Below are 55,843 nucleotides of genomic sequence, written 5' to 3' on the forward strand. Positions count from 1 at the left end.
ACGCTAGCCGCGTTGCCGAAATGCCCACGTAGCTCCGCTACGAGAGCATCCCGGCGCCTTGCGATCGCACGCACCGGACGCCGCGAGCCCCGCCCTTCGGGCGGACGACCATACTTTCCGGACACTCCCTAGGCAGGCACCGCACACCCACCCACAGCTCCCGGAGGCAGCAGGCCGCCGGGAGCTGTCCCGCATGATCCGCATGTGAATCCACACCTGAATTCCGCACGTGAAATCCGCACGTCCGAGACGTGGTCCGTACGCGAACGTACGCGACCCGAACGGAACGACGCCGAGGGGGAGAGTCGATGACGGCCGAGCTGGTCCGGGGGCAGAACCACCCCCTGCCCCACACCCGACTGGAGATCCGGGTCTCGGCCGGTCACCCGGTCGTCGCCGGAGCCACCCTCGCCGACGAAGGAGGACGGGTCGCCGGCGTCGAGTGGATCGCCCACCCCGGCTCGCCCTCGCTGCCCGGCCTGGAGGTCTCCCAGCAGGCCGCCGCCGACCACCGCCTCGCCGTCGACCTGGACGCCGTCCCGGCCGCCGTGCACCGCCTCTCGGTCCTGCTGGCGCTGCCCGTCGGCATCGGCGGACCCACGCGCTTCGGCGCCCTCGCGGCCCCCTTCGTCGCCGTCACCGGCCTCGACGGCACCGAGATCGCCTCGTACACGATCACCGGCCTCGACCGCGAATCCGCCGTCGTCGCCCTGGAGCTCTACCGCCGCCAGGGCGCCTGGAAGGTGCGCGCCATGGGCCAGGGGTACGAGGGTGGTCTCGCCGCGATGCTCGGCGACCAGGGCCTCCAGCGCCCCGCCGACCTGGCCGCCTCGATCCTGGAGGCCGTCTCCCGGGGCCTGGCCCGCTCCGTCTCCGCCCCGCCGCCGCGCGTCCCCGAGGCCGAACGCGTACGCCACTCGGCGCCCACCCTGCCGGTGCCCCAGCCGTCCCAGCCGTCCCAGCCGTCCCAGCCTTCCCAGCCGCCCCAGCCCTCCCCGCAGACCCCACCGACCCCGCAGGCCACACCCTCCTCTCCCGCATCCCCGAGCAGCGGCGGCGGCCCCATCAGCTACGCCCATCCCCGCCGCGCGGCCGCTCCGGAGCCGCCCCGGCAGGCCCCGCCCGTTCCCGTCGCGGGGGACGCCGGCGGCTGGTCCATGGACGAGCGGCTCTACAACCAGGTGTGGGGCATGTTCGAGGACCTCGCCCGCACCACCGCCGCGTACCGCAGCGCCTGCGACTTCGCCGAGTCCCGCCTCGACAAGGAGCTCGACGGCCTGCTCTCCGACCCGCGCAGCCGCATCGGCGGCGCCGGGGACGCCGCCCGCCAGGCGGCCCGCGCCAGGCACGACGAACTCACCGCACGCGCCCAGGAGGTCCTGGACCGGGACCTGGACCAGCTCGCCGCCGAGTCCGAGGTCGTCGAACCGGCGCTCCCCGCCGCCTACGCCCGCTGGGACAACCCCGTCTGGCACGCCTACCGGGTCCCCATGGAGGCCCCGATGGCCGTACGCCTGGGCGATCTCCACCTCCCCGAGCGGCCCGAGCTGCGCATCCCGATGCTGGTCAGGCTCCCGCTGGAGCGCGGTCTCTGGGTCGACGCGGGCAGCGGGCACTCCGAGGCGGCGGAAGTGCTCGACGAGGCCGAGCTGCGCCGGCTCGCCCTTGACACCGCCGTCGCGCACGCGGCGCGGCTGCTCGCGGTGTACCCGCCCGGCGAGTTCACGGTCCATGTCATCGACCCGGCGGGTTCGGGGACCGCGGCGCTCGCCCCGCTCGTCGAGGCGGGCGTGCTGGCAGGCCCGCCGGCCGCCGGAGCGGCGGGGGTCTCGGCCGTCCTCGATCAGCTCACCGAGCGGGTCGACCTGGTGCAGATGGCGCTCAGGGCGGGCGCTCCCGACGCCCTGCCGCCCGGCCTGGACACCGCCGAGCAGCTGTTGATCGTCCATGACTTCCCGCACGGCTTCGACGACCGGGCGGTCACCCGGCTCCGGTACCTCGCGGACGAGGGCCCCTCGGTCGGGGTCCATCTCCTGATGGTGGCCGACCGCGAGGACGCCTCCGCGTACGGTCCCGTACTCGATCCGCTGTGGCGTTCGCTGCTGCGGCTGACTCCTGTGGCGGACGACCATCTCGCCGACCCGTGGGTCGGCCATGCCTGGACGTACGAGCCGCCGCGCTTCCCCGCCGGCAGCCGGGTGCTGCCCCAGGTCCTGGCGCGGGTGGCCGAGTCCCGTCGCCAGTGGGGGCGCTGATCCGCCGCCGCCCATGCCGCTGACCTGCGCCTTTGGGGCCTCTTTACCCTTGCCTTTACCTTTTCTTGGTTCTTCGGGTAATCTTCTCGGCGCGGAGGGGAGTACTCCCCAAGCGCGGCGTTCCCGTCAATACGGACGTACCCCGAGCGGGGGCGATCCCGGGGCGTCGGCCCGACCGTCCCCGTACGGACCGGGTGGAAGAGACCTCCGGCAGCGACGACGCTGATCAAGTAGCCGTACGACGCCGGAGGCGCAGTGGACGTTTCGACGACTCTCTGGGTGCTGACCATTCTCGGTCTGGGCGCCCTCATCGCGATCGACTTCTTCATCGGGCGCAAGCCCCATGACGTGTCGGTCAAGGAAGCCGGAATCTGGACGATCGTCTGGATCGTCCTGGCCCTGCTCTTCGGCGTCGGCCTGCTGATCTGGGGCAACAGCCAGGCGTCCGGCGAGTTCTTCGCGGGCTACATCACCGAGAAGTCACTCAGTGTCGACAATCTCTTCGTCTTCGTCCTGATCATGGCGAAGTTCTCGGTGCCCTCACACCTCCAGCAGCGCGTGCTGCTCGTCGGCGTGCTGATCGCCCTGGTGCTCCGCACGATCTTCATCGCCGCGGGCGCCGCTGTCATCGCGAACTTCTCCTGGATCTTCTACATCTTCGGCGCGTTCCTGATCTACACCGCCTGGAAGCTCATCCAGGAGGCGCGTGCCGACGAGGACGAGGACGACTGGGAGGAGAACCGTCTCCTCAAGAGCGTCGAGAAGAAGTTCGGCGTCGCCGACCGGTACCACGGCACCAAGCTGTTCATCCGGAACAACGGCAAGCGGATCATGACCCCGCTGATGGTCGTCATGCTCGCCATCGGCACCACCGACATCCTCTTCGCCCTCGACTCCATCCCGGCGATCTTCGGCCTGACCCAGGACCCGTACATCGTCTTCACCGCCAACGCCTTCGCCCTGATGGGTCTGCGGCAGCTGTACTTCCTGATCGGCGGACTGCTCAAGAAGCTGGTCCACCTGAGCTACGGCCTGTCGGTGATCCTCGGCTTCATCGGTGTGAAGCTGGTGCTGCACGCGCTGCACGAGTCCGGGGTCCATGTCCCCGAGATCTCCATCCCGTTCTCGCTCGCGGTCATCGGTGGTGTCCTGGTCGTCACCACGATCACCAGCCTCATCGCCTCCAAGAAGCAGGCGCAGCGCGAGGCGGCCGAGGCCGCGGAGGCCTCCACGTCGCCCGCCGCCGAGGCCGGCGAGACCGAGAAGGACAGCGTCGGCGCCTGACGGCGTACGGCACCGTAGGAACGCACCGCGGCCGGTGCGGGCGGCTCACCACCGCCCGCACCGGCCGCGGTGCGTTCCGGGGGCTACGCGGGAACCCGCTCAGGCACCTCCGCACCGGCCGGCACGGTCTCCGGCAGCAGCGCGAAGCAGCCCAGGCTCACCAGCGCCATGACCGTCAGATAGGCCGCCACGCCCCAGGGCGGGCCCGAACCCTCGGAGAGCGCCGTCGCCACGATCGGCGTCAGCGCCCCGCCCAGGACGCCCGCCAGGTTGTAGCCGACGGCCGCGCCCGTGCACCGCACCCTCGGCTCGTAGAGCTCGGGGAGGTACGCGGCGATCACCGCGAACATGGTGATGAAGGCGAGCAGGGCGCCCACGAACCCGAGGAACATCAGCGACGGCCGCCCCGTGTGCAGCAGCGCGATCATCGGGAACATCCACACCGCGGAGGCCGCGCAACCGAGCAGGCAGAGCGGGCGACGGCCGTACCGGTCGCCCAGCATCGCCGCCGGCGGAGTCACGATCCCCGAGATCGCCACCGCCGCCATGATGCAGATCAGCATGGTCGTACGGTCGACCCCCAGCCGCTCGGTGCCGTAGGCCAGGGCCCAGGTGGAGACCGTGTAGAAGACCGCGTACCCGACGGCGAGCGCCCCGGCCGTGAGCAGGACGAGGCGCCAGTGGTCGCGCGCCACCTCGGCGAGCGGGGCGTTCGCCCGCCGCCCGGTCGCGTTCAGCTCCTCGAACTGCGGGGTCTCGGCCAGCGAGGAGCGCAGCAGCAACCCGCCCGCCGCGAGCAGCCCGGCGGCCCAGAACGGCACGCGCCAGCCCCACTCCTGGAACTGGGCGTCGGTGAGCGTGGCCGAGAGCACCAGCATCACGCCGTTCGCCAGCAGGAAGCCGACGGGCGGGCCGATCTGCGGGAAGCTCGCCCAGAGCCCCCGCCGCCGCTCCGGCGCGTGCTCGGCGGTGAGCAGGACGGCCCCGCCCCACTCGCCGCCCAGACCGAGCCCCTGCAGGAAGCGCAGGACGAGCAGCAGGAAGGGGGCGGCGATGCCGATGGTCGCGTACGTCGGGACGAGGCCGACCGCCACCGTGGCGCAGCCGGTGAGCACCAGCGAGGCGAACATGACCGGGCGCCGCCCGTACCGGTCGCCGACGTGGCCGAAGAGCGCGGAGCCGAGCGGGCGGGCGATGAAGCCGACGGCGAAGGTACCGAAGGCGGCCAGGGTCCCGGCCAGGGGGGAGAAGGTCGGGAAGAAGAGCGGGCCGAGGACGAGCGCGGCGGCGGTCCCGTAGACGAAGAAGTCGAAGAACTCGATGGCCGTGCCGACGAGCGAGGCGGCGGCGAGCCGCGCCATGGACGGGGAACCCTTGCCGTTCGAGGACCCCTTGCCGTCCGGGGCGTCCGGGGAGTCCTTGTCGTACGGGGCGTTCGGAACGGCCGACGGGTCCGGACTCGCCGGCGGGTCCGAGGCGGTCAAGGGTGTGGCGGAGTCCGCGGGAGGCGGAGAGTCCGGATCCGGGGACGGACGCGGAGAGTGACTGTGGCGCATGTGGCGCCAACTACCCTGCGTCCGCCGGAGTTACGGGGGCGCGCGGAAGCACGCGGTGCTCGACCACGCGCCTCCGCCGCTCAGGGCCGCCCGGGAGGCGTCACCAGCCGCGCGCGTGCCACGCGGGCAGGCTCGGCCGCTCGTCACCGAGCGTGGTGTCCTTGCCGTGGCCCGGGTACACCCAGCTCTCGTCCGGCAGGACCGCGAAGAGCTTGGATTCCACGTCCTGGATCAGGCTCGCGAAGGCCTTCGGGTCCTTCCAGGTGTTGCCGACGCCGCCGGGGAACAGGCAGTCGCCGGTGAAGACGTGCGGATGGCCGTGCGGGTCGTCGTAGACGAGCGCGATCGAGCCGGGCGTGTGCCCGACGAGCCGGCGGGCGGTCAGCGTGACCCGGCCGACCGTGATCGTGTCGCCGTCCTCGACCAGGACGTCCGTCGCGACCGGGATGCCCTCCGCGTCGTACGCCCCGGCGTACGTCCGCGCCCCGGTCGCCGCGACCACGTCGGCGAGCGCCTGCCAGTGGTCGCCGTGCTGGTGCGTGGTGACGACGGACGCGATGCCGTCGTCACCGATCAGCGTGAGGAGCGTGTCGGCGTCGTTGGCCGCGTCGATCAGCAGCTGCTCGCCGGTCGCCCGACAGCGCAGCAGGTACGCGTTGTTGTCCATCGGACCGACGGCGACCTTGGAGATCATCAGGTCCGTCAGCTCGTGCACATCGGCGGGCCCGCCGACCTTCACCGCTCCGCTGTACGTCATGGGCTCAGCCTATAGCGGGGGGAGGTCGGGGAGGCCGTCGCCGGAGAGGACCGCGAGGTGGGCGCCCGCGTCGCCGCGGCCGGACAGCCAGCCGAGCAGTTCGGCGCCGGTGCCCGCGAGGACGACAGGGGTGCCTTCGGCGCCGCCGGTCTTCCAGGTGGGCGGGTTCTCGTGGTGCCCGAGGTGGAGGGTCACCGGCGGGACCTCGGGGCGTCCGGACCAGCGGTCGGCCAGGAACTCGATCTCCCGGGTCACGAACTCCTCCGGCAGGTCCTCCAGCTCGTAGCCGATCCCGAGGTCGACGTGGTGCAGGGCCACCTCCACCCAGCGACGGAAGGGGATACGGGCGGCCCGGTCGGTGACGCCGTTGCGGAGCTCCACGGTCCGGTCCCAGTCGGCGGGCTCCGCGCCCACGGCCTGGAAGCGCTCGCCGGTCGCGCGGATGTCGGCGAGCTGCTCGGTGAGGGGGCGCGGGGCGTCCCGCTCGATGTCGGCGTCGCGGGTGGCGCCGTCGGCGTACATGGGCCGGCCCTGGAGAACGTTCACCAGGGCGTCGGCGTTGCGGGCGATGTGGGCCAGGACATGGCCGCGGGTCCAGCCCGGAAGCCGTGACGGCTCGGCGACCGCCGCGTTGTCCAGGGAGGCGGCCGCGTCGAGGAGTCGTTCGGTCGCTTCACGTACAGAGGCCAGGTCACGCACATGGTCGATCATGGGGCCGACCCTAGCGCCGCCACTCGTTCGGGTGAAGCGGTCGGAGTGCGGCCGGAAATCGAATGTGCGTGCTATAGGCTCGGTGGAAGCATCCGGCATCCTTGGTTGTTGGGTACTCAGGCACATCCAGGTACTTCCAGGCATATCTGCGACCCGCACTTCTGTGCCTCCGCTCTCTCAAGAAAGGTGCGGACCGGCGTGGCCGACCGTCTCATCGTTCGTGGCGCTCGCGAGCACAACCTCAAGAACGTCTCGCTCGACCTCCCCCGCGACTCCCTCATCGTCTTCACCGGGCTGTCGGGGTCGGGCAAGTCCTCCCTCGCGTTCGACACGATCTTCGCCGAGGGACAGCGTCGGTACGTCGAATCGCTCTCGTCGTACGCCCGGCAGTTCCTCGGCCAGATGGACAAGCCGGACGTCGACTTCATCGAGGGTCTCTCGCCCGCCGTCTCCATCGACCAGAAGTCGACCTCGCGCAACCCGCGCTCGACGGTCGGCACCATCACCGAGGTCTACGACTACCTCCGTCTGCTCTTCGCCCGCATCGGCAAGCCGCACTGTCCCGAGTGCCGCCGTCCGATCTCCCGCCAGTCGCCGCAGGCCATCGTCGACAAGGTCCTCGAGCTGCCCGAGGGCAGCCGCTTCCAGGTCCTCTCGCCGCTCGTGCGCGAGCGCAAGGGCGAGTTCGTCGACCTCTTCGCCGACCTCCAGACCAAGGGCTACAGCAGGGCCCGGGTGGACGGGCAGACCATCCAGCTCAGCGAGCCGCCGACGCTGAAGAAGCAGGAGAAGCACACGATCGAGGTGGTCGTCGACCGCCTCACCGTGAAGGACGGCGCCAAGCGCCGGCTCACCGACTCCGTCGAGACGGCCCTCGGGCTCTCCGGCGGCATGGTCGTGCTCGACTTCGTCGACCTCGCCGAGGACGACCCCGAGCGCGAGCGGATGTACTCGGAGCACCTCTACTGCCCGTACGACGACCTCTCCTTCGAGGAGCTCGAGCCGCGCTCCTTCTCCTTCAACTCGCCCTTCGGCGCCTGCCCGGACTGCACCGGCATCGGCACGCGCATGGAGGTCGACCCCGAGCTGATCGTCCCGGACGAGGACCGCTCGCTCGACGACGGCGCCATCCACCCCTGGTCCCACGGCCACACCAAGGAGTACTTCGGCCGGCTCATCGGCGGCCTCTCCCAGGCGCTCGGCTTCCGCACGGACCTGCCGTACGCCGCACTCCCGGCACGGGCCAAGAAGGCCCTGATGTACGGCCACAAGACCCAGGTCGAGGTCCGCTACCGCAACCGGTACGGACGGGAGCGGGCGTACACCACCCCGGCCTTCGAAGGCGCCGTCTCCTTCGTCAAGCGGCGGCACAGCGAGGCCGAGAGCGACTCCAGCCGCGAGCGCTTCGAGGGCTACATGCGCGAGGTGCCCTGCCCCACCTGTGAGGGCACCCGCCTGAAGCCGATCGTCCTCGCCGTCACGGTCATGGAGCGCTCCATCGCCGAGGTCGCCGCGATGTCGATCAGCGAGTGCGCCGACTTCCTCGGCCGCCTGAAGCTCAACGCGCGCGACAAGAAGATCGCCGAGCGGGTCCTGAAGGAGGTCAACGAGCGGCTGCGGTTCCTCGTCGACGTCGGCCTGGACTACCTCTCCCTCAACCGCGCCGCCGGCACGCTCTCCGGTGGCGAGGCCCAGCGCATCCGGCTCGCCACCCAGATCGGCTCCGGTCTGGTCGGCGTGCTCTACGTCCTGGACGAGCCGTCCATCGGCCTCCACCAGCGCGACAACCACCGGCTCATCGAGACCCTGGTCCGGCTGCGGGACATGGGCAACACGCTGATCGTGGTCGAGCACGACGAGGACACCATCAAGGTGGCCGACTGGGTCGTGGACATCGGCCCCGGCGCCGGCGAGCACGGCGGCAAGGTCGTCCACTCCGGCCCCTTGAAGGAGCTGCTCGCCAACAAGGAGTCGATGACCGGGCAGTACCTGTCCGGGCGCAGGGCCATCGGGACGCCGGACATCCGCCGCCCCGTGGACCCCACGCGCCGGCTCACCGTGCACGGCGCCCGGGAGAACAACCTCCAGGACATCGACGTCTCGTTCCCGCTGGGCGTCCTCACGGCCGTCACCGGCGTCTCGGGATCCGGCAAGTCCACGCTGGTCAACGACATCCTCTACACCCACCTGGCGCGCGAGCTGAACGGCGCCAAGTCGGTGCCCGGGCGGCACACGCGCGTGGACGGCGACGACCTCGTCGACAAGGTCGTGCACGTCGACCAGTCGCCGATCGGCCGCACCCCGCGGTCGAACCCGGCGACGTACACCGGAGTCTTCGACCACGTCCGCAAGCTCTTCGCCGAGACGATGGAGGCGAAGGTCCGGGGCTATCTGCCGGGCCGGTTCTCCTTCAACGTCAAGGGCGGCCGCTGCGAGAACTGCTCCGGCGACGGCACGATCAAGATCGAGATGAACTTCCTGCCGGACGTCTACGTCCCGTGCGAGGTCTGCCACGGCGCCCGGTACAACCGGGAGACCCTGGAGGTCCACTACAAGGGCAAGTCCATCGCCGAGGTCCTGGACATGCCGATCGAGGAGGCCCTGGACTTCTTCGAGGCGGTCCCGACGATCGCGCGCCATCTGCGCACGCTCAACGAGGTCGGCCTCGGGTACGTCCGGCTCGGCCAGTCCGCCCCGACGCTCTCGGGCGGCGAGGCGCAGCGCGTGAAGCTCGCATCCGAGCTCCAGAAGCGGTCGACGGGCCGTACGGTCTACGTCCTGGACGAGCCGACGACGGGTCTGCACTTCGAGGACATCTCGAAGCTGATCAAGGTCCTGTCGGGCCTGGTCGACAAGGGCAACTCGGTGATCGTCATCGAGCACAACCTCGATGTCATCAAGACCGCGGACTGGGTCGTCGACATGGGCCCGGAGGGCGGCAGCGGCGGCGGTCTGGTGATCGCCGAGGGCACACCGGAGGAGGTCGCCTCGGTCCCGGCGAGCCACACCGGCAAGTTCCTCCGCGAGATCCTGGGCGCCGACCGCATCAGCGACGCGAGCGTGCCGGCGGCGCGGAGCGCGTCCAAGACCGCGAAGAAGGCGCCCGCGAAGAAGGCCCCCGCGAAGAAGGCGGCGGCCACGGCCGTGAAGGCGCCCGCCAAGAAGACGGCGGCGCGGGCACGCAAGGCGTGACGGGTCGGGGATAGGGGTGGGGTGGGGGTGGGCGGCGCCTGCGGCGGGCCTTCCCTCACCCCACCCCGCCCCTTCCCGAAAGCGGGGCAAGCCCCCGGACCCCCGGACCTCCGACACGCGTGACCGGGGGCAAGGCCCCAGGCGCCCCGACGCGCGCCTCTCTACCCCAGCTCGCTCGCGTACGGAGGTTCCGCGCCAGGGCGGGTGCAGGTGAGGGCCGCCGCCCTGGCCGCGTACGTCAGGAGGGCGGACCAGGCCTCGGCGTCCAGCGCCTCCATCGGGCGGTCGCCCAGGCCGTGCAGCAGCGCCGCGTTCACCGTGTCGCCCGCGCCGATCGTGTCCGCGACCTCGACCCGTACCGCCGGTACCGACACCTCGGCGGACGGGGTGTGCACCGTCAGGCCCGCCCCGCCGCGCGTCACGACGACCGCCGACGGCCCTTGCTCCAGCCACTCCGCCGGAGTGCCGCCCAGCCAGGCCGCGTCCTCCTCCGAGAGCTTCAGGAGCGAGACGTACGGCAGCCAGGACGCGAAGCGCTCGCGGTAGGCGGCCGCGTCCGGGATCAGGCCCTGCCGGATGTTGGGGTCCAGGAAGGTCAGGACACCCCGCCCCGACTCCCGCCGCAGCAGCGCCTCGTACGCGCTCGCCCCCGGTTCGAGGGCCAGCGAACACGTGCCGAACGACACCGCCCGCACACCCTCCGGCAGCCGCTCCGGCAGGGCGAAGAGCCGGTCGGCCGTGCCCTCGACGTAGAAGCCGTACTCCGCCGAGCCGTCCGCGCCCACCGAGGCGACCGCGAGCGTCGTCGGCTCCGGGCCACGCTGGACGAGCCCCGTCCCGACCCCCGCCTCCCGTAGCCCGTCCATCAGGGCCTCGCCGAACGCGTCCGTCGACACCCGTGAGCAGAAGGCGGCATCGGCGCCCAGCCGGCCGAGGGCCACGGCCGTGTTGTACGGGCCCCCGCCCCGCCGGGGCACCAGCGCGGGCAGCGGCCCCGCGGCGGCCCCGTCCGGGACCAGATCGATCAAGGACTCACCGGCGACGACGATCACGCCGTGAACGTAACCCATGCCCCACCGGCCACAACAGCCCCCGCGCAGGCCGTGACGGCCGCCCCACCGGCCACGACAGCCCCCGCGCATGCCCGTGAGGACGCGCCGGTATCGTCGGTTCGGTCACCGCTTGCCCCGATCCCACCGTGGAGCGCTCATGTCCGGCCAGTCCACCCGCCGCACCGTACTGAAGGGCGCCGCGCTCGCCGGTGCCGCCGGGCTGGGTGCCGCCGCCTGCTCCACGGAGTCCAAGCTCGGGCACGCCCAGGTCCCGACCCCGACCGCCCCGGTGACCCTCGGCGCCCCCGAGGACGTGCCCGTCGGCGGAGCCAGGCTCTACCGCGAGCAGCGGGTCCTGGTGAGCTGCCCGGCCGAGGGCCGGTACAAGGCCTTCAGCGCCCAGTGCACCCACGCCGGCTGCGTCCTCGACAAGATCGAGAACAACGAGGGCAACTGCCCCTGCCACGGCAGCCGCTTCGACGTCACCACCGGCAAGGCCCTCCAGGGCCCGGCGACGGTCCCGCTCCCCGAGGTCCCCGTCCGGATCGAGGGCGGAAAGCTCGTCGCGGGCCCGGAGGCGTAGCCCGGGCGCGCGTACCTACGACCAGTCCCAGTCGATCCCCAGGATCCCCGGCCGTACCCCCTGCTCCACGACGTGCACCGTGCGGTGCCGGCCGCTCAGCGTCAGATCCGAGCGGCCACCGCGCGGCGCGCCCGCCGAGGCCTGCGTGAAGCGCCGGCACCGCACCGGCAGCGCCGCCTCGTCGAACCGCACCTGCAGCACGTACTGACCGCCCGCGAAGCTGAACCCCCGGACGTACTCGCCGCTCGGCCCGCCGGTGCCGTCCTCGAAGCCGTAGCCGAAGAGGTACGTCTCCCCGGCCCGCAGTCGCGCGTCGAACAGCAGCTCCGCGACGACCACCCCCGTCTCCGCGTGCCACCGCACCCGCCCCAGACGGCAGTTCTCCGTCGCCCGCACCTCCACCCGCGAGGGGTCGCAGCCCGGATCGCCGTGGTGGATGGCCAGATAGCGGTCGATCCCGTCCCGGTGCGCCCGCACCACGTGCTGCGACTCGCGCCCCACCAGCTCCCTTCCCGCCCCGATCCGTACCCGCTCGTGGTGGCCGACCGTGTGCAGCCCGCCGTCCACCGGCGACTCGAGCTCGGCGAGCAGCGCCTCCACCGCCCCCGAGGCCTCCACAAGCGAGCGGTACGAACGGGCCGCGGGCCGCTCCACGTCACCGCGCCCCGCCGCGTCCTCGGTCAGCAGCCGGATCAGCGAGTTGTCCGGGAGCTGCAGGACCTCCTCCAGGGCGCGGACGGCCTTCATCGACTCCGGCCGCTGAGGGCGGCGCGCGCCCTGCTGCCAGTAACTGAGGCTGGTCACCCCGACCTTGACGCCCCGGTGGGCGAGATGGTGCTGCACCCGCTGGAGCGGAAGGCCGCGCACCGCGAGGGCCGTGCGCAGCGCCAGATGGAACGGTCCGGTGTGCAGCAACTGCACCAGATCGGCCTCGGTGTGCCCCACGGGACTCCTCAGTGAACGTTCACGACGACGCCGGCGGACCGTCGCGCCACCGGGGCGGGCCCGCAGATGGCGCGCGGGCGCGCGTTCACACCCGGGTCACACCGTTCACAGCCCGCCGTCATCCCGCATTGAAGCGTGTTGACCGGATCCGGACAACGTTCGATGCTCCTGAGCAGCGTCCGGACGCGCTCCTCCGACTCCCCACATCCCCACCCCCCGCCTCGGGAGGAACGCGATGCGCAGTAGAAAGCTGTCCCTGGCGGCACTCGCCGCTGCCGCCCTCTTCCTGCTCCCCATGTCGTCGGCGACCGCCGCGCCGACCGCCGAAGACGTCTCCGCCCTCGGGTACAAGCGGCTGAACATCACCATGCAGGCCCAGGAGAAGACCAACTGGTGCTGGGCCGCAGGTGGCAACACCATCGCCACCTGGTTCGGCCGGAACTACAGCCAGAACCAGTTCTGCAACGCCGCCTTCAACCGCCAGCAGGGCTACGACTGCCCCAACAATCAGGCCACGCTCGGCAATGTGCAGACCGGCCTGCGCTGGGCGGGCGTCAACCCCGGCTCGTACGTGACCGGCTGGCTGCGCTACCCGACCGTGCAGACCGAGATCAACGCCGACCGCCCGATCGAGACACGGATCCAGTGGTCGAGCGGCGGCGGGCACATGCATGTGATCTACGGCTACGACGACAGCAACAGCTGGGTCTACTGGGGCGACCCCTGGCCCTCCAGCGACCGCTACAACTGGGCCTCGCACGCCTGGTACGTGAACAACAACTCCTTCTCCTGGACGCACTCGCTCTACCGGATAGGGGCGTGACGACGATGAACGTACGTGCCATCGGCGCCGGGTTCCTGTCCGCCGCCGCCCTCGTCGTCCTCGGCGCGGTGCCGGCCATGGCCGCCGACGCGCCGCCGACCGCGGCGACCCCGGAGAAGGCGGCGTCCGCCCCCGAGACCCTGGAGACGCTCTCCCGGTTCTTCGCCCGTGACGGAGCCGTCGCCCGCTCGGAGGCCCGGCCCCGCGTCGAGGGCGCGTCCGTCCCGGTGCGGGTGCTGTCCCCGGAGTTCGTGGCAGGGAAGTCGGGCGCGCCGGTCGCCCGGGTCGAGTTCCACGCCAGCAAGGCGGTCGCATCGGACGGGCAGACAGCCTCGCTGTGGACCGTGCGGCAGGCCGACGGCGGCTGGCAGGTGGTGAACATCGCCACCGGCGACGACGAGATCCGGTACGCGGCCCAGGGCGCGAAGGCGCTGCCGGGCGGGATCGTGTTCCGTGAGCCGCAGATCGACGCGTGGTACGTCCAGAAGGGCGCGAAGGTGCTCCCGCTGGACGAGGACGCGGTGCGGGCGGTCGGGAAGAACGGGACGAGCCTGGCCGCGTACGGCGACCGGGTCGCCCGGGCCTACGGGGACAAGCTGCCCGGCTCCGCCTACGCCCGCAAGGGCACGGCGGGCGGCTACGACACCCCGGCCGCCGGCCACGACGAGCCCCTCGTCACGGCGGCGTCCGCGACGGCGGGCGCGGGAGCGGCCCTGGCGCTCGCCCTCGGCGCCACGCGCGCGTGGCGTCGCCGCAGGCCGACGGCCTGACACCGCCGGCCACCACGCGCAGGCCTGTACCCGGGCCCCCACCCCGGGTGCAGGCCTGACACCGCTCGCAGGCCGGTACCCGGGCCCCCACCCGGGTACCGGCCTGCGTCTGTGTCGACGGCCCCAGGCCACTCAGCGCGCGACGCCCCGCCTCACTCAGCGCGCCAGGTACCCGCCGTCCACCGGCAGGACCACCCCGGTGATGAAGGACGCCTCGTCCGAGGAGAGGAAGAGGATGGCCGCGGCCACCTCCTCCGGGGTGCCGAAGCGGCGCATCGGGTGGAGGGCGACGATCTCCGACAGGTACTCCGGGCCGCCCGGCTCCGTCCGGGCGGCCGCGACGCGTTCCGTCTCGATCGTGCCAGGGGCCACCGCGTTGACCCGGATCCCGCGCTCCGCCCACTCGACCGCCAGGTGCTTCGTCAGCCCCGAGGCCACGAACTTGGCCGGACCGTAGACCGCCTGGCGGGCCTGGCCGGCCACGCCGGAGATCGACGAGGTGCAGACGATCGCCCCGCCGCCCTCCTGCCCGGCCATCGCCTCGATCGCGTACTTGCAGGTCAGGAACGTGCCCTTGCCGTCCACGGCCATGACCCGGTCCCACTCCTCCCCGGTCGCCTCCAGGACGTCGGAGAGCGGGATCAGGCCGGCGTTCGCCACCAGGACGTCGAGCCGGCCGAACCGCTCCACCGCCGTCGCGATCATCCGCCGGGCGTCGTCCTCCCGGGAGACGTCGCCGACCACCCGCACGATGGACACGTCCAGCGTCGCGAGCCGCTCCTCGTCCAGGTCGGCGGCGACCACGTGGGCCCCCTCCCGGGCGAAGAGCAGGGCCGTCGCCCGCCCGATCCCGCTCGCCGCCCCCGTGATCACGCACACCCGGCCCGCGAGCCGTCCCGTCGCCGTTCCCGTCGCGTCAGTCGTCATGCCCGGCCAACGAGTGCGCGCGGTCGGAGTGTCGGCCCCCGCCAGTAGGGTGGGGAACATGGCCGACCCCTCCAGCTACCGCCCCAAGCCGGGGCAGATCCCCGACTCGCCGGGGGTGTACAAATTCCGCGACGAGCACCGCCGGGTGATCTACGTCGGGAAGGCGAAGTCCCTGCGCCAGCGGCTGGCGAACTACTTCCAGCCGCTCGCGAGCCTGCACCCGCGCACGGCCACGATGGTCACCACGGCCGCCTCCGTCGAGTGGACCGTGGTCTCGACCGAGGTCGAGGCGCTCCAGCTGGAGTACTCCTGGATCAAGGAGTTCGACCCCCGGTTCAACGTCAAGTACCGGGACGACAAGAGCTACCCCTACCTCGCGGTGACCCTGAACGAGGAGTTCCCGCGCGTCCAGGTCATGCGCGGCCACAAGAAGAAGGGCGTGCGCTACTTCGGCCCGTACGCCCACGCGTGGGCCATCCGCGAGACCGTCGACCTGATGCTCCGCGTCTTCCCCGTCCGTACGTGCTCCGCCGGGGTCTTCCGCAACGCCGCCTCCGCCGGACGACCGTGCCTCCTCGGCTACATCGGCAAGTGCTCCGCCCCCTGCGTCGGCCGGGTCACCCCCGACGAGCACCGCGAACTGGCCGACGAGTTCTGCGACTTCATGGCCGGCCGCACCGGCACGTACATCCGCCGCCTGGAGCAGCAGATGACGGCGGCGGCCGAGGAGATGGAGTACGAGAAGGCGGCCAGGCTCCGCGACGACATAGGGGCGCTGCGGCGCGCCATGGAGAAGAACGCCGTCGTCCTCGCCGACGCCACCGACGCCGACCTCATCGCGCTCGCCGAGGACGAGCTGGAGGCCGCCGTCCAGATCTTCCACGTCCGGGGCGGCCGGGTGCGCGGCCAGCGCGGCTGGGTCACGGACAAGGTCGAGGCCGTCTCCACGGCCGGTCTCGTCGAGCACGCGCTCCAGCAGCTGTACGGCGAGGAGAGCGGCGACGCGGTCCCCAAGGAGGTCCTCGTCCCGGCCGTGCCCGAGGACGCCGAGGCCGTCACCCAGTGGCTGAGCGGCCGCCGCGGCTCCCAGGTCTCCCTGCGCGTCCCGCAGCGCGGGGACAAGAAGGACCTGATGGAGACGGTCGCGCGCAACGCGCAGCAGGCGCTCGTGCTGCACAAGACCAAGCGAGCCAGCGATCTGACCACCCGCTCCCGGGCCCTGGAGGAGATCGCCGAGGCGCTGGACCTGGACTCCGCGCCGCTGCGGATCGAGTGCTTCGACATCTCGCACCTCCAGGGGCAGGACGTCGTGGCGTCCATGGTCGTCTTCGAGGACGGGCTGCCGCGCAAGAGCGAGTACCGCCGCTTCCAGATCAAGGGCTTCGAGGGCCAGGACGACGTCCGCTCGATGCACGAGGTGATCAGCCGCCGCTTCAAGCGCTACCTGGCGGAGAAGGAGAAGACGGGGGAGTGGGGCCAGGAGGGCGTGGCCGTCGACGCCGACGGCGACGCGGTGGACGCGACCGACCGGCCCGTGAACGGCTCCGGCGAGGTCCCCGTCGACGACGGGCGCCCCAAGCGCTTCGCGTACCCGCCCCAGCTCGTCGTCGTGGACGGCGGGCAGCCGCAGGTGGCCGCCGCCCGGCGGGCCCTGGACGAGCTCGGGATCGACGACATCGCCGTCTGCGGCCTCGCCAAGCGTCTGGAGGAGGTCTGGCTGCCGGGCGACGACGATCCGGTCGTCCTGCCGCGCTCCAGCGAGGGTCTCTACCTCCTTCAGCGGGTACGTGACACGGCTCACGACTTCGCCATCCGCTACCAGCGCTCGAAGCGGAACAAGCGGGTCAGGACCAGCCCTCTGGACGCCGTCCCGGGCCTCGGCGATACCCGCAAACAGGCGTTGATCAAGCATTTCGGCTCGGTGAAGCGGCTCCGACAGGCGACAATCGAGCAGATCTGCGAGGTCCCCGGCATGGGCCGCAAGACGGCCGAGGCCGTGGCGGTGGCCCTCGCGCAGGCGGCCCCGGCCGCACCCGCCGTGAATACGGCAACCGGAGAGATCATTGAAGACGACGGGGGCAGCACCGCATGACCGCGCACGATCAGCACGACCAGCACGATGAGCAAGAGAAGCAGCGAGAAGACGGAGCAGGACACGTGAGTACGGGCACGAAGGAGGCCGGTGAGACCGCCGACGCGGCGGCCATCCCCGAGCTGGTGATCATCTCCGGCATGTCCGGCGCCGGCCGGTCCACCGCGGCGAAGTGCCTGGAGGACCTCGGCTGGTTCGTCGTCGACAATCTGCCGCCCGCGCTGATCCCCACCATGGTGGAGCTCGGCGCCCGTTCCCAGGGCAATGTGGCCCGGATCGCCGTCGTCGTCGACGTCCGCGGCCGGCAGTTCTTCGACGCCCTGCGGGAGTCCCTCGCCGCCCTCGACGCCCAGCAGGTCACCCGGCGGATCGTCTTCCTGGAGTCCTCCGACGAGGCCCTGGTCAGGCGGTTCGAGTCGGTCCGCAGGCCGCACCCGCTCCAGGGCGACGGCCGCATCACCGACGGCATCGCCGCCGAGCGGGACCTGCTGCGCGAGCTGCGCGGCGACGCCGACCTGGTGATCGACACCTCCAGCCTCAACGTCCACGAGCTGCGCGCCAAGATGGACGCCCAGTTCGCCGGCGACGAGGAGCCGGAGCTGCGGGCCACGGTCATGTCCTTCGGATTCAAGTACGGGCTGCCCGTCGACGCCGACCTCGTCGTCGACATGCGCTTCCTGCCCAACCCGCACTGGGTCCCCGAGCTGCGCCCCTTCACCGGGCTCAACGAGGAGGTCTCGGCCTACGTCTTCAACCAGCCGGGTGCCAAGGAGTTCCTCGACCGCTACACCGAGCTGCTCCAGCTGATCGCCGCGGGCTACCGCCGCGAGGGCAAGCGGTACGTGACCATCGCCGTCGGCTGCACGGGCGGCAAGCACCGCTCCGTCGCCACGTCCGAGAAGCTCGCCGCCCGCCTCGCCGCGGAAGGGGTCGAGACCGTCGTCGTCCACCGGGACATGGGGCGCGAGTGAAGCCGTACCGCAGGCGTACGTCCACCCTTCCGGTACGTACGCTCCGCAGGCGCGGCGCCCAGCCCAAGGTCGTCGCGCTGGGCGGGGGCATGGGCCTGTCGGCCTCCCTCGCCGCCCTGCGCCGGATCACGGGCGACCTGACCGCCGTGGTCACCGTCGCCGACGACGGCGGCTCCAGCGGCCGGCTCCGGGAGGAGCTGGGCGTGCTGCCCCCCGGTGACCTGCGCAAGGCGCTCGCCGCGCTCTGCGGGGACGACGACTGGGGCCAGACCTGGTCCCGGGTCATCCAGCACCGCTTCCAGTCCAAGGGCGACCTGCACGAGCACGCGGTCGGCAATCTGCTGATCGTCGCGCTCTGGGAGCAGCTCGGCGACCATGTGCTCGCCCTGGACCTGGTCGGCAAGCTGCTCGGCGCGCAGGGCCGGGTGCTGCCGATGTCCGCCGTGCCGCTGGAGCTCCAGGCCCTGGTCAGGGGGCACGACCCGGAGCGCCCCGACGACGTGGACACGGTCCGCGGCCAGGCCACGGTGGCGCTCACGCCCGGTGACGTGCAGTCGGTGAACCTCGTCCCGCAGGACCCGCCCGCCGTGCCGGAGGCCGTCGCGGCCGTCCGGGACGCGGACTGGGTGGTGCTCGGCCCCGGCTCCTGGTTCTCCTCGGTGATCCCGCACCTGCTCGTCCCCGAGCTGCTCGACGCGCTGACCGAGACCAAGGCCCGCAAGGTCCTCTCGCTGAACCTCGCGCCGCAACCGGGAGAAACCGAGGGGTTCTCTCCGCAGCGTCATTTGGAGGTTTTGGGACGACACGCCCCTAAACTCGCCCTGGACGTGGTGCTGGCCGACGAGGCCGCCGTGCCCGATCGCGAGTCCCTCGCCGATGCCGCCAAGCGGCTCGGCGCCGCGGTCGAGCTGGCGCCGGTGGCCCGTGCCGACGGTCTCCCGAAGCATGATCCGGAGCTGTTGGCCGCCGCGTACGACCGTATTTTTCGGATGCATGGAAGGATCGGCCCATGGCGATGACGGCAGCGGTGAAGGACGAGATCTCCCGGCTTCCCGTCACCCGGACCTGCTGCAGGAAGGCAGAGGTCTCGTCGATCCTGCGGTTCGCGGGCGGTCTGCACCTGGTGAGCGGGCGGATCGTGATCGAGGCGGAGCTCGACACCGCGATGGCGGCACGGCGGCTCAAGCGGGACATCCTGGAGATCTTCGGGCACAGCTCGGAGCTGATCGTGATGGCCCCCGGCGGCCTGCGGCGCGGCTCCCGCTTCGTCGTACGGGTGGTGGCGGGCGGCGACCAGCTGGCCCGGCAGACCGGCCTGGTCGACGGCAGGGGCCGCCCGATCCGCGGGCTGCCCCCGCAGGTCGTCTCGGGTGCCACCTGCGATGCCGAGGCGGCCTGGCGCGGCGCCTTCCTGGCGCACGGCTCGCTCACCGAGCCCGGGCGCTCCTCCTCCCTGGAGGTGACCTGCCCCGGCCCGGAGGCGGCGCTCGCCCTGGTGGGCGCGGCGCGTCGGCTGAGCATCGCCGCGAAGGCCCGTGAGGTCCGGGGCGTGGACCGGGTGGTCGTCCGGGACGGCGACGCGATCGGCGCCCTGCTGACCCGGCTCGGCGCCCACGAGTCGGTGCTCGCCTGGGAGGAGCGGCGGATGCGCCGCGAGGTCCGGGCCACGGCGAACCGGCTGGCCAACTTCGACGACGCCAACCTGCGCCGCTCGGCGCGTGCGGCGGTCGCCGCCGGTGCCCGGGTGCAGCGCGCCCTGGAGATCCTCGGCGAGGAGGTGCCCGAGCACCTCGCGGCCGCGGGCCGGCTGCGCATGGAGCACAAGCAGGCCTCCCTGGAGGAGCTGGGCGCGCTCGCCGAGCCGCCGCTGACCAAGGACGCGGTCGCGGGCCGGATCCGCCGTCTGCTGGCGATGGCCGACAAGCGGGCGCAGGACCTGGGGATCCCCGGGACCGAGTCGACCCTGACCGAGGAGCTGGACGACAGCCTCGTCGGCTGACACCGCCTCAGTCGCTCAACTCTCCGCTGCCGGTGCCTTTCTGAGGCACCGGCAGCACCCGTTCGGCCCGCACGGCACCCTTGACATGATCATGAACGGTGATCAGCCTGGCGTCTGTTCACTTTCGTGGCAGACAACAGCAAGGGGGGCTTATGAGGCGCAGAGCGCGAGCGATCCTCGCGGCGGGTTCACTGCTGATCGCGGGGCTTGTGGCGGCACCCGTCGCCGGAGCGGAACCTCAGGACACGAACGGCGGCGGTGACGCCCTCTCCGTGTGGCGCGCGACGGTCAGCAAGGAACAGGTGCCGCTGCTCCTCGAAGCGGGCACCGACGGCCACGAGCTGACCGAGCAGGTGCCGGAGAAGGGCTCCACCACCCTGGAGCTGTACCTCACCGACAAGCAGGCGGGGCAGCTGCGCGGCAAGGGGATCCAGCTCGCCGAGCACACCCTCTCCGCCCGGGCCGAGCAGCGGGTCGCGGGCGCGGGGGACGGCGTCTTCCGCCCGTACGGCGGGACGGGCGGCCTCAAGCAGGAGATCCTCGCCACCGCCCAGGCCCACCCGGACCTCACCAAGGTCGTCTCGCTCGGCAAGACCGTCAAGGGCCAGGACATCCTCGCCCTCAAGCTCACCAAGGGCGCCAAGAAGGCCAAGGACGGCACCAGGCCCGCGACGCTGTACATGTCCAACCAGCACGCCCGTGAGTGGATCACCCCCGAGATGACCCGGCGGCTGATGCACCACTACCTCGACGGTTACGGCACGGACGCGCGGATCACGAAGATCGTCGACTCCACCGAGCTGTGGTTCGTGCTCTCCGCCAACCCGGACGGCTACGACTTCACCCACGCCGACCCCGACAACCGCCAGTGGCGCAAGAACCTCCGCGACAACGACGGCGACGGCACCATCGCCCCCGGCGACGGCGTCGACCTCAACCGTAACTTCGCCTACAAGTGGGGCTACGACAACGAGGGTTCGTCCCCCGACCCGGCCGACGAGACCTACCGCGGCCCCCGCGCGATGTCCGAGCCCGAGACCAAGGCGCTCGACGCCTTCCAGAAGCGCATCGGTTTCCAGTACGGCATCAACTACCACTCCGCCGCCCAGCTGCTGCTCTACGGGGTCGGCTGGCAGGTCGCCACCGACACCCCCGACGACGTGGCCCTCAAGTCCCTCGCCGGCACCCCGGCGAAGTCCGCCGTCCCCGGCTACCGGCCGCAGGTCTCCTCCGAGCTGTACACCACCAACGGCGAGGCCGACGGACACGCGGCCAACGTCAACGGGATGCAGATGTTCACCCCGGAGATGTCGACCTGCGCCACCGTCTCCCGCATCGACCCGAACGACGCCTGGGAGCCCGCCGACTGCGCCTCCGTCTTCACCTTCCCCGACGACGAGAAGCTGATCCAGGCGGAGTTCGCCAAGAACATCCCCTTCGCGCTCGCCGTCGCCGAGACCGCCGCCCACCCGGACCGGCCCGTCTCCGTCACCGGACTCGAGGCGCCCGACTTCACCCCGGCCGCCTTCACCACCTCCTACGCCCGCGGCGGCGACCAGGAGGTCTCCGTGACCGCCCGCAAGTCGCTGCGCGGCAAGGAGCTGAAGTACCGGATCAACGGCGGCCGTACGCACACCGAACGGCTCGAGGCCTGGCGGGGCGGCGAGACGTACGGAGGCGAGGACAACCTCTACTTCGACCGGTACCGCGCCGAGGTCGAGGACACCGAACCCGGCGACACGGTCGAGGTCTGGTTCACCGCCCGCACCCGCGAGGGCCGGGCGACCGCCTCCGCCCCGTTCACGTACACCGTGGCCGACCGGCCGCGCGCGGACGTGCTCGTCCTCGCCGAGGAGGGCGGCACGACCGCCGCGAAGCACACCGCCTCCTATGTGAAGGCGCTCGCCGACAGCGGCCGCAAGGCCGCCGTCTGGGACGTCGCCACCCAAGGCGTCCCCGACCCGCTGGGCGTCCTGAGCCACTTCCGTACGGTCGTCTGGTACACCGGCGCCGAAGCGCCCTCAGGGCCCGTCACGCTGGCCGTGCGGGAGTACCTCAACGAGGGCGGCAAGCTGGTCAACGCCGGTGAGAAGTCCGGCGGGCTCGTCGACATCGGCCGGGCCACGTCCAACGACTTCGCCCAGTACTACCTCGGCGCCTACCACCGGGCCGGGCTGAACGGCCCGCCGTCCTTCGCCGGGTCCGGCGGCTTCGCCGGCGTCACCGGTGCCCTCGGCGGTACGGCCGACAACCCGCTGGACAACGCCGGCGCGTACACCGTCACCTCGGACACCCTGGCGCCGCGCCGGTTCCCGCAGTTCGGCAGCAGCCGGTCCGCCGGTGACTACCCGGGCGTCCGCACCCCCTTCGAGCCGTACGAGGGCACGCAGTTCGCCGCCGTCCGGCACACCGACGACACCTGGGCCCGACTCAGCCGCACCGTCGACCTCACCGGCGTCGCCGCGGCCTCGAAGCCCAGCCTCCGCTTCCAGGTCAGCTACGACACCGAGCCCGGCTACGACAACCTCGTCGTCGAGGCCCACACCGTCGGCCAGGACGACTGGACCACGCTGCCCGACGCCAACGGCGGCACCTCCACCGCCGCCCCCGCCGACTGCGGCGAGGGCTACTACGTCCAGGGCCACCCCTTCCTCGCCCACTACCTGACCGTCGGCGAGGACGGCTGCGCCACCACCGGCACCACCGGCTCCTGGAACGCCTTCACCGGCCCCTCCAACGGCTGGCGGCAGGCCTCGATCGACCTGAGCGCCTACGCGGGCAAGCAGGTCGAGCTCTCCCTCTCGTACATCGCCGACCCCGGCACCGGCGAGATGGGCGCCTTCGTCGACGACACCGCGCTCGTCGTCGGCGGCACGGCCGGCTCGAGCGAGGGCTTCGAGACCGCGCTCGGCGCGTGGTCCGTACCGGGACCGCCGGCCGGCAGCCCCGGGAACGGCAGCGACTGGGCCCGCTCCGCCGGGCTCTTCCACTCCCAGGCTGCCGTCACCACGCGCGACACCGTGCTCCTCGGCTTCGGCCTGGAACACATGCCCAGCGCGGCCGACCGCAGCAGACTGATCCGAAAGGCGCTCGGCACCCTGCACGGCTGAGCGGGCACCCGCACTATTGATCACAGTCAGTGATCGGGACGAATTGCGCACCGTGGCCCGAACCCGTCGGTAATAACGGGCCACGGTGCAATCCCGGGGTCTTCCGACCGCACACGATGTCACTCTCAGCCGATGGGAGAGGTAGGGTCGTAAGCGGTCGGGGACATCCCTAAAAGAATCTCGCCGGCGTCGAAACCCGGCGTACCTAACGAGGAGATCGGTTCGTGACGATCCGCGTAGGCATCAACGGCTTTGGCCGCATCGGTCGCAACTACTTCCGCGCGCTCCTTGAGCAGGGTGCCGACATCGAGATCGTGGCTGTCAACGACCTGGGTGACACCGCGACCACTGCTCACCTGCTGAAGTACGACACGATCCTGGGGCGCCTCAAGGCCGAGGTCACCCACACGGCAGACACCATCACCGTCGACGGTCACACCATCAAGGTGCTGTCCGAGCGCAACCCGGCCGACATCCCCTGGGGCGACCTGGGCGTCGACATCGTCATCGAGTCGACCGGCATCTTCACCAAGAAGGCCGACGCCGAGAAGCACATCGCCGGTGGCGCGAAGAAGGTCCTCATCTCGGCTCCGGCCAAGGACGAGGACATCACCATCGTCATGGGCGTCAACCAGGAGAAGTACGACCCGGCGCAGCACCACGTCATCTCCAACGCCTCCTGCACCACCAACTGTGTGGCGCCGATGGCCAAGGTCCTCGACGAGAACTTCGGCATCGTCAAGGGCCTGATGACGACGGTCCACGCGTACACCAACGACCAGCGCATCCTGGACTTCCCGCACTCCGACCTGCGTCGCGCCCGCGCCGCCGCGGAGAACATCATCCCGACCACGACCGGTGCCGCCAAGGCCACCGCCCTGGTCCTGCCGCAGCTCAAGGGCAAGCTGGACGGCATCGCCATGCGCGTCCCGGTCCCGACCGGCTCGGCCACCGACCTGGTCGTGGAGCTGCAGCGCGAGGTCACCAAGGACGAGGTCAACGCCGCGTTCAAGAAGGCCTCCGAGGACGGCGACCTCAAGGGCATCCTGTACTACACCGAGGACCCGATCGTGTCCTCGGACATCGTCAGCGACCCGGCGTCCTGCACCTTCGACTCCTCCCTGACCATGGTCCAGGAGGGCAAGTCGGTCAAGATCCTCGGCTGGTACGACAACGAGTGGGGCTACTCCAACCGTCTCGTCGACCTCACCGTCTTCGTCGGAAACCAGCTCTGATATTCCAGACGTAGGCACCTCGATGTGAGCACAGGGCTCGGACAGCGCAAGGATGCGCTGTCCGAGCCCTGTGCCGTGTGCTTCACCGCGTTCCAAGGAGTCCAGTAGAAGATGAAGACGATCGACGAGCTTCTCGCCGAAGGCGTCGCCGGCAAGCGGGTATTCGTCCGCGCCGACCTCAACGTGCCGCTGGCCGGCACGGCCATCACCGACGACGGGCGGATCCGCGCCGTCCTCCCCACGGTCAAGGCGCTCGCCGAGGCCGGCGCCCGGGTCGTGGTCGCCTCGCACCTGGGCCGCCCCAAGGGCGCCCCGGACCCGGCGTTCTCCCTCGCCCCGGCCGCCGCGCGCCTCGGTGAACTCCTCGGCGCCGACGTGGCCTTCGCGACCGACACCGTCGGCGAGTCCGCCACGGCGACCGTCGCGGGCCTCGCCGACGGCCAGGTGGCCGTGATCGAGAACCTGCGCTTCAACGCGGGCGAGACGTCCAAGGACGACGACGAGCGCACGGCGTTCGCCCGGCAGCTCGCCGAGCTCGCCGACCTCTACGTCGGCGACGGCTTCGGCGCCGTGCACCGCAAGCACGCCTCGGTCTTCGACCTCCCGGCCCTGCTGCCGCACGCCGCCGGCTACCTCATCGCCACCGAGGTCGGCGTCCTGAAGAAGCTGACCGCGGACGTCAAGCGCCCCTACGTGGTCGTGCTCGGCGGCGCCAAGGTCTCCGACAAGCTCGCCGTCATCGACGAGCTGCTCGGCAAGGCCGACCGCATCCTCATCGGCGGCGGCATGGCCTACACCTTCCTCAAGGCCCAGGGCCACGAGGTCGGCATCTCCCTCCTCCAGGAGGACCAGATCCCGACGGTGACCGAGTACATGGCGCGCGCGAAGAAGAACGGCGTGGAGCTCGTCCTCCCCGTCGACGTGCTCGTCTCCACCGACTTCCCGGACCTGAAGACGAAGGCCCCGGCCGACTTCGAGACCGTCGGCGCCGACGCGATCCCCTCGAAGAAGGAGGGCCTCGACATCGGCCCGAAGACCCGCGAGCTGTACGCCTCGAAGATCGCGGACGCCGAGACCGTCTTCTGGAACGGTCCGGTGGGAGTCTTCGAGCACCCCGACTACGCCGAAGGCACCCGCGCGATCGCGCAGGCCCTCGTCGACAGCAACGCCTTCACCGTCGTCGGCGGTGGCGACTCGGCCGCCGCCGTGCGCACCCTGGGCTTCGACGAGAATGCCTTCGGCCACATCTCGACCGGTGGTGGCGCCTCCCTCGAATACCTCGAGGGCAAGACGCTCCCCGGCCTCGCCGCACTGGAGGACTGAACACCTTGAGCACCCGCACCCCGCTGATGGCGGGCAACTGGAAGATGAACCTCAACCACCTCGAGGCCATCGCCCACGTCCAGAAGCTCGCCTTCGCGCTGACCGACAAGGACTACGACGCCGTCGAGGTCGCGGTCCTGCCGCCCTTCACGGACCTGCGGTCCGTCCAGACCCTGGTCGACGGCGACAAGCTCAAGATCAAGTACGGCGCCCAGGACATCTCGGCGCAGGACTCCGGTGCGTACACCGGCGAGATCTCGGGCCTCATGCTGTCCAAGCTGAAGTGCGCCTACGTCGCCGTGGGCCACTCCGAGCGCCGGCAGTACCACGCCGAGACGGACGAGATCTGCAACGCCAAGGTCAAGGCCGCCTACAAGCACGGGATCACCCCGATCCTCTGCGTCGGCGAGGGCCTGGACGTCCGCAAGGCCGGCCGGCAGGTCCAGTACACCCTCGACCAGCTCGACGGCGGTCTGAAGGACCTCCCGGCCGAGCAGGCCGAGTCCATCGTGATCGCGTACGAGCCGGTGTGGGCCATCGGCACCGGCGAGGTCGCCACCCCCGAGGACGCGCAGGAGGTCTGCGGGGCGATCCGCGGGCGTCTCGCGGAGCTGTACTCGCAGGAGCTGGCCGACAAGGTCCGCATCCAGTACGGCGGCTCGGTCAAGGCCGGCAACGTGGCCGCGATCATGGCGCAGCCCGATGTCGACGGTGCCCTGGTGGGCGGCGCGGCGCTGGACTCCGAGGAGTTCGTCAAGATCGTCCGCTTCCGCGATCAGTGACGCGATCGGTGAGTAGGCGGTAGCGACGATCCGTCGTACCCTTGCGGGGGTCGGGCAGGACCTGCCCGACCCCCGTCCGTATAAGTCCGAGGAAGTTGGTCCAGCCGTGGTTATGGGGTTCTCGATCGCCCTGATCGTCTTCAGCGCGCTGCTGATGCTGCTCGTGCTGATGCACAAGGGGAAGGGCGGCGGCCTCTCCGACATGTTCGGCGGTGGCATGCAGTCGTCCGTCGGTGGCTCCTCGGTTGCCGAGCGCAACCTGGACCGCATCACCGTCGTGGTCGGTCTGATGTGGTTCGCCTGCATTGTCGTGCTTGCGCTTCTGATGAAGTTGGACGTGTAACTCCAATCACTGGACGCGCGTTGGGCCTTACGTAGACTGGGGCATCTTCGAGCACCATCACGCAGGGAGTTACGACCGTGGCAAGTGGCAACGCGATCCGGGGAAGCCGGGTCGGAGCGGGGCCGATGGGGGAGGCCGAGCGGGGCGAGTCGGCGCCGCGCCTCCGCATCTCCTTCTGGTGCTCGAACGGGCACGAGACGCAGCCGAGCTTCGCCAGTGACGCACAGGTTCCGGAGACGTGGGACTGCCCGCGTTGCGGCTTCCCGGCCGGTCAGGACCGGGACAACCCCCCGGACCCGCCGCGCACCGAGCCGTACAAGACGCACCTCGCGTACGTACGCGAGCGGCGCAGCGACGCGGACGGCGAGGCGATCCTCGCGGAGGCGCTCGCCAAGCTGCGCGGCGAGATCTGAGCGTGGTGTGACAGTGTGACGAACGGGCCCTGCCCGCGAATTCGGTTCGCGGACAGGGCCCGTTCGCGTACGTACATCCCGCCACGCCGCCTCCTGCTCGCCGGAACACACCCGCCCTCCTCGCGGCGGCGCTGTTCGCGCTCGCCGTTGCGTCCTCGGCCCCGCTGATCAACTAGGTTGGAGTGGCAGCGGGGCAAGCAGGCAGGAAGAGAAGAAGTAGGCGATGTCCGAGATGAACGCAGAAGGACGTACGAGGCTCAACCGGACGCCGGAATGGGCCGCCCTCGGCAAGCACCGCGAGCAGCTGGGAGACACCCATCTGCGCGAGCTGTTCGCCGCCGACCAGGACCGCGGCACCGCGTACACGCTGCGCGTCGGCGATCTGGACCTGGACTACTCCAAGAACCTCGTCACCGACGAGACGCTGGCGCTGCTGCGCGAGCTGGCCGCCGCGACCGGCGTGGCCGAGCTGCGCGACGCCATGTTCCGCGGTGAGAAGATCAACACCACCGAGGACCGCGCGGTCCTGCACACCGCGCTGCGCGCGCCGCGCGACGCCGTGATCGAGGTCGACGGCGAGAACGTCGTCCCGGCCGTCCACGCCGTCCTCGACAAGATGGCCGCCTTCGCGGACAAGGTCCGCGCGGGCGAGTGGACCGGTCACACCGGCAAGCCGATCAAGAACATCGTGAACATCGGCATCGGCGGCTCCGACCTCGGCCCCGCCATGGCCTACGAGGCCCTGCGCGCCTACACCCAGCGGGACCTGACGTTCCGTTTCGTCTCCAACGTGGACGGCGCCGACCTCCACGAGGCCGTCCGCGACCTCGACCCGGCCGAGACGCTCTTCATCGTCGCCTCCAAGACCTTCACGACCATCGAGACGGTCACCAACGCCACCTCCGCCCGGAACTGGCTGCTGACCGGCCTCAGGGCCGATCAGGCCGCGGTCGCCAAGCACTTCGTGGCCCTGTCGACCAACGCCGAGAAGGTCCAGGACTTCGGCATCGACACGGCCAACATGTTCGAGTTCTGGGACTGGGTCGGCGGGCGCTACTCCTACGACTCCGCCATCGGCCTCTCCCTGATGATCGCCATCGGCCCGGAGCACTTCCGCGAGATGCTCGACGGCTTCCACCTCGTCGACGAGCACTTCCGTACCGCCCCGCCCGAGGAGAACGCACCGCTGCTGCTCGGCCTCCTCGGCGTCTGGTACGGCGGGTTCTTCGACGCCCAGTCGCACGCCGTCCTGCCGTACTCCCACTACCTGTCGAAGTTCACGGCCTACCTCCAGCAGCTCGACATGGAGTCCAACGGCAAGTCCGTCGACCGCGACGGCAACCCCGTCGACTGGCAGACAGGACCGGTCGTCTGGGGCACGCCCGGTACCAACGGTCAGCACGCGTACTACCAGTTGATCCACCAGGGCACGAAGCTCATCCCCGCCGACTTCATCGGCTTCGCCGAGCCCGTCGCCGATCTGCTCCCCGGCCTCGTCGCCCAGCACGACCTGCTGATGGCCAACTTCTTCGCCCAGACGCAGGCGCTTGCCTTCGGCAAGACCGCCGACGAGGTACGGGCCGAGGGCGTCGCCGAGGAACTCGTCCCGCACAAGACGTTCCAGGGCAACCACCCCACGACGACGATCCTGTCCAAGGAACTCACCCCCTCCGTCCTCGGCCAGCTCATCGCGCTCTACGAGCACAAGGTGTTCGTCCAGGGCGCGATCTGGAACATCGACTCCTTCGACCAGTGGGGCGTCGAACTGGGCAAGGTCCTCGCCAAGAAGATCGAGCCCGTGCTCACCGCGGGCAAGGGAGGGGACGAGCTCGACGGCTCGACCGCCGGACTCGTCGCCACCTACCGGTCGCTGCGCGGGAGGTAGACCCGATGAGGGGGGAGAACGCGGTGTCGGTAGAGGTGCGGCTGCGGCCGCCCAGCAACACGCTGAACGACCGGGCCGTCGGCTGGTGGCGTGCCCAGTGGCTGCTGACCACCGCCGTGCCGGTGGTGGTCCTCGCCGTCCTCGGGGCGCTCATCGAGCCGGCCCGGTTCTGGCTGTGGACGCCCGCCGCCGTCCTGGCGGTCGCCGGCCTCGCCTGCGCCGCGTTCTTCCCCTCCTGGTGGTTCCGGGTCCACCGCTGGGAGGTCACCGAGGACGCCGTCTACGTCCGTACCGGGCTCTTCCGGCAGGAGTGGCGGATCGCGCCCATGTCCCGGATCCAGACCGTCGACACCGTCCGCGGCCCGCTGGAGCAGCTGTACAAGCTCGCCACGGTCACCGTCACCACGGCCTCCTCCAAGGGCGCGCTCCGCATCGAGGGCCTCGACCACGAACTGGCGGCGGACCTCGCCGAGAAGCTCACCCGCATCACCCAGGCCACCCCGGGGGACGCCACATGAGCGAGGAGTCGGGCGGCGTCCCCGAGCAGTCGGGCGGCGTCCGCGAGGAGTGGCGGCGGCTCGACCGTCGTACGGTCCTGGTCACGGCCGTCGTCCTCGCGGGCGTCGCCGGCGGCGCCGCCCTGCCCACGTTCTTCGGCCTGACCAACTCCCTGTCCGCCGGGCGGGCCGTCGCCTGGATCCTCGCAGGGGCCGTCCTCCTCATCGGCGTCGGCTCGGCCGGCGACTACGTCCGCTGGCGGCGCACCCGCTACCGCATCGGCGTCGAACGGGCCGAACTCCACACCGGACTCCTGCTGGTCAAACGCCGCTCGCTGGCCCGCGAGCGGATCCGCAGCGTCGACCTGACCGCCAACCCGCTGCAGCGCGTCCTCGGCCTGGTCGAGGTCCGCATCGGCACCGGCGAGCACCACGGCGGCGGCGAGTCCACCCTCGAACTCGACCCCGTGGCCCGGGCCGAGGGCGAGCGGCTCCGCCGCGAACTGCTCGACCGCACGGCCCCCGCCACCGAGGACACCCCCCACGACGGCGCCCTCGCCGTCCTCGACCCGCGCTGGATCCGCTACGCCCCGGTCTCCTTCGTCGCCGTGCTGCTCGGCGGAGCGGCGGCCGGCGCCGTGATGCAGGTCAGCGAGTGGTTCGGCGCCCAGAGGGAGGTCATCGACTGGATAGGGGACCGCTTCCAGGACACCTCCGTCGTGTCGATGATCCTCGTCCTGATCCTCCTCGCCGTCCTCGCAGGCACGGTCGGCGCGCTCGGCCTCTGGGTCGAGATGTGGTGGAACTACCGCCTGGAGCGCGAGCCCGGCGGCTCCCTGCGGGTCCGCCGCGGCCTCTTCACCGCCCGCTCGATCTCCATCGAGGAACGCCGGCTGAGGGGCGTCGAACTGGTCGAGCCGCTGGGCGTCCGGATGTGCCGGGCCGCCCGCGTCGACGCCGTCGCCACCGGCCTCACCGAGGACGACGAGGACAAGCACGCCGACAAGAAGACCCTCCTTCCCGCGGCGCCCCGCGCGGTCGCCGACCGGGTCGCCGCGCAGGTGCTGCGCGCGGCCGAGTCCCCGACGGGCGCGCCGCTCACCGCCCACCCCCGCGCCGCCCGCACCCGGCGGCTGCGCTGGGCCCTGTGGAGCGTGTTCGCCCCGGTCGCGGTCCTCGTGGTCCTCGGGCTGCTCCTCACCCCCGTGCTGCTGTACGTCGCCGCGGGCTGCGCCCTCGTCCTCGGCACCCTCGCCGTGGTGGCCGCGCTCGACGCCTACCGCAACCTCGGCCACGGCGTCACCGGCGCCTACCTGGTGGCCCGTTCCGGCACGATCCGCCGGACCACGGTCGCCCTGGAGCGCGGCGGTGTCATCGGTTGGACGGTCAAGCAGTCGTACTTCCAGCGCCGCGCCGGCCTGTTGACGCTGACCGCGACGACGGCGGCGGGTACGGGCGGGTACGACGTCCACGACGCCGGGCAGAGCGAGGGCCTGACCTTCGCAGCCGAGGCGGTGCCGGAGCTGCTCGCCCCCTTCCTGGAGCCCGTACGGGAAACGCCGGAGGCCCGGTCCACCGTGGTGCGGTGAACCGGGCCTCGTCGAACGTCCGTCAGGCCGAAGCCGGCGGATACAGCGCGCGCGGCAGCTCCGAGGCGGCCGCCGCGTCGAGCAGCCAGAGCGTCCGCGAGCGGCCGTAGGCGCCCGCCGCCGGGGCCTGCACCTCGCCCGCGCCGGACAGCGCGATCGCCGCGGCCTTCGCCTTGTCCTCGCCCGCCGCGAGCAGCCAGACCTCACGCGCGGCCCGGATCGCCGGCAGCGTCAGCGAGATCCGGACCGGCGGCGGCTTGGGCGCGCCGTGCACGCCCACCACCGTGCGCTCCGTCTCGCGCACCGCCGGAAGCTCCGGGAAGAGCGAGGCCACGTGCGTGTCGGGCCCGACGCCCAGCATCAGCACGTCGAACGACGGCACCGAGCCATGGTCCTCGGGACCTGCGGCCGCGGCGAGTTCGGCGGCATAGCCGGCAGCCGCCGCCTCGACGTCATTGCCGTAAGGACCGTCCGAGGCCGGCATCGCGTGCACGCGCGCCGGGTCCAGCGGGACGCCGTCGAGCAGCGCCGCGCGGGCCTGGGTGACGTTCCGCTCCGGGTCGCCCTCGGGCAGGAACCGCTCGTCGCCCCACCACAGATTGAGCCGCGACCAGTCGATCGCGTCCCGCGCGGGGGCCGAACCGAGCGCCGCGAGCAGCCCGTTGCCGTTCCGGCCGCCCGTGAGGACCACGGACGCCGAGCCGCGGGCGGCCTGGGCGTCCACGATCCGGGTGATCAGCCGGGCCGCCGCGGCCTGCGCCATCAGCTCCTTGTCGCGGTGGACGACGAGCTGCGGAGTGCTCACTTGGCCGCCGCCTTCTTGGCCGGGGCCTTCTTCGGAGCGGGCGCGGGTGCCGCCTCGGTCTCGGCGGCAGCCGGGGCCGGCTCCTTCGGGGCCGTCACCTTCGCCTCCTCGTCAAGGCGTGCGAGCCCGAACCGCAGCGCCGAGGCGTACGTGTCGTCCGGGTCGAGCCGCCGCAGCTCCTCGGCGATCAGCTCGGCCGTGTCGCGGCGCTTGAGCGCCACGGCGCGGTTCGGCTGCCCCTCGATGGAGAGCGTCGCGAGCGAGCCGTCCGGCCGGTCGAGGACGATCGGCCCGTTGTCGGACTCCATCCGTACGGAGGTGAGCCCGGGGCCCTGCGACGTGGACCGGCGCACCGGCACCTTGAGCCGGTCCGCCAGCCACATGGCCAGCAGCTCGACGCTGGGGTTGAACTCCTCGCCCTCCACCTCGGCCGAGGTGACCTCGCACACGACCTGGTCGAGCGCGGCGGCGAGCATCGAACGCCACGGGGTGATCCGGGTCCAGGCCAGGTCCGTGTCGCCCGGGGTGTACGTGTCCGCGCGCCCGGTCAACTCGTGGATCGGCTGCTCGGCGGCGTAGGTGTCGGTCACCCGGCGCTGGGCGAGCGCGCCCAGCGGGTCGTTCGCCGGGTCGGCCGGGGAGTTGACCGGCCACCAGACGACGACGGGCGCGTCCGGCAGGAGCAGGGGGAGTACCACCGACTGGGCGTGGTCGGCGACCTCGCCGTACAGCCGGAGGACAACCGTTTCGCCCGTGCTGGCGTCGGCGCCGAGGCGGACCTCGGCGTCGAGCCGTGCCTTCGCGCGGTCGCGCGGCGAACGCGAGGCCCGCTTGATGACGACCAGCGTCCGCGAGGGGTGCTCGCGGGACGCGTCGTTGGCCGCCTTCAGAGCGTCGTAGGCGTTCTCCTCGTCGGTGACGATGACGAGGGTGAGCACCATGCCGACGGCGGGCGTGCCGATGGCACGCCGCCCGAGCACCAGCGCCTTGTTGATCTTGCTGGACGTGGTGTCCGTGAGGTCGGTCTTCATGGCCGGCGCCAGCTCCGTCCGTCTCGTGCGAGCATTTCGTCCGCCTCGACCGGACCCCAGGTCCCGGACTGGTACTGCGCGGGCTTGCCGTGCTTGTCCCAGTACTGCTCGATCGGGTCGAGGATCTTCCAGGAGAGCTCGACCTCCTCGACACGCGGGAAGAGGTTCGAGTCGCCGAGCAGCACGTCCAGGAGGAGCCGCTCGTACGCCTCGGGGCTGGACTCCGTGAAGGACTCGCCGTACGCGAAGTCCATCGACACGTCCCGGACCTCCATCGAGGTGCCCGGCACCTTGGAGCCGAACCGCATCGTCACGCCCTCGTCCGGCTGGACGCGGATGACCAGGGCGTTCTGGCCCAGCTCCTCCGTCGCCGTCTTGTCGAAGGGGGAGTGGGGAGCCCGCTGGAAGACCACCGCGATCTCGGTGACGCGGCGGCCGAGCCGCTTGCCGGTACGGAGGTAGAACGGGACGCCCGCCCAGCGGCGGTTGTCGATCTCCACCTTGATGGCCGCGTAGGTGTCGGTCTTCGACTTGGGGTCGATCCCGTCCTCCTGCAGATAGCCGACGGCCTTCGCGCCGCCCTGCCATCCAGGCGCGTACTGGCCGCGCACGGTCGAGGCGCCCAGGTCCTTCGGCAGCTTCACCGCGCCGAGCACCTTGGTCTTCTCGGCCGCGAGCGCGTCCGCGTCGAAGGAGGCGGGCTCCTCCATCGCGGTCAGCGCGAGCAGCTGGAGGAGGTGGTTCTGGATGACGTCACGGGCGGCGCCGATGCCGTCGTAGTAGCCGGCGCGGCCGCCGATGCCGATGTCCTCGGCCATGGTGATCTGCACGTGGTCGACGTACGACCGGTTCCAGATCGGCTCGAAGAGGGTGTTGGCGAAGCGGAGCGCCAGGATGTTCTGGACGGTCTCCTTGCCCAGGTAGTGGTCGATCCGGAAGACCTCGTTGGGCGGGAAGACCTCGTGGACGACCTCGTTGAGCTCCTTGGCGGAGACCAGGTCGTGGCCGAAGGGCTTCTCGATGACCGCGCGGCGCCAGGAGCCGTCCTTCTGATCGGCCAGTCCGTGCTTCTTCAGCTGCTGGACGACCTTGGGGAAGAACTTCGGCGGCACGGACAGGTAGAAGGCGAAGTTGCCCCCGGTGCCCTGCGCCTTGTCCAGCTCCTCGATGGTGGACTTCAGCTGCTCGAAGGCCTCGTCGTCGTCGAAGTCGCCCTGGACGAAACGCATCCCCTGGATCAGCTGCTGCCACACCTCCTCGCGGAACGGGGTGCGCGCGTGCTGCTCGACGGCGTCGTGGACCTCCTGCGCGAAGTCCTCGTCCTGCCACTCGCGACGGGCGAAGCCGATGAGCGAGAAGCCCGGCGGCAGCAGGCCGCGGTTGGCCAGGTCGTAGACGGCAGGCATCAGCTTCTTACGGGACAAATCGCCCGTGACACCGAAGATCACCAGACCCGACGGCCCCGCGATACGCGGGAGCCGTCGGTCTGCGGCGTCACGGAGCGGGTTGGCTCCGTGGACTGCGCTCAAAGTGCTTACGCCTCCGAAGGTGCGAGGCGCTCAAGCTCCGCCTCGGTCGACTTGAGAAGGTCGTTCCAGGACGCCTCGAACTTCTCGACGCCCTCGTCCTCCAGCAGCTGTACCACGTCGTCGTAGCTGATGCCGAGCTTCTCGACGGCGTCCAGCTCCGCGCGGGCCTGCGCGTAGGTGCCGCGCACGGTGTCGCCGGAGACCTCGCCGTGGTCGGCGGTGGCCTCCAGGGTCGCCTCGGGCATGGTGTTCACCGTGCCGGGAGCGACCAGGTCGACGACGTACAGCGTGTCCTTGTACGCCGGGTCCTTGACGCCGGTCGAGGCCCACAGCGGACGCTGCTTGTTGGCCTGCGCCTTGTCCAGGGCGACCCAGCGCTCGGAGGAGAACACCTCTTCGTACGCCTCGTACGCCAGACGGGCGTTGGCGAGGGCGGCCTTGCCCTTGAGGGCCTTGGCCTCGTCCGTGCCGATGGCGTTCAGGCGCTTGTCGATCTCCGAGTCCACACGGGAGACGAAGAAGGAGGCCACCGAGTGGATCTTGGAGAGGTCGAGGCCGCGCTCGCGGGCCTTCTCCAGACCGGCCAGGTAGGCGTCCATGACCGCGCGGTAGCGCTCGAGCGAGAAGATCAGCGTCACGTTGACGCTGATGCCGAGGCCGATGACCTCGGTGATCGCCGGCAGACCCGCCTTGGTGGCCGGGATCTTGATGAGCGTGTTGGGACGGTCCACCAGCCAGGCCAGCTGCTTGGCCTCGGCGATGGTCGCCGCCGTGTAGTGGGCGAGGCGGGGGTCGACCTCGATCGAGACCCGGCCGTCCTGGCCGTCCGTGGAGTCGTAGACCGGGCGCAGGATGTCGGCGGCGTCCCTCACGTCAGCCGTCGTGATCATGCGGATGGCCTCGTCCACGGTCACCTTGCGGGCGGCCAGGTCGGCGAGCTGCTGGTCGTAACCGTGGCCCTCCGAGATCGCCTTCTGGAAGATGGACGGGTTGGTGGTGACACCCACCACGTGCTGCTGGTCGATGAGCTCGGCCAGGTTTCCGGACGTGATCCGCTGACGCGAGAGGTCGTCGAGCCAGATCGCGACGCCTTCGTCGGAGAGGCGCTTGAGAGCGTCTGTCATGAGAGGTTCTCCAAAATTCGTGTCTAGGGGCGTCAGCGCGCCGCGGCGGCCAGGGATTCCCGGGCGGCGGCGGCCACGGCGTCCGGCGTGAAGCCGAACTCGCGGAAGAGGACCTTCGCGTCGGCCGAGGCACCGAAGTGCTCCAGCGAGACGATCCGGCCGGCGTCGCCGACGTACTTGTGCCAGGTGAGGCCGATACCGGCCTCGACGGCCACGCGCGCCTTCACCGACGGCGGCAGGACGGCGTCCTTGTACGCCTGGTCCTGCTCCTCGAACCACTCGACGGACGGCATCGAGACCACACGGGTCGGGACGCCGGCGGCCTGGAGCTGCTCGCGGGCCTCGACGGCCACGTGCACCTCGGAGCCGGTGCCGATCAGCACGACCTGAGCGTCGCCACCCTCGGCGTCGAACAGCACGTAGCCACCCTTGGCCGCGTCCTCGTTCCAGTCGTACGTCGGGACACCCTGGCGGGTCAGCGCGAGGCCGTGCGGGGCGCCCTTGCCGAACACACGGGTGTGACGCCTGACGATCTCGCGCCAGGCGATGGAGGTCTCGTTGGCGTCCGCCGGGCGGACGACGTTCAGACCGGGGATCGCGCGGAGCGAGGCCAGGTGCTCCACCGGCTGGTGCGTCGGGCCGTCCTCGCCCAGACCGATGGAGTCGTGGGTCCAGACGTACGTCACCGGCAGGTGCATCAGCGCGGAGAGCCGGACGGCGTTGCGCATGTAGTCGGAGAACACCAGGAAGGTGCCGCCGTAGACGCGGGTGTTGCCGTGCAGCGCGATGCCGTTCATCTCCGCGGCCATGGAGTGCTCGCGGATGCCGAAGTGGATCGTGCGGCCGTACGGGTCCGCCTCGGGCAGCGGGTTGCCCTCGGGCAGGAAGGACGAGGTCTTGTCGATCGTCGTGTTGTTCGAGCCGGCCAGGTCGGCCGAGCCGCCCCACAGCTCGGGGATGACGGCGCCGAGCGACTGCAGGACCTTGCCGGACGCGGCGCGGGTGGCGATGCCCTTGCCCGCCTCGAACACGGGAAGCTGCGCCTCCCAGCCCTCCGGCAGCTCGTTGGCCTGGACGCGGTCGAACGTGGCCGCCCGCTCCGGGTTGGCCGTACGCCACTCGGCGAGGGACTTCTCCCACGCGGCGCGGGCCTCACGGCCGCGGTCGCCCAGCGAGCGGGTGTGACCGATGACCTCGTCGGAGACCTCGAAGGTCTGCTCCGGGTCGAAGCCGAGGATCCGCTTGGTGGCCGCGATCTCCTCGTCGCCGAGCGCCGAGCCGTGCGCGGCCTCGGTGTTCTGGGCGTTCGGAGCGGGCCAGGCGATGATCGAGCGCATCGCGATGAACGACGGACGCTCGGTCTCGGCCTCCGCGGCCTTGATCGCCGCGAACAGCGCCGCCGGGTCCAGGTCGCCGTTGGCCCGCGCCTCGACGCGCTGGACGTGCCAGCCGTACGCCTCGTACCGCTTCATCGTGTCCTCGGACACGGCCGTCTCGGTGTCGCCCTCGATCGAGATGTGGTTGTCGTCCCACAGCAGGATCAGGTTGCCGAGCTTCTGGTGACCGGCGAGCGAGGACGCCTCGGCGGAGATGCCCTCCTGCAGGCAGCCGTCACCGGCGATCGCGTAGATCCGGTGGTCGAACGGGGAGGTGCCGGGGGCCGCCTCCGGGTCGAACAGACCGCGCTCGTAGCGGGCGGCCATCGCCATGCCCACGGCGTTGGCGACACCCTGGCCCAGCGGGCCCGTGGTCGTCTCGACGCCCGCGGTGTGCCCGTACTCCGGGTGGCCCGGGGTCTTCGAACCCCAGGTGCGGAACGCCTTCAGGTCGTCCAGCTCGAGCCCGAAGCCCCCCAGGTACAGCTGGGTGTAGAGGGTCAGGGACGAGTGACCGGCGGAGAGCACGAATCGGTCGCGGCCCACCCACTCCGGGTCGGCCGGGTCGTGCCGCATCACCTTCTGGAAGAGGGTGTACGCGGCGGGCGCCAGGCTCATGGCCGTACCGGGATGGCCGTTGCCGACCTTCTGTACGGCGTCCGCGGCCAGGATGCGGGCGGTGTCCACGGCCCGCTGGTCCAATTCGGTCCACTCGAGGTCTGTGGTGGTCGGCTTGGTGCTCACCCTGAGTCAGGGCTCCTCTCCACATGTACGGGAAGCCGGTGACTGAGGGTGTACCGGCGCTGTCGAGCCTACCCCCGTCATCACGTCCATCTTTTCGAGTGCGCGCCCCGGAAAACAGAAGACACGGCAAGACTGCCGGTCACTCCGTCACTTCGCCTCCCGAGCGCTGTCCACCCCTTGGGACGAGCACCCTCAACACGACCCCACCCCCGCGAAGATCGGCGTATGGGCAACGTCTACAGTGGCGTGGTACGCGCAAGTCTTCACCCCGTCTTCATCCGGGGAGCTTGCTGGGAATTCTCTGTCAGGGGTGTGCGTGACGGCCGTCGAGTCCCGACCCGCAGGGGTCGTCTTGACTCCCAGCCCGGGGGGCCATCGGCCGTTCGGGGCCCGCGTCAAGGCATTCGTGGCGCTGACCAAGCCGCGGATCATCGAGCTGCTGCTCATCACGACCGTTCCGGTGATGTTCCTCGCCGAGCAGGGCGTGCCGAATCTGTGGCTGGTACTCGCCACCTGCTTCGGCGGCTACCTCTCGGCGGGCGGCGCCAACGCGCTGAACATGTACATCGACCGCGACATCGACGCGTTGATGGACCGCACCTCCCAGCGTCCGCTGGTCACCGGCGTCCTCACGCCGCGTGAGGGTCTGGTCTTCGGACTGACCCTCGCCGTCGTCTCCACGCTCTGGTTCGGCCTCCTGGTCAACTGGCTCTCCGCCGCACTCTCGCTCGGCGCGCTCCTCTTCTACGTCGTGATCTACACGATGATCCTCAAGAGGCGCACCTCCCAGAACATCGTCTGGGGCGGCATCGCGGGCTGCCTGCCGGTGCTCATCGGCTGGTCGGCCGTCACCAACTCGATGTCGTGGGCCGCGATCATCCTCTTCCTCGTCATCTTCTTCTGGACGCCGCCGCACTACTGGCCGCTGTCGATGAAGGTGAAGGACGACTACGCGCGCGCGGGCGTCCCCATGCTCCCGGTGCTGGCCTCCAACAAGGTCGTGGCCCGGCAGATCGTCGCGTACAGCTGGGTCATGGTCGGCGTCTCGCTGCTGCTCACCCCGCTCGGCTACACCGGCTGGTTCTACACGGCCGTGGCGCTGCTCACCGGCGGCTGGTGGCTCTGGGAGGCGCACGGGCTCCTGAACCGCGCGAAGAACGGCGCGACCGGCGCGAAGCTCAAGGAGATGCGCCTCTTCCACTGGTCGATCACCTATGTCTCGCTGCTCTTCGTGGCGGTCGCGGTCGACCCCTTCCTGAGGTAGTCCCTCAGCTCCTGAGGTAGTCCCTCAGCCCCTGAACAACGGCCGGTGCACGTGGGCAAGACCACGTGCACCGGCCGTCGCCAGTGGATCTACCGCTCGGTAGCATCGGTGGTATGGCAGACACCAAGCAGGCGGAGACCGCGCAGGCGGACAGCAAGCAGGCCGAGCGCAGGGCGGCCAGGCTCGCCAAGCGGATCCAGTCGTTCTCCAAGGAGCACGGCGGCGCCGAGGGCCAGCTCGCCCACATCGGCCAGGCCGGCACCCGGATCGTCCTCGTCGGCGAGGACGGCGGCTGGGGCGACCTGGTGGCCCCGACGTACGCGATCGCCGAGAAGGCGGCCGAGAAGGCCGGTCTCACCCTCCACGAGGAGTTCGACGGCGAGTTCGCCGCCAAGGTCGTCACCGGCCCGTACGAGTGGTCCCGGATGGCCGGGATCCAGCTGGGCGGCCCGTCCAACGCGTAACGCGCCCCCCGCGCACAACCTGCCTCCCCCGCGTATCCGTTCGACGCGGGAGGCAACAACCTCGGGTGGGGCTCACCCGTTAGGACGTGTGGAAGAACGTCCACGCAGGGAGCCCCCCGAATGATCGAGACCCCGAGCCTGGTGGACCAGTACTGCCACGGGGTGCTCCGCACGGAGCTCGGCCTCGGCACCTTCGAGGCCCACCTCGGCAGGACCGGCGGTCCTGCCGCGCCCGGCACCACCTTCTTCGACACCCAGACCGGTTTCGCGGTACGCCGCTGGTGCCCGCCGCTGCTCGGCCTCGAGCCGCACTGCCCGCCGGCCCGCTACCTCGCCCGCCGGCGCGAGCTGGGCGTCCTGGAATCCGGGCGCAGGCTGCTGCGCGCCTCCGGGATCTCCACCTATCTGGTGGACACCGGTCTGCCCGGCGATCTGACCGGCCCCGCCGAGATCGCCTCCGCCGGCGCCGCCGACGCGCACGAGATCGTCCGGCTCGAACTCCTCGCCGAGCAGGTCGCCGACACCTCCGGCTCCGCCGAGGCGCTCCTCGCCAACCTCGCGGAGGCCGTCCACGGCGCCGCCACGACAGCCGTCGCCTTCACCTCCGTGGCGGGGGTGAGTCGGGGGCTCGCCCAGGCCGCCGAGCCGCCGGGTCCCGGCGAGGTACGGGGGGCGGCGGGGCGCTGGCTGGCGAGGCGCGCGGTCGGCGGCCGACTCACCGACCCGGTGCTGCTGCGCCATCTGCTCTGGGTCGCCGTCGCCTCGGGACGGCCGCTCCAGCTGCACGTGGGGAACGAGGACCCGGCGGGGCTCGCCGAGTTCGCCGCGTCCACCAGCGGCCTGGGCACGGACGTCGTCCTGCTGCACGGATACCCGTACCACCGGCAGACGGCCCAGCTGACCGGCCTCTTCCCGCATGTCTACGCCGACCTGGGCTCCGTCCTCGCCAGGACCGGGGCCAGGGCGGCCGCCGTCCTCGCCGAGCTCCTGGAGCTGGCCCCCTTCGGCAAGCTGCTCTTCTCCAGCGGCGCGCAGGCCCTGCCGGAACTGCACATCGTCGCGGCGAGCGTCTTCCGGGGCGCCATGAGCCGGGTCCTCGGCGAGTGGGTCGCCGACGGAGCCTGGTCCCTCAGGGACGCCCAGCGCGTGGCCACGATGATCGCCTCGGGCAACGCGCGCCGGGTCTACCGACTGGCCTGACGGGGCGCGCGGTCACGTCGGGAGGTGCGGTTACGCCGGAGGGTGCGGCTACGCCGTCGCCAGGGCCGCGTCGGCCTGGGCCGGGATCTCCGGGGCGGAGAGCGGGCGCTCGCGCAGGCTCAGGACAAGCCGCAGGACCGCGATCCACATCAGCGCGGAGCCGAGCATGTGGGCGCCGACCAGGAGCTCGGGGACGCCGCTGAAGTACTGGACGTAACCGATCCCGCCCTGGGCGAGCAGCACGATCAGCAGGTCACGGGCGCGCGCCCGGGTGTCGTCCGGGGCGTCGACCACCCGCAGCACCAGCCACATCGCGAGCGCGAGCGCGCAGACCACCCAGGCGGCGATGGCGTGCAGGTGGGCGGCGGCGGTCCAGTCCCACGGCATGCGCGGGACGTCGCTGCTGTCACCGGCGTGCTTGCCCGAGCCGGTCACGCCGGTGCCGAGGACGATCAGCAGGACCGAGGCCGCGACGATCGCCCAGGAGAGCTTGCGGACCGGGCCGGGGACCCGGCGACGGGGGGTCGTGTCGCCCTCGCCGGTGCGGTGCCAGGTGATCACGGCGACGGTGAGGAGCGCGTTGGCGGCGATGAAATGGCCGGCGACGGTCCACGGGTTGAGACCCATCCACACGGTGATGCCGCCCAGGACCGCGTTGCTGGCGACGATCCAGAACTGCACCCAGCCGAGCCGGGTGAGCCCGCGCCGCCACGGCTTGGTGGAACGTGCGGCGATGATCGCCCAGCCGACGGCGGCCGACAGGACGTACGTCAGCAGCCGGTTGCCGAACTCGATCATGCCGCGATAGCCCTGCTCGGGCGTGACGATGAGGCTGTCGTCCGTGCACTTGGGCCAGGTGTCGCAGCCGAGACCTGAGCCGGTCAGCCGGACCGCGCCTCCCGTGACGATGATGAGGACGCTCATCACGACGGCGGAGAGCGCGGCGCGCCGGAGCGTCTTGGGGGACGGGGTCCAGCGCTTGGCGATGTAGGCGAGGGGGGTCAGCACGGGCCCTATCGTAGGACGGGGCTTGTGCATGCGTTCACGAGGGGTGCGTTACGGGTGAAGTCACCTCGGAACGTCACCCCTCCGCTACTCCCAGCGGAAGAACCTCGCCGCCGCGCCGAGCCCGAGGACCGCCCAGACGGCCAGGATCAGTGCCTGCCCCCAGGGGAGCGCGGCACCGCCCTGGAGTACGTCCCGCAGGCCGTCCGAGAGCGCGGAGATCGGCAGCAGCTCCAGGACCGAGCGGGCCGCGTCGGGGAACCTGTCCAGCGGCACGATCACCCCGCCGCCCACCAGGAGCAGCAGGAAGACCAGGTTCGCGGCGGCCAGCGTCGCCTCGGCGCGCAGCGTGCCGGCCATCAGCAGGCCGAGGCCCGAGAAGGCCGCCGTGCCGAGGACGAGCAGCACCAGGACCGAGAGCGGGTCGCCCTTCGGGGACCAGCCGAGCCCGAGCGCGATCGCCGTGAGCAGCGCCACCTGGAGCACCTCGGTGACCAGGACGGAGAGCGTCTTGGCGGTCATCAGCGCCCAGCGGGGGAGCGGGGACGCGCCGAGCCGCTTGAGGACTCCGTAACGGCGCTCGAAGCCGGTGGCGATGGCCTGGCCGGTGAAGGCGGTGGACATCACGGCGAGCGCGAGGACGCCCGGCGCGAGGAAGTCGACGGCCTTGTCCGTGCCGGTGTCGACGATGTCGACGGTCGAGAAGAGCACGAGCAGCAGGGACGGGATGATCACCGTGAGGAGCAGCTGCTCGCCGTTGCGCAGCAGCATCCTCGTCTCCAGGGCCGTCTGCGCCGCGATCATGCGCCCGACGGGCGCGGCTCCCGGCCTCGGCGCGTACGTGCCCGTGTGCGTACCGCCGCTCATGAGCGCAGCTCCTTGCCGGTCAGCTCGAGGCTGTGCTGTCCCGGGGGACGACCCCCGGACCCCCGGCAGATCTTGGTGTCGACGCGCATCATGAGCGCAGCTCCTTGCCGGTCAGCTCCAGAAAGACGTCTTCGAGGGTGTGGCGCTCGACCGCGATGCCGTCCGGCATCACGCCGTGCTGGGCGCACCAGGTGGTGACGGTGGCGAGCAGCTGGGGGCTCACCTCTCCGGTGATGCGGTACGTCCCCGGTGTCGGCTCGGCGGCCTGGGTGCCGTCGGGCAGCGCCTTGAGCAGCGAGCCGAGGTCGAGCCCGGGGCGGCCGGTGAAGCGCAGGGTGTTCTCGGCGCCGCCGCGGCAGAGCGCCTCGGGGCTGCCCTGGGCGGCGACCCGGCCGGCGTCGACGATGGCGACGTCGTCCGCCAGCTCCTCGGCCTCGTGCATGAAGTGCGTGGTGAGGACGACGGTGGCGCCGTCGGTCCGCAGCTCCCGGACCAGGTCCCAGGTGGCGTGGCGGGCCTGGGGGTCGAGCCCGGCGGTCGGCTCGTCGAGGAAGACCAGCTCGGGGCGGCCGACGACGGCCATGGCGAGCGCGAGGCGCTGCTGCTGGCCGCCGGAGAGCCGGCGGTAGGTGGTCCGGCCGCAGGAGCCGAGGCCGAGGCGCTCGATCAGGGCGTCCACGTCCAGCGGGTGGGCGTGGAGCTTCGCCATGTGGCGGAGCATCTCGTCGGCCCTGGCACCGGAGTAGACGCCGCCGGACTGGAGCATCACACCGATCCGGGGGCGCAGCCTGGCCGCGTCGGCGACCGGGTCGAGGCCGAGGACGCGGACGGTGCCGGCGTCGGCCCTCCGGTAGCCCTCGCAGGTCTCGATCGTGGTGGTCTTCCCGGCCCCGTTCGGGCCGAGGACCGCGGTCACCGTGCCCGCCCGTACGTCGAGGTCGAGGCCGTCGACGGCGGTCTTGGTTCCGTACCGCTTGACCAGGCCACGTACCCGGACGGCGGCACTGTCGCCGGACTCGTTTCGCATGCCGGGAAGTCTAGAGAGGGTTCCGGGGTCCCTCCGGCGCGGGGCCCCGATCCCGCTGGAATTCGTCCTACGAATGATCATCTTCGCAGGTCAGGTAAGCCTTACCTGAGTGATGCACGGCACCGTGCCCCCGTCCCGGGGTCGCTTGTCACTGTCGGAGGAATTACGCAACAATGGCGTTGTGAAAAACGTTGGCGAGGCTCCCGTGGAGGAACTCGCGACCGGTGAGCGCTCCACGCGCAACCGCGTCGCGCGCTCCATCCTGGACCACGGCCCGTCGACGGTCGCCGATCTGGCGACGCGGCTCGGCCTGACCCAGGCCGCCGTCCGCCGGCACCTGGACTCGCTCGTCGCCGACAATGTCGTCGAAGCCCGCGAGAAGCGCGTGTACGGGGCCCGTACGCGCGGCCGCCCCGCCAAGGTCTTCGCGCTGACCGACTGCGGCCGGGACGCCTTCGACCAGTCGTACGACTCGCTCGCTGTGGACGCCCTGCGCTGGATCGAGCAGAACGCGGGAGGGGAAGCCGCCGTCGCGGCCTTCGCCCGTGACCGGCTCGAGCACCAGGCCGAGGCGTACCGCGCGGCCGTCGAATCGGCCGAGCCCGCCCAGCGCACCGAGGCGCTCGCCAAGGCGCTCAGCAAGGACGGGTACGCTGCCACTGCGCGGAACGCGCCGGTCGGCGAGCAGCTCTGCCAGCACCACTGCCCGGTCGCCCATGTCGCCGAGCAGTACCCCCAGCTGTGCGAGGCGGAGACGGAGATCTTCTCCCGCCTCTTGGGAACGCACGTCCAGCGTCTCGCCACCATCGCGCATGGTGACGGCGTCTGTACGACGTTCATCCCGCACAGCGCCCCACAGACCACCGAATCAGAAGCATCCGCAAGCACGGCCGGGAGGAACCCCGCATGACCACCGAGATCAGCCACCCCGAGCTCGAGGGCCTGGGTCGGTACGAGTACGGCTGGGCCGACTCCGACGCCGCCGGTGCCACTGCCAAGCGCGGTCTCAACGAGGACGTCGTCCGCGACATCTCCTCGAAGAAGAACGAGCCCGAGTGGATGCTGAAGCTGCGGCTGAAGGGTCTGCGCCTCTTCGACAAGAAGCCCATGCCGAGCTGGGGCTCCGACCTGTCGGGCATCGACTTCGACAACATCAAGTACTTCGTGCGCTCCACCGAGAAGCAGGCCGCTTCGTGGGAGGAACTGCCCGAGGACATCAAGAACACGTACGACAAGCTCGGCATCCCGGAGGCGGAGAAGCAGCGCCTCGTCGCCGGTGTCGCGGCCCAGTACGAGTCCGAGGTCGTCTACCACCAGATCCGTGAGGACCTGGAGGAGCAGGGCGTCATCTTCGTCGACACCGACACCGCGCTGAAGGAGCACGAGGAGCTCTTCCGCGAGTACTTCGGCACGGTCATCCCGGTCGGCGACAACAAGTTCGCCTCGCTGAACACGGCCGTCTGGTCCGGCGGATCGTTCATCTACGTGCCGAAGGGCGTGCACGTCGAGATCCCGCTGCAGGCCTACTTCCGTATCAACACGGAGAACATGGGCCAGTTCGAGCGGACGCTGATCATCGTCGACGAGGACGCCTACGTCCACTACGTCGAGGGCTGCACCGCCCCGATCTACTCCTCCGACTCGCTGCACTCCGCGGTCGTCGAGATCATCGTGAAGAAGGGCGGCCGCTGCCGCTACACGACGATCCAGAACTGGTCGAACAACGTCTACAACCTGGTCACCAAGCGTGCCGTGGCCTACGAGGGCGCGACCATGGAGTGGGTCGACGGCAACATCGGCTCCAAGGTCACCATGAAGTACCCGGCCGTCTACCTGATGGGCGAGCACGCCAAGGGCGAGACCCTGTCCATCGCCTTCGCGGGCGAGGGCCAGCACCAGGACGCCGGCGCCAAGATGGTCCACATGGCCCCGAACACCTCCTCGAACATCGTCTCCAAGTCGGTGGCGCGAGGCGGCGGCCGCACCTCCTACCGCGGTCTCATCGAGATCGGCGAGGGCGCCCCGGGCGCCAAGTCGAACGTGCTCTGCGACGCGCTGCTCGTCGACACGATCTCCCGCTCGGACACGTACCCGTACGTCGACGTCCGCGAGGACGACGTCTCCATGGGTCACGAGGCCACGGTCTCCAAGGTCTCCGAGGACCAGCTCTTCTACCTGATGAGCCGCGGCATGACCGAGTTCGAGGCGATGGCGATGATCGTGCGCGGCTTCGTCGAGCCGATCGCCAAGGAGCTCCCCATGGAGTACGCGCTCGAACTGAACCGGCTGATCGAGCTGCAGATGGAAGGCTCGGTGGGCTAAGGCCTCCCGCACCCGCAGCGCCCCTCCCTTACGTACGCAGGAAGAGAGCAACACGACAGCCATGGCTGAGGCTCAGAACATCCCGGCGGGCTCCACCACCGCCGGCTCGATCGCGGTGGCCGCCGAGTCCACCGTCGCCACGCGCATGAGCGCGCCCCCGTCCTTCGACGTCGCGGACTTCCCGGTCCCGCACGGTCGCGAGGAGGAATGGCGGTTCACCCCGCTGGAGCGCCTGCGTGGCCTGCACGACGGCACCGCCGTCGCGGCCGGCGAGGGCGTGAAGGTCGTGATCGAGGCCCCCGAGGGCGTCACCGTGGAGACCGTCGGACGTGACGACGCGCGGCTCGGCAAGGCGGGCACGCCCGTCGACCGCGTCGCCGCCCAGGCGTACTCCTCCTTCGAGAAGGCCTCGGTCGTGACCGTCGCCAAGGAGGCCGTCCTCACCGAGCCGATCCGCATCGCCGTGCACGGCGAGGGCGGTGTCGCCTTCGGCCACCAGGTCATCGAGCTCGGCGCCTTCGCCGAGGCCGTCGTGGTCATCGACCACACCGGTGACGCGGTGCTCGCCGCCAACGTCGACTTTCTCCTCGGAGACGGCGCCAAGCTGACCGTCGTCTCCGTCCAGGACTGGGAGGAGAAGGCCGTCCACGTCGCCCAGCACAACGCGCTGGTCGGCCGCGACGCCTCCTTCAAGTCGGTCGTGGTCACCTTCGGCGGCGACGTCGTCCGTCTCCACCCGCGGGTCCAGTACGCGGCCACCGGCGGCGAGGCCGAGCTCTTCGGCCTGTACTTCACCGACGCGGGCCAGCACCAGGAGCACCGCCTCCTCGTCGACCACAACATGCCGCACTGCAAGTCCAACGTGGCCTACAAGGGCGCGCTGCAGGGCCAGGACGCGCACGCCGTCTGGATCGGTGACGTCCTCATCCAGGCCGCCGCCGAGGGCACCGACACCTACGAGCTCAACCGGAACCTGGTCCTCACGGACGGCGCCCGGGTCGACTCGGTGCCGAACCTGGAGATCGAGACCGGCGAGATCGCCGGCGCCGGTCACGCCTCGGCCACCGGCCGCTTCGACGACGAGCAGCTCTTCTACCTGATGTCCCGCGGCATCCCGGAGTCCGAGGCCCGCCGACTCGTCGTCCGTGGCTTCTTCGCCGAGCTGGTCCAGCAGATCGGTCTGCCGGACGTCGAGGAGCGCCTCATCGCCAAGATCGAGGCCGAGCTGGAGGCGTCCGTCTGATGGCCGACTTCGTCCGCGTCTGCGCGCTGAGCGAGCTGGAGGCCGACACCCCGAAGCGGGTCGAGGTCGACGGCACCCCGGTGTCGGTCGTGCACACCGAGGGCGAGGTGTTCGCGATCAACGACATCTGCTCGCACGCGAACGTCTCCCTCTCGGAGGGCGAGGTCGAGGACTGCTCCATCGAGTGCTGGCTGCACGGCTCCAGCTTCGACCTCCGCACCGGCAAGCCGTCCGGCCTTCCCGCGACGCGCCCCGTCCCCGTATACCCCGTAAAGATCGAAGGGGACGATGTGCTCGTCTCCGTCACCCAGGAGTCCTGAGTCACCCATGGCAACGCTTGAAATCCGCGACCTGCACGTCTCCGTCGAGGCCGAGAACGGCCCCCGGGAGATCCTCAAGGGCGTCGACCTGACCGTGAAGCAGGGCGAGACCCACGCCATCATGGGCCCGAACGGCTCCGGCAAGTCGACCCTGGCGTACTCCCTCGCGGGCCACCCGAAGTACACGATCACCGGTGGCACCGTGACCCTGGACGGCGAGGACGTCCTGGAGATGTCGGTCGACGAGCGCGCCCGCGCCGGCGTCTTCCTGGCCATGCAGTACCCGGTCGAGGTCCCCGGCGTCTCGGTCTCCAACTTCCTGCGTACCTCCGCCACCGCCATCCGCGGCGAGGCGCCCAAGCTGCGTACCTGGGTGAAGGAGGTCAAGGAGGCCATGGAGAAGCTCCAGATGGACCCGGCCTTCGCCGAGCGCAACGTCAACGAGGGCTTCTCCGGCGGCGAGAAGAAGCGCCACGAGATCCTTCAGCTGGAGCTCCTCAAGCCGAAGATCGCGATCCTCGACGAGACCGACTCCGGCCTGGACGTCGACGCGCTCCGCATCGTCTCCGAGGGCGTCAACCGCGTCCGCGAGACCGGCGAGGTCGGCACCCTGCTGATCACCCACTACACGCGCATCCTGCGCTACATCAAGCCCGACTTCGTGCACGTGTTCGCGAACGGCCGCATCGCCGAGTCCGGCGGCGCCGAGCTCGCCGACCAGCTGGAGGCCGAGGGCTACGACAAGTACGTGAAGGGTGGCGCATCCGCGTGACATCTGCCCATCAGGGGCTCTCCGGCCTCCTCGACACCGAGGCGATCCGCAAGGACTTCCCGCTCCTGGATCGCGTGGTCCACGACGGCAAGAAGATCGTGTACCTGGACTCCGCGGCGACCTCGCAGAAGCCGCGCCAGGTGCTCGACGCGCTCAACACGTACTACGAGCGCCACAACGCCAATGTCCACCGCGGCGTCTACACGGTCGCCGAGGAGGCGACGGCGCTGTACGAGGGCGCCCGTGACAAGGTCGCGGCGTTCATCAACGCGCCGAGCCGCGACGAGGTGATCTTCACCAAGAACGCCTCCGAGTCGCTCAACCTCGTGGCCAACATGCTGGGCTGGGCCGACGAGCCCTACCGCGTGGACCACGAGACCGAGATCGCCATCACGGAGATGGAGCACCACTCCAACATCGTGCCGTGGCAGCTGCTCTCGCAGCGCACCGGCGCGAAGCTGAAGTGGTTCGGCCTCACCGACGACGGCCGTCTCGACCTCTCGAACATCGAAGAGGTCATCACCGAGAAGACCAAGATCGTCTCGTTCACGCTGGTCTCGAACCTGCTGGGCACGATCAACCCGGTGGAGACGATCATCCGGCGTGCGCAGGAGGTCGGTGCGCTGGTCTGCATCGACGCCTCGCAGGCGGCCCCGCACATGGTGCTCGACGTGCAGGCGCTGCAGGCCGACTTCGTGGCCTTCACCGGTCACAAGATGGTCGGCCCGACCGGCATCGGCGTGCTGTGGGGACGGCAGGAGCTCCTGGAGGACCTGCCTCCGTTCCTCGGCGGCGGCGAGATGATCGAGACCGTTTCGATGCACTCCTCGACGTACGCGCCGGCTCCGCACAAGTTCGAGGCGGGTACGCCCCCGATCGCCCAGGCCGTCGGCCTCGGCGCGGCCGTGGACTACCTGTCGGCGATCGGCATGGAGAACATCGCGCGCCACGAGCACGCGATCACCGAGTACGCCGTCCGTCGCCTCCAGGAGGTGCCGGACCTGCGGATCATCGGCCCGACCACGGCCGAGGACCGCGGCGCGGCGATCTCCTTCACGCTCGGCGACATCCACCCGCACGACGTGGGCCAGGTGCTCGACGAGCAGGGCATCGCGGTCCGGGTCGGTCACCACTGCGCGCGACCGGTCTGCCTGCGTTACGGAATTCCTGCGACCACGCGGGCGTCGTTCTATCTGTACTCCACCCCCGGCGAGGTCGACGCGCTGGTCGAGGGTCTGGAGCACGTACGGAACTTCTTCGGCTAGGGGAACCTCGTGAAGCTGGATTCGATGTACCAGGACGTCATCCTGGACCACTACAAGCACCCGCACGGGCGCGGTCTTCGGGACGGCGACGCCGAGGTGCACCACGTCAACCCGACGTGCGGCGACGAGATCACGCTCCGGGTGAAGTACGACGGCTCGCTGATCGAGGACGTCAGTTACGAGGGTCAGGGCTGCTCGATCAGCCAGGCTTCGGCCTCGGTCCTGAACGAGCTGCTCGTCGGCAAGGAGCTGGCGGAGGCGCAGAAGATCCAGGGCACGTTCCTGGAGCTGATGCAGTCCAAGGGCCAGATCGAGCCGGACGACGCGATGGAGGAGATCCTGGAGGACGCGGTCGCGTTCGCGGGTGTCTCCAAGTACCCGGCCCGGGTGAAGTGCGCGCTGCTCAGCTGGATGGCGTGGAAGGACGCGACGGCCCAGGCTCTGGGTGACGCGGAGAGGAAGTCGGCATGACCGAGAACGCCGAGGCCACCATGAAGCCGGCCTCCGAAGAAGAGATCCGCGAGGCGCTGTACGACGTCGTCGACCCCGAGCTGGGCATCGACGTCGTCAACCTCGGCCTGATCTACGGCATCCACATCGACGAGTCCAACATCGTCACGCTGGACATGACCCTGACGTCGGCGGCCTGTCCGCTGACCGATGTGATCGAGGACCAGGCGAAGGCCGCGACCGACGGCATCGCCAACGAGCTGAAGATCAACTGGGTCTGGATGCCGCCGTGGGGCCCGGACAAGATCACGGACGACGGTCGCGAGCAGCTGCGCGCGCTCGGGTTCAACGTCTGAGCCGCTGATCTTCGACGTCTGATCGCGGGTTCTCCCGTGAACGGCCATGCCCGCCAGGCAGACTGGCGGGCATGGCCGTTCGCATGTACCACCTCGTCGTCGACTCCCACGACCTGCAGGCCCAGGCCCGGTTCTGGGCCCAGGTCCTGGACTGGAAGATCCTCTTCGAGGACGAGGACGAGATCGTCATCGGTGCCGACGAGCACGCCCTGCCGGGGATGTGCTTCCTGCCGGTGCCGGAGTCCAAGACGGTCAAGAACCGACTCCACATCGACCTCACGCCCGACGACCGGGACGCCGAGGTCGAGCGGATCATCGGGCTCGGCGCCCGCCGGATCGATGTCGGTCAGGGCGAGGACGCGACCTGGGTGGTCCTCGCCGATCCCGAGGGGAACGAGTTCTGCGTGCTGCGGCCGAAGCGGTCGCTCACGGACTGACGGCCACTCGCGGACCGACGGCCACTCACGGACCGACGGTCGATCACGGACCGAACGAGGGCGTCCCCGCCGCCTGCGTGAGCGTCGGCGCCAGGTTCTCCTTGCGGATGCGCTGGTCGACGTAGACGAGACCGGCGACCAGGGGCGGGAAGACCGAGCAGACGGCCTGCGCCACCATCGAGCCGATGACGGCGATGACGAGGAGCGGTACGAAGGCGATCAGCACCTCGCCCGTGGAGTCCGCGCCGGCCGAGTCCGTGAACGAGGCGGGGAACGAGAGCAGCAGGCTGAGGACCTGCTGGATCAGCCAGTTCGCCATCCCGGCCATGAGGCCCGCGACGAGCAGCGCACCGAAGATCCGCCACCACGAGCCCTGGACCAGTCGGCTGGAGCGGCGCATCGAGGTCATGGCCCCCTGACCCTCGAACACCGCCGCCGGCGCGGCCAGGCTGAACTTCACCCAGAGCCAGGCGGAGAGCGGGGCGGTCAGCAGGGTGGCCAGCACGGCGCCCCCGAACGACAGGACCACCAGCGCCACCGGGCCCGATCCCGAGAGGGCCACCAGCAGACCGGCGAACGCGGCCACGAACACGAGGAGCGGGACCGGCACGGTCAGCAGCAGCGTCAGGAGGGCGGTGCCCAGGACCGAGGACATCCGCGACCAGGAGCGGCGCCAGATCGCGCCGAAGGTCGTCCGCCGGCCGAGGACCGCCTCCTGGAGGACGGCGGGGCACGCCGCGTAGACCACGGCGCTCGCGACCAGCATCCCGACCAGGGCGATCAGCCACACGGCGCCGAACGCGACGAGCAGCGGGCCGCCGTCGTCCCAGCTGGGCTCCTGCCCGTGCGGCAGGTCGAAGACCCCGGGCACATGGTCGGAGACCGCCGCGTAAGCGAAGCCGGCGGCCGCGGCGAGCAGCAGCAGGGCCAGGCCGTAGGCGGCCGCGGCCACGCCGAGGAGCGGCTTCCAGTAGCGGCCGATGGTGGCGAAGGCGCCGGTGAGGATCTGGCTCAGACCCAGTGGCGCCAGGGGTATCACGCCGGGCTTCGGCGGAGCGGGCGGGGGCGGATAGCCGTAGCTGTAGGACCCCGTGGGATACGTCATGCGGGACACCGTATCCGCAGCCTTTGTGTACGGTCGTACATATCGTTGTGTACGCTTGTACGCATGGGATACGGACTGCTGGCAGGGGCCATCACGGCGGAGATCATCGCGACGGTCTCCATGAAGTACAGCGAGGGCTTCTCCAAGTTCTGGCCCTCGCTCGTCACGGGCGCGGGCTATGTGATCGCCTTCGCGCTGCTCGCCCAGGCGCTGAAGACCCTCCAGGTGGGGACCGCCTACGCGATCTGGTCCGGCATAGGCACCGCCGCCGTCGCCGTGATCGGGATCCTCTTCATGAACGAGACCCTCAGCGTCGCCAAGGTCGCCGGGGTCGTCCTCATCATCGCGGGCGTCCTCGTGCTCAACCTGGGGGGAGCGCACTGATGGCCGCCGCGCGTCCCCGCCGCCACGACCCCGAGCGGCGGCAGCGGATCGTCGACGCCGCGCTGCGCGTGGTCGGCGCCCGGGGCATCGCCGGGCTGAGCCACCGTACGGTCGCCGCGGAGGCGGACGTGCCGCTCGGCTCCACGACGTACCACTTCGCCTCGCTCGACGAACTCCTCGTCGCCGCACTGCGCCAGGCCAACGAGGGCTTCGGCAGGCAGCTGCGCGAGCGCGCGGAGCTCCCCGACATGGAGGCCGACCTGGCCTCCGCCCTCGCGCGGCTGATGGGGGAGTGGATCGGCGGCGAGCGGACCGGTGTGGAGCTGGAGTACGAGCTCTACCTGGCCGCCCTGCGCCGGCCCGCCCTGCGCCCGGTCGCGGCGGAGTGGACGGAGGCCGTCACCGGGGTCCTCGCCCGCCACACCGACCTCGTCACGGCCCGGGCGCTCGTCGCCCTGATGGACGGCATCTGTCTGCAGGTGCTGCTGACGGGCACGGCGTACGACGAGGCGTACGCGCGCGCGATGCTGGCCCGGCTCCTGGCGCCCGGCCCGGGCGCTCCGGGGGATCCGACGAGCGGGGCGGCGCGGGTGTCGTCGGATCCGCCGGGGACGTCGACCGACACCTGAGACCGGTTGGCCCGGGCACCGCCCGGACCGTTAGGTTTTCCGCATGACCACTGCTCCTCGCACCACCGGCGCCGTCGCCGCCGGCCTCGCCACCATCGCCGGTGACGGCACCGTTCTCGACACCTGGTTCCCCGCCCCCGAGCTGACCGACGCCCCCGGGCCCGCCGGAACCGAGCGGCTCACGCCCGATGCCGCCGTCAACGCCCTCGGTGAGGGCGCCGCCAAGGCCCTCGGCGTGGACGCCCGCCGCGGCGTCGAGGTGGTCGCCGTCCGCACCGTCGTCTCCTCGCTCGACGACAAGCCGCTCGACGCCCACGACGCGTACCTGCGCCTGCACCTGCTCAGCCACCGTCTCGTCAAGCCGCACGGCCAGAGCCTGGACGGTGTCTTCGGCCTGCTCGCCAACGTCGCCTGGACCTCGCTCGGCCCGGTCGCCGTCGACGACGTCGAGAAGGTCCGCCTCAACGCCCGCGCCGAGGGCCTGCACCTCGCCGTGACGAGCATCGACAAGTTCCCGCGGATGACCGACTACGTCGCCCCCGCCGGCGTTCGGATCGCCGACGCCGACCGGGTCCGCCTCGGCGCGCACCTCGCCGCCGGCACCACCGTCATGCACGAGGGCTTCGTCAACTTCAACGCCGGCACGCTGGGCACCTCCATGGTCGAGGGCCGCATCTCCGCCGGTGTCGTCGTCGGCGACGGCTCCGACATCGGCGGCGGCGCCTCCACCATGGGCACCCTCTCCGGCGGCGGCAACGTCGTCATCTCCATCGGCGAGCGCTGCCTCATCGGCGCCGAGGCGGGCGTCGGCATCGCGCTCGGCGACGAGTGCGTCGTCGAGGCCGGCCTGTACGTCACCGCCGGTACGCGCATCACGATGCCCGACGGTCAGATCGTCAAGGCCCGTGAGCTCTCCGGCGCCTCGAACATCCTCTTCCGCCGCAACTCGGTGACCGGCGCCGTCGAGGCCCGCCCGAACAACGCGGTCTGGGGCGGACTCAACGAGATCCTCCACAGCCACAACTGACCGCTCCCCGCGCGTGACCTGCTCGTGTGACTCTGCGTTAACGGAACGACGTGGAGTCACACGAACAGACAAGGCGAGGAGTCGACATGAGGACGAGGCCCACCGTTGTCGGTGCGCTGGTGGTGGCGGCCGCCGTGCTGCTGCCCGTAGGGGCGGCGTCGGCGGACGAGACGCACACACGCACGCACAACGGGCCGACCGTCCAGAACGGTCCGAGCCTCACCCTCCACACCGGTCAGATCGACGACCCGCTGGAGGACGTCCTCGAACACGCGGCGCTCTTCGGCACCACCTACGTGTTCGACTGAACCAGATCCTCGTACGCCGCCCGCAGCCCGTCGACCGCCTCCAGGTCGGCGGGCTGCAGCGGTTCCCGGACGTAGTCGCCGAGGAGCGCCTTGGCCGTCACCGTGCCCGGAAGACCGGCGGCCATCATCAGCTCGGTCAGCGGCAGCGTGAGCGCGTTCAGCCGGGCCGCCTCCGCCGTGTCGCCCCGGTCGAAGGCGTCGAGCACGGCCCGCATCTGACGGGGCGCCACATTGGCCACCGTGCTGACGTAACCGGCGCCGCCCACCGCGTACAGCGGCAGGTTCAGCTCCTCGCAGCCGGAGTAGTACGCGAGTGAGGTGCGGGCGATCACCCGGGTCGAGCCGAGCAGGTCGTAGGCGCAGTCCTTGACCGCCACGACGCTCGGGTGGGCGGCGAGCCGCAGCATCGTCGCCGGCTCGATCCGGGTGCCGGTGCGGCCGGGGATGTCGTACAGCATCACCGGCAGCCCCGTCGCGTCCGCGACCTTGAGGAAGTGCGCCTCCACGGCGGCCTGCGGCGGGCGGCTGTAGTACGGGGTGACGACCAGGAGCCCGTCCGCGCCCGCCTTCTCGGCCTGGCGCGCCAGCTCGACCGTGTGGCGGGTGTCGGAGGTGCCGACCCCCGCGACGATCGAGGGGCCGGGGCCGACGGCCGCGCGGACCGCCTCGACGAGGGCGGCCTTCTCGGCGTCCGTGGTGGTCGGGGACTCGCCGGTGGTGCCGTTGAGGACCAGGCCGTCGCAGCCCTCGGCGACGAGGTGGGCGGCGTGCACGCGGGCGGCGTCGAGATCCAGCTCCCCCGAGGCGGTGAAGGGGGTGATCATCGCGCAGAGGGCTCGGCCGAAGGGGCGTTCAGTACTCATTCGGGAAGTCTGCGTCCCTCGATGGTGAAGGTCCACTTAGTTCTTCTTTGGGTGAGGGGTAAGCAGGACTGAAGTGTGGGGTCTGGCATGATCGGGGCGGGACGCGACAGGGGGACAAGGGAGAACACCACACCATGAGCGAACAGCGCGTCGCACTCGTCACCGGTTCGTCCTCGGGCATCGGAGCGGCCGTCGCCCGCCGCCTCGCCGCCGCCGGGATCCGCGTCGTCGTCAACTCGGGGCGTTCGGTGGAGGCGGGCAAGGCCCTCGCCGCCGAACTGCCGGACGCCGTCTACGTCCAGGCCGACGTCTCCGACGAGACGCAGGCCGCGGCCCTCGTCGCCTCGGCGGTCGAGGCGTACGGCCGCCTCGACATCCTCGTCAACTGCGCGGGCACCACCCGGTTCATCGCGCACGACGACCTGGCGGCGGCCTCGCCCGAGGTCTGGCGCCATCTGTACGACGTCAACGTCATCGGGGTCTGGCAGACCATCACCGCGGCCGTCCCGCACCTGAAGGCCCACGGCGCGGGCTGCGTCGTGAACATCTCCTCGCAGGCCGGCGTCCGCCCCGGCGGCAGCTCCATCCCGTACGCCGTCTCCAAGGCGGCCGTCAACCACATGACGAAGCTGCTCGCGAAGACCCTCGGCCCGGACGTCCGGGTCAACGCGGTCGCGCCGGGCTTCATCGACACCCCCTGGTTCGACGGCGTCGAGGGGGCCGACGAGGCCAAGGCCCATGTGGCGGGGGCGGTTCCGATGCGCCGGGTGGGGCGGCCCGAGGACATCGCCGGCGCCGTCTTCGACCTCACCAACGCCTCGTACATCACCGG

General features: G+C 70.9%; 52 protein-coding genes (1 of these 52 cut by a window edge). 36 read left to right on the forward strand and 16 right to left on the reverse strand.

What is annotated here, in order from left to right:
- Positions 1–308: 308 nt before the first annotated feature.
- Positions 309–2,255, forward strand: coding sequence for a TerD family protein (locus ACGFYP_RS30625; RefSeq protein ID WP_393500437.1), 1,947 nt, complete (start codon positions 309–311; stop codon positions 2,253–2,255).
- A gap of 255 nt (positions 2,256–2,510) precedes the next feature.
- The gene (locus ACGFYP_RS30630; protein WP_393500440.1) at positions 2,511–3,539 is read left to right on the forward strand and encodes a TerC family protein; all 1,029 of its coding nucleotides are present in this window, start codon (positions 2,511–2,513) and stop codon (positions 3,537–3,539) included.
- 83 nt (positions 3,540–3,622) lie between these two features.
- Here the strand turns inward: ACGFYP_RS30630 and ACGFYP_RS30635 are convergent, their stop codons facing one another.
- The 3 genes from ACGFYP_RS30635 to ACGFYP_RS30645 all read right to left on the reverse strand — a co-directional run bounded on the left by ACGFYP_RS30635 (position 3,623) and on the right by ACGFYP_RS30645 (position 6,563).
- The gene (locus ACGFYP_RS30635; RefSeq protein WP_393500806.1) at positions 3,623–4,900 is read right to left on the reverse strand and encodes an MFS transporter; all 1,278 of its coding nucleotides are present in this window, start codon (positions 4,898–4,900) and stop codon (positions 3,623–3,625) included.
- A 295-nt stretch (positions 4,901–5,195) separates the two neighbouring features.
- Positions 5,196–5,852: an MBL fold metallo-hydrolase gene (locus ACGFYP_RS30640; protein ID WP_393500443.1), complete on the reverse strand. Its 657-nt coding sequence runs from the start codon at positions 5,850–5,852 to the stop codon at positions 5,196–5,198.
- A gap of 9 nt (positions 5,853–5,861) precedes the next feature.
- Complete coding sequence (locus tag ACGFYP_RS30645; protein WP_393500446.1) at positions 5,862–6,563, reverse strand: maleylpyruvate isomerase family mycothiol-dependent enzyme; 702 nt, start codon at positions 6,561–6,563, stop codon at positions 5,862–5,864.
- Positions 6,564–6,761: 198 nt separating this feature from the next.
- Between ACGFYP_RS30645 and uvrA the strand changes: the two genes are divergently transcribed.
- Positions 6,762–9,755, forward strand: a complete 2,994-nt coding sequence (gene uvrA, locus ACGFYP_RS30650) for an excinuclease ABC subunit UvrA (RefSeq protein ID WP_361958431.1) — start codon at positions 6,762–6,764, stop codon at positions 9,753–9,755.
- A 161-nt stretch (positions 9,756–9,916) separates the two neighbouring features.
- On the opposite strand, the gene ACGFYP_RS30655 is transcribed toward uvrA, so the two are convergent.
- The gene (locus ACGFYP_RS30655) at positions 9,917–10,807 is read right to left on the reverse strand and encodes a carbohydrate kinase (protein ID WP_393500450.1); all 891 of its coding nucleotides are present in this window, start codon (positions 10,805–10,807) and stop codon (positions 9,917–9,919) included.
- Positions 10,808–10,964: 157 nt separating this feature from the next.
- Here ACGFYP_RS30655 and ACGFYP_RS30660 point away from each other — a divergent pair, with 157 nt between their 5' ends.
- Positions 10,965–11,390 carry a Rieske (2Fe-2S) protein gene (locus ACGFYP_RS30660; RefSeq protein ID WP_393500453.1) on the forward strand — a complete coding sequence of 142 codons (426 nt, stop codon included), beginning with the start codon at positions 10,965–10,967 and terminating at the stop codon, positions 11,388–11,390.
- Positions 11,391–11,405: 15 nt separating this feature from the next.
- Here ACGFYP_RS30660 and ACGFYP_RS30665 read toward each other — a convergent pair whose 3' ends face one another.
- A complete protein-coding gene (locus ACGFYP_RS30665) occupies positions 11,406–12,335 on the reverse strand; it encodes a hypothetical protein (protein WP_393500456.1) in 930 nt (309 codons plus the stop codon).
- A 235-nt stretch (positions 12,336–12,570) separates the two neighbouring features.
- On the opposite strand from ACGFYP_RS30665, the gene ACGFYP_RS30670 reads away from it, so the two are divergent.
- On the forward strand, positions 12,571–13,158 hold the full coding sequence (locus ACGFYP_RS30670) for a papain-like cysteine protease family protein (protein WP_361958443.1): 588 nt from the start codon (positions 12,571–12,573) through the stop codon (positions 13,156–13,158).
- Positions 13,159–13,163: 5 nt separating this feature from the next.
- Positions 13,164–13,928 (forward strand): hypothetical protein, encoded by a 765-nt coding sequence (locus ACGFYP_RS30675; protein WP_393500809.1) that lies wholly within the window; start codon positions 13,164–13,166, stop codon positions 13,926–13,928.
- A 156-nt stretch (positions 13,929–14,084) separates the two neighbouring features.
- Here the strand turns inward: ACGFYP_RS30675 and ACGFYP_RS30680 are convergent, their stop codons facing one another.
- Complete coding sequence (locus tag ACGFYP_RS30680; RefSeq protein ID WP_393500461.1) at positions 14,085–14,855, reverse strand: SDR family NAD(P)-dependent oxidoreductase; 771 nt, start codon at positions 14,853–14,855, stop codon at positions 14,085–14,087.
- 58 nt (positions 14,856–14,913) lie between these two features.
- Here ACGFYP_RS30680 and uvrC point away from each other — a divergent pair, with 58 nt between their 5' ends.
- The 13 genes from uvrC to ACGFYP_RS30745 all read left to right on the forward strand — a co-directional run bounded on the left by uvrC (position 14,914) and on the right by ACGFYP_RS30745 (position 31,094).
- The gene (gene uvrC, locus ACGFYP_RS30685) at positions 14,914–16,947 is read left to right on the forward strand and encodes an excinuclease ABC subunit UvrC (protein WP_393500464.1); all 2,034 of its coding nucleotides are present in this window, start codon (positions 14,914–14,916) and stop codon (positions 16,945–16,947) included.
- Positions 16,944–17,918, forward strand: coding sequence for an RNase adapter RapZ (gene rapZ, locus ACGFYP_RS30690; protein WP_393500467.1), 975 nt, complete (start codon positions 16,944–16,946; stop codon positions 17,916–17,918). The genes uvrC and rapZ overlap by 4 nt, the downstream gene beginning before the upstream one ends.
- On the forward strand, positions 17,915–18,937 hold the full coding sequence (gene yvcK / locus ACGFYP_RS30695; protein WP_361958455.1) for a uridine diphosphate-N-acetylglucosamine-binding protein YvcK: 1,023 nt from the start codon (positions 17,915–17,917) through the stop codon (positions 18,935–18,937). The genes rapZ and yvcK overlap by 4 nt, the downstream gene beginning before the upstream one ends.
- A complete protein-coding gene (whiA, locus tag ACGFYP_RS30700) occupies positions 18,928–19,917 on the forward strand; it encodes a DNA-binding protein WhiA (protein ID WP_393500471.1) in 990 nt (329 codons plus the stop codon). Before yvcK ends, whiA begins: the two co-directional genes overlap by 10 nt.
- Positions 19,918–20,069: 152 nt before the next feature.
- Entirely contained in the window at positions 20,070–23,027 is a 2,958-nt protein-coding gene (locus tag ACGFYP_RS30705; RefSeq protein WP_393500474.1) for a M14 family zinc carboxypeptidase, read from the forward strand.
- Positions 23,028–23,251: 224 nt separating this feature from the next.
- Positions 23,252–24,262 carry a type I glyceraldehyde-3-phosphate dehydrogenase gene (gene gap / locus ACGFYP_RS30710; protein WP_361958464.1) on the forward strand — a complete coding sequence of 337 codons (1,011 nt, stop codon included), beginning with the start codon at positions 23,252–23,254 and terminating at the stop codon, positions 24,260–24,262.
- A gap of 111 nt (positions 24,263–24,373) precedes the next feature.
- Positions 24,374–25,585, forward strand: a complete 1,212-nt coding sequence (locus tag ACGFYP_RS30715; RefSeq protein ID WP_393500479.1) for a phosphoglycerate kinase — start codon at positions 24,374–24,376, stop codon at positions 25,583–25,585.
- A gap of 5 nt (positions 25,586–25,590) precedes the next feature.
- On the forward strand, positions 25,591–26,367 hold the full coding sequence (tpiA, locus tag ACGFYP_RS30720) for a triose-phosphate isomerase (RefSeq protein ID WP_393500482.1): 777 nt from the start codon (positions 25,591–25,593) through the stop codon (positions 26,365–26,367).
- Between the two features lie 112 nt (positions 26,368–26,479).
- On the forward strand, positions 26,480–26,710 hold the full coding sequence (gene secG / locus ACGFYP_RS30725; RefSeq protein WP_361958470.1) for a preprotein translocase subunit SecG: 231 nt from the start codon (positions 26,480–26,482) through the stop codon (positions 26,708–26,710).
- Positions 26,711–26,787: 77 nt separating this feature from the next.
- Entirely contained in the window at positions 26,788–27,123 is a 336-nt protein-coding gene (locus ACGFYP_RS30730) for an RNA polymerase-binding protein RbpA (protein ID WP_003976875.1), read from the forward strand.
- A gap of 232 nt (positions 27,124–27,355) precedes the next feature.
- Positions 27,356–29,008 carry a glucose-6-phosphate isomerase gene (pgi, locus tag ACGFYP_RS30735; protein WP_393500812.1) on the forward strand — a complete coding sequence of 551 codons (1,653 nt, stop codon included), beginning with the start codon at positions 27,356–27,358 and terminating at the stop codon, positions 29,006–29,008.
- 5 nt (positions 29,009–29,013) lie between these two features.
- A complete protein-coding gene (locus ACGFYP_RS30740) occupies positions 29,014–29,526 on the forward strand; it encodes a PH domain-containing protein (protein ID WP_393500487.1) in 513 nt (170 codons plus the stop codon).
- Complete coding sequence (locus ACGFYP_RS30745; protein WP_393500490.1) at positions 29,523–31,094, forward strand: PH domain-containing protein; 1,572 nt, start codon at positions 29,523–29,525, stop codon at positions 31,092–31,094. The genes ACGFYP_RS30740 and ACGFYP_RS30745 overlap by 4 nt, the downstream gene beginning before the upstream one ends.
- Positions 31,095–31,116: 22 nt before the next feature.
- Here ACGFYP_RS30745 and pgl read toward each other — a convergent pair whose 3' ends face one another.
- From pgl to tkt, 5 genes are read right to left on the reverse strand one after another with little or no spacing between them, the layout of a single operon-like run.
- Positions 31,117–31,899 carry a 6-phosphogluconolactonase gene (gene pgl / locus ACGFYP_RS30750; protein ID WP_393500493.1) on the reverse strand — a complete coding sequence of 261 codons (783 nt, stop codon included), beginning with the start codon at positions 31,897–31,899 and terminating at the stop codon, positions 31,117–31,119.
- The gene (opcA, locus tag ACGFYP_RS30755) at positions 31,896–32,930 is read right to left on the reverse strand and encodes a glucose-6-phosphate dehydrogenase assembly protein OpcA (protein WP_393500496.1); all 1,035 of its coding nucleotides are present in this window, start codon (positions 32,928–32,930) and stop codon (positions 31,896–31,898) included. Before opcA ends, pgl begins: the two co-directional genes overlap by 4 nt.
- Positions 32,927–34,459 (reverse strand): glucose-6-phosphate dehydrogenase, encoded by a 1,533-nt coding sequence (gene zwf, locus ACGFYP_RS30760; protein ID WP_393500499.1) that lies wholly within the window; start codon positions 34,457–34,459, stop codon positions 32,927–32,929. The genes opcA and zwf overlap by 4 nt, the downstream gene beginning before the upstream one ends.
- Before the next feature lie 5 nt (positions 34,460–34,464).
- Entirely contained in the window at positions 34,465–35,583 is a 1,119-nt protein-coding gene (gene tal / locus ACGFYP_RS30765) for a transaldolase (RefSeq protein ID WP_393500502.1), read from the reverse strand.
- A 32-nt stretch (positions 35,584–35,615) separates the two neighbouring features.
- Complete coding sequence (tkt, locus tag ACGFYP_RS30770; protein ID WP_393500505.1) at positions 35,616–37,703, reverse strand: transketolase; 2,088 nt, start codon at positions 37,701–37,703, stop codon at positions 35,616–35,618.
- Between the two features lie 316 nt (positions 37,704–38,019).
- Here tkt and ACGFYP_RS30775 point away from each other — a divergent pair, with 316 nt between their 5' ends.
- From ACGFYP_RS30775 to ACGFYP_RS30785, 3 genes are all read left to right on the forward strand, one after another.
- Positions 38,020–38,967, forward strand: coding sequence for a heme o synthase (locus ACGFYP_RS30775; RefSeq protein WP_393500508.1), 948 nt, complete (start codon positions 38,020–38,022; stop codon positions 38,965–38,967).
- A 113-nt stretch (positions 38,968–39,080) separates the two neighbouring features.
- Entirely contained in the window at positions 39,081–39,431 is a 351-nt protein-coding gene (locus ACGFYP_RS30780; RefSeq protein ID WP_393500511.1) for a hypothetical protein, read from the forward strand.
- A 120-nt stretch (positions 39,432–39,551) separates the two neighbouring features.
- Positions 39,552–40,631, forward strand: a complete 1,080-nt coding sequence (locus ACGFYP_RS30785; protein ID WP_393500514.1) for an amidohydrolase family protein — start codon at positions 39,552–39,554, stop codon at positions 40,629–40,631.
- 48 nt (positions 40,632–40,679) lie between these two features.
- Here ACGFYP_RS30785 and ACGFYP_RS30790 read toward each other — a convergent pair whose 3' ends face one another.
- The 3 genes from ACGFYP_RS30790 to ACGFYP_RS30800 form a co-directional block, all read right to left on the reverse strand.
- Positions 40,680–41,669, reverse strand: a complete 990-nt coding sequence (locus ACGFYP_RS30790; protein WP_393500517.1) for a heme A synthase — start codon at positions 41,667–41,669, stop codon at positions 40,680–40,682.
- 54 nt (positions 41,670–41,723) lie between these two features.
- Positions 41,724–42,503, reverse strand: coding sequence for an ABC transporter permease (locus tag ACGFYP_RS30795; protein ID WP_393500520.1), 780 nt, complete (start codon positions 42,501–42,503; stop codon positions 41,724–41,726).
- Positions 42,504–42,591: 88 nt separating this feature from the next.
- Complete coding sequence (locus ACGFYP_RS30800; protein WP_393500523.1) at positions 42,592–43,530, reverse strand: ABC transporter ATP-binding protein; 939 nt, start codon at positions 43,528–43,530, stop codon at positions 42,592–42,594.
- Positions 43,531–43,711: 181 nt separating this feature from the next.
- Here ACGFYP_RS30800 and ACGFYP_RS30805 point away from each other — a divergent pair, with 181 nt between their 5' ends.
- The 9 genes from ACGFYP_RS30805 to ACGFYP_RS30845 all read left to right on the forward strand — a co-directional run bounded on the left by ACGFYP_RS30805 (position 43,712) and on the right by ACGFYP_RS30845 (position 50,695).
- Complete coding sequence (locus tag ACGFYP_RS30805) at positions 43,712–44,440, forward strand: metalloregulator ArsR/SmtB family transcription factor (protein ID WP_361958516.1); 729 nt, start codon at positions 43,712–43,714, stop codon at positions 44,438–44,440.
- Positions 44,437–45,852, forward strand: coding sequence for a Fe-S cluster assembly protein SufB (gene sufB, locus ACGFYP_RS30810; protein ID WP_361958519.1), 1,416 nt, complete (start codon positions 44,437–44,439; stop codon positions 45,850–45,852). The genes ACGFYP_RS30805 and sufB overlap by 4 nt, the downstream gene beginning before the upstream one ends.
- A 61-nt stretch (positions 45,853–45,913) precedes the next feature.
- The gene (gene sufD / locus ACGFYP_RS30815; protein WP_393500528.1) at positions 45,914–47,095 is read left to right on the forward strand and encodes a Fe-S cluster assembly protein SufD; all 1,182 of its coding nucleotides are present in this window, start codon (positions 45,914–45,916) and stop codon (positions 47,093–47,095) included.
- Positions 47,095–47,415, forward strand: a complete 321-nt coding sequence (locus ACGFYP_RS30820) for a bifunctional 3-phenylpropionate/cinnamic acid dioxygenase ferredoxin subunit (protein ID WP_260228615.1) — start codon at positions 47,095–47,097, stop codon at positions 47,413–47,415. The genes sufD and ACGFYP_RS30820 overlap by 1 nt, the downstream gene beginning before the upstream one ends.
- Before the next feature lie 7 nt (positions 47,416–47,422).
- Entirely contained in the window at positions 47,423–48,187 is a 765-nt protein-coding gene (sufC, locus tag ACGFYP_RS30825; RefSeq protein ID WP_361958525.1) for a Fe-S cluster assembly ATPase SufC, read from the forward strand.
- Complete coding sequence (locus tag ACGFYP_RS30830; RefSeq protein ID WP_260228613.1) at positions 48,184–49,452, forward strand: cysteine desulfurase; 1,269 nt, start codon at positions 48,184–48,186, stop codon at positions 49,450–49,452. The genes sufC and ACGFYP_RS30830 overlap by 4 nt, the downstream gene beginning before the upstream one ends.
- Before the next feature lie 9 nt (positions 49,453–49,461).
- A complete protein-coding gene (gene sufU / locus ACGFYP_RS30835) occupies positions 49,462–49,923 on the forward strand; it encodes a Fe-S cluster assembly sulfur transfer protein SufU (RefSeq protein ID WP_393500534.1) in 462 nt (153 codons plus the stop codon).
- Positions 49,920–50,258, forward strand: a complete 339-nt coding sequence (locus ACGFYP_RS30840; RefSeq protein ID WP_361958531.1) for a metal-sulfur cluster assembly factor — start codon at positions 49,920–49,922, stop codon at positions 50,256–50,258. The genes sufU and ACGFYP_RS30840 overlap by 4 nt, the downstream gene beginning before the upstream one ends.
- A 71-nt stretch (positions 50,259–50,329) precedes the next feature.
- Positions 50,330–50,695 carry a VOC family protein gene (locus tag ACGFYP_RS30845; protein ID WP_393500538.1) on the forward strand — a complete coding sequence of 122 codons (366 nt, stop codon included), beginning with the start codon at positions 50,330–50,332 and terminating at the stop codon, positions 50,693–50,695.
- Positions 50,696–50,738: 43 nt separating this feature from the next.
- Here ACGFYP_RS30845 and ACGFYP_RS30850 read toward each other — a convergent pair whose 3' ends face one another.
- Complete coding sequence (locus ACGFYP_RS30850; RefSeq protein ID WP_393500541.1) at positions 50,739–51,800, reverse strand: oxidoreductase; 1,062 nt, start codon at positions 51,798–51,800, stop codon at positions 50,739–50,741.
- A gap of 63 nt (positions 51,801–51,863) precedes the next feature.
- Here ACGFYP_RS30850 and ACGFYP_RS30855 point away from each other — a divergent pair, with 63 nt between their 5' ends.
- The 4 genes from ACGFYP_RS30855 to ACGFYP_RS30870 all read left to right on the forward strand — a co-directional run bounded on the left by ACGFYP_RS30855 (position 51,864) and on the right by ACGFYP_RS30870 (position 54,148).
- Complete coding sequence (locus ACGFYP_RS30855) at positions 51,864–52,184, forward strand: DMT family transporter (protein WP_393500544.1); 321 nt, start codon at positions 51,864–51,866, stop codon at positions 52,182–52,184.
- Complete coding sequence (locus ACGFYP_RS30860) at positions 52,184–52,813, forward strand: TetR/AcrR family transcriptional regulator (protein WP_393500547.1); 630 nt, start codon at positions 52,184–52,186, stop codon at positions 52,811–52,813. The genes ACGFYP_RS30855 and ACGFYP_RS30860 overlap by 1 nt, the downstream gene beginning before the upstream one ends.
- 43 nt (positions 52,814–52,856) lie before the next feature.
- A complete protein-coding gene (gene dapD / locus ACGFYP_RS30865; protein WP_393500550.1) occupies positions 52,857–53,840 on the forward strand; it encodes a 2,3,4,5-tetrahydropyridine-2,6-dicarboxylate N-succinyltransferase in 984 nt (327 codons plus the stop codon).
- 86 nt (positions 53,841–53,926) lie between these two features.
- Positions 53,927–54,148: a hypothetical protein gene (locus tag ACGFYP_RS30870; RefSeq protein ID WP_393500553.1), complete on the forward strand. Its 222-nt coding sequence runs from the start codon at positions 53,927–53,929 to the stop codon at positions 54,146–54,148.
- Here ACGFYP_RS30870 and dapA read toward each other — a convergent pair.
- Positions 54,133–55,011 (reverse strand): 4-hydroxy-tetrahydrodipicolinate synthase, encoded by an 879-nt coding sequence (gene dapA / locus ACGFYP_RS30875; protein WP_393500556.1) that lies wholly within the window; start codon positions 55,009–55,011, stop codon positions 54,133–54,135. The genes ACGFYP_RS30870 and dapA overlap by 16 nt on opposite strands.
- Before the next feature lie 134 nt (positions 55,012–55,145).
- On the opposite strand from dapA, the gene ACGFYP_RS30880 reads away from it, so the two are divergent.
- Positions 55,146–55,843, forward strand: the 5' portion of a protein-coding gene (locus ACGFYP_RS30880) for an SDR family NAD(P)-dependent oxidoreductase (RefSeq protein WP_393500559.1). 43 nt of this gene lie beyond the right edge of the window; the window shows 698 of its 741 coding nt (coding positions 1–698); it begins with the start codon at positions 55,146–55,148; the stop codon falls past the right edge of the window.

The sequence above is a fragment of the Streptomyces sp. NPDC048370 genome (assembly GCF_043200825.1).
GTDB lineage: Bacteria > Actinomycetota > Actinomycetes > Streptomycetales > Streptomycetaceae > Streptomyces.

Bases quoted from the DNA above. Each gene is read 5' to 3' on its own strand.
- ACGFYP_RS30625 (WP_393500437.1), top strand. From the start codon at position 309: ATGACGGCCGAGCTGGTCCGGGGGCAGAACCACCCCCTGCCCCACACC.
- ACGFYP_RS30635 (WP_393500806.1), bottom strand. From the start codon at position 4,900: ATGGCGCGGCTCGCCGCCGCCTCGCTCGTCGGCACGGCCATCGAGTTC.
- ACGFYP_RS30640 (WP_393500443.1), bottom strand. From the start codon at position 5,852: ATGACGTACAGCGGAGCGGTGAAGGTCGGCGGGCCCGCCGATGTGCAC.
- ACGFYP_RS30645 (WP_393500446.1), bottom strand. From the start codon at position 6,563: ATGATCGACCATGTGCGTGACCTGGCCTCTGTACGTGAAGCGACCGAA.
- ACGFYP_RS30660 (WP_393500453.1), top strand. From the start codon at position 10,965: ATGTCCGGCCAGTCCACCCGCCGCACCGTACTGAAGGGCGCCGCGCTC.
- ACGFYP_RS30670 (WP_361958443.1), top strand. From the start codon at position 12,571: ATGCGCAGTAGAAAGCTGTCCCTGGCGGCACTCGCCGCTGCCGCCCTC.
- ACGFYP_RS30675 (WP_393500809.1), top strand. From the start codon at position 13,164: ATGAACGTACGTGCCATCGGCGCCGGGTTCCTGTCCGCCGCCGCCCTC.
- ACGFYP_RS30680 (WP_393500461.1), bottom strand. From the start codon at position 14,855: ATGACGACTGACGCGACGGGAACGGCGACGGGACGGCTCGCGGGCCGG.
- uvrC (WP_393500464.1), top strand. From the start codon at position 14,914: ATGGCCGACCCCTCCAGCTACCGCCCCAAGCCGGGGCAGATCCCCGAC.
- rapZ (WP_393500467.1), top strand. From the start codon at position 16,944: ATGACCGCGCACGATCAGCACGACCAGCACGATGAGCAAGAGAAGCAG.
- whiA (WP_393500471.1), top strand. From the start codon at position 18,928: ATGGCGATGACGGCAGCGGTGAAGGACGAGATCTCCCGGCTTCCCGTC.
- ACGFYP_RS30705 (WP_393500474.1), top strand. From the start codon at position 20,070: ATGAGGCGCAGAGCGCGAGCGATCCTCGCGGCGGGTTCACTGCTGATC.
- ACGFYP_RS30715 (WP_393500479.1), top strand. From the start codon at position 24,374: ATGAAGACGATCGACGAGCTTCTCGCCGAAGGCGTCGCCGGCAAGCGG.
- secG (WP_361958470.1), top strand. From the start codon at position 26,480: ATGGGGTTCTCGATCGCCCTGATCGTCTTCAGCGCGCTGCTGATGCTG.
- pgi (WP_393500812.1), top strand. From the start codon at position 27,356: ATGAACGCAGAAGGACGTACGAGGCTCAACCGGACGCCGGAATGGGCC.
- ACGFYP_RS30740 (WP_393500487.1), top strand. From the start codon at position 29,014: ATGAGGGGGGAGAACGCGGTGTCGGTAGAGGTGCGGCTGCGGCCGCCC.
- ACGFYP_RS30745 (WP_393500490.1), top strand. From the start codon at position 29,523: ATGAGCGAGGAGTCGGGCGGCGTCCCCGAGCAGTCGGGCGGCGTCCGC.
- opcA (WP_393500496.1), bottom strand. From the start codon at position 32,930: ATGAAGACCGACCTCACGGACACCACGTCCAGCAAGATCAACAAGGCG.
- tal (WP_393500502.1), bottom strand. From the start codon at position 35,583: ATGACAGACGCTCTCAAGCGCCTCTCCGACGAAGGCGTCGCGATCTGG.
- ACGFYP_RS30780 (WP_393500511.1), top strand. From the start codon at position 39,081: ATGGCAGACACCAAGCAGGCGGAGACCGCGCAGGCGGACAGCAAGCAG.
- ACGFYP_RS30785 (WP_393500514.1), top strand. From the start codon at position 39,552: ATGATCGAGACCCCGAGCCTGGTGGACCAGTACTGCCACGGGGTGCTC.
- ACGFYP_RS30790 (WP_393500517.1), bottom strand. From the start codon at position 41,669: ATGCACAAGCCCCGTCCTACGATAGGGCCCGTGCTGACCCCCCTCGCC.
- ACGFYP_RS30795 (WP_393500520.1), bottom strand. From the start codon at position 42,503: ATGAGCGGCGGTACGCACACGGGCACGTACGCGCCGAGGCCGGGAGCC.
- ACGFYP_RS30800 (WP_393500523.1), bottom strand. From the start codon at position 43,530: ATGCGAAACGAGTCCGGCGACAGTGCCGCCGTCCGGGTACGTGGCCTG.
- sufB (WP_361958519.1), top strand. From the start codon at position 44,437: ATGACCACCGAGATCAGCCACCCCGAGCTCGAGGGCCTGGGTCGGTAC.
- sufD (WP_393500528.1), top strand. From the start codon at position 45,914: ATGGCTGAGGCTCAGAACATCCCGGCGGGCTCCACCACCGCCGGCTCG.
- ACGFYP_RS30820 (WP_260228615.1), top strand. From the start codon at position 47,095: ATGGCCGACTTCGTCCGCGTCTGCGCGCTGAGCGAGCTGGAGGCCGAC.
- sufC (WP_361958525.1), top strand. From the start codon at position 47,423: ATGGCAACGCTTGAAATCCGCGACCTGCACGTCTCCGTCGAGGCCGAG.
- ACGFYP_RS30840 (WP_361958531.1), top strand. From the start codon at position 49,920: ATGACCGAGAACGCCGAGGCCACCATGAAGCCGGCCTCCGAAGAAGAG.
- ACGFYP_RS30845 (WP_393500538.1), top strand. From the start codon at position 50,330: ATGGCCGTTCGCATGTACCACCTCGTCGTCGACTCCCACGACCTGCAG.
- ACGFYP_RS30850 (WP_393500541.1), bottom strand. From the start codon at position 51,800: ATGACGTATCCCACGGGGTCCTACAGCTACGGCTATCCGCCCCCGCCC.
- ACGFYP_RS30855 (WP_393500544.1), top strand. From the start codon at position 51,864: ATGGGATACGGACTGCTGGCAGGGGCCATCACGGCGGAGATCATCGCG.
- ACGFYP_RS30860 (WP_393500547.1), top strand. From the start codon at position 52,184: ATGGCCGCCGCGCGTCCCCGCCGCCACGACCCCGAGCGGCGGCAGCGG.
- dapD (WP_393500550.1), top strand. From the start codon at position 52,857: ATGACCACTGCTCCTCGCACCACCGGCGCCGTCGCCGCCGGCCTCGCC.
- ACGFYP_RS30870 (WP_393500553.1), top strand. From the start codon at position 53,927: ATGAGGACGAGGCCCACCGTTGTCGGTGCGCTGGTGGTGGCGGCCGCC.
- dapA (WP_393500556.1), bottom strand. From the start codon at position 55,011: ATGAGTACTGAACGCCCCTTCGGCCGAGCCCTCTGCGCGATGATCACC.